The following is a 56,161-nucleotide window of genomic DNA, read 5'->3' on the forward strand; positions in this document are numbered from 1 at the left end:
TGCACCACACCCAAGGCCCCGAGCATGACGAACCACAGCACGATCACCGGACCAAAGAAACGCCCCACCGAATGCGTGCCAAAACGCTGAACCGCGAACAAGCCCACCAGCACAAGCACCGACAAAGGCACCACATAGGGGCTCAAGGCTGGCGTAATGACCTCGATGCCTTCAATGGCACCGATCACCGAGATCGCCGGGGTGATGATGCTGTCCCCATAAAACAGCGTGGCGCCAAACAAACCCAGCATGAGCAAGACCTGGCGCAAACGCGGCGAGTCCTGCACGGCACGCGCGGCCAAAGCAGTCAGCGCCAAGCCGCCACCTTCCCCCCGGTTGTCGGCGCGCAGGATCAGGATCACGTATTTGAGCGTGACCACCAGCATCAAGGCCCACAAGATGACCGACACCACACCCACGATGTTGTGTGCGTTGAGCGCCACCCCGGTGTGCGGCGCAAACACCTCTTTGATGGTGTAGAGCGGGCTGGTGCCAATGTCGCCATAGACCACGCCGAGCGCGGCCAGCGTGAGCGCTCCTAAACCATGGCGGGCGTTGTGGGCCGAGCCCTGCGAAACAGAAGAAGACATGTTGTCAGCAAGCAGTGAACAGAACCACAGCTTGCCCGAGTACACATCAGGAACGCATAAGTGCCCCTGCGGTGGGGGCCGCCTGTGCGGCCGATCAGCCCACGGCTTCGGCCAACTTGTAACCCACACCAGGCTCGGTCAACAGCCATTGCGGCTCGGCCGGGACGGCTTCGAGCTTGGCCCGCAGCTGCCCCATGTACAGGCGCAGGTAATGCACCTGGTCCACATGCTCTGCGCCCCACACATCGACCAGCAACTGGCGGTGCGTGACCACTTGCCCCGCCTGCCGCACCAGGCGGGCCAGCAGCTTGAACTCGGTCGGCGTCAGGCGCACCGCCTGGCCGTGCAGTTGCACCGTGTGCCGCGCCAGATCGATCTGCAAGCCGCCCACGCTGTAGTGCGTCACCGAGGCCTGCACCTGCACGCCGCGGTGGCGCAGGCTCACACGCATGCGGGCCAACAACTCCTGAACGCTGAAGGGCTTGACCAGGTAATCGTCGGCCCCGGCGTCCAGCAGGCGCACCTTTCCCGCATCGTCGTGGCGGGCCGAAATCACCAGCACTGGCAAGCTGCGGTGCTGGCGAATCCAGGCCAGCAAATCGCTGCCATCGGCATCGGGCAAACCCAGATCCAGCACCACCAAGTCAAACGGCTGCGGGTGGTGCGTCAGCAAGGCCAAAGCGTCGGCACAACTGCCCGATCCGGTGACGGCGTAGCCCTCGGTCTGCAGGGCCGACTGCAGGGTCTGGCGCAGCGCACGGTCGTCTTCCACCAGCAGCACATGCATGCTCATGTTTGCGGCTCCTGTGTCACTTCGGCTGCGGTCGTGGGTTGGCTGCGCATGGGCATGCGCAAGCGCACCACCGTGCCGCCGCCTTCGCGCGCCTCGATCCAGATCATGGCCTGGTGCGCCTTGGCAATGGCACGGCACAGCGCCAGACCCAAGCCCATGCCACGGCGGGCCATGGCGTCCTGGTTCGGGTCGGGTCGCTGCACACTCGGCATGCGGCAAAACGGCTCAAAAACCTTGTCGTGCCATTCGGCCGGGATACCCACGCCCCGGTCCATCACGTCCAGCTCGATCGCTCCGTCCACGGGCCGCGCCTCCAGGCGCACGGGTGCATCGACCGGGCTGTGGTGGATGGCGTTGTCCACCAGGTTTTCAAAGAGCTGCACCAGCAAGATGGGCTCGCACCACAGCAGGGGCAAACCTGGCGGGACATGGGCTTGGATCGTGCGCTCAGGGTAGCGCCTGCGGGCGGACGCCAGCACCACACCCCACAGTTCTTCGACCGACTCCCAGCTGCATTGCAGGGGGGCGTCCAGCGCATCCAGGCGTGCCAGTTGGAGCGTGTGGGTGGTCATGCGGTGCAAATGTTCGGCCTCGGCCAGGATGGTCTGAGCCTGCCGCACCACGTGCGGGTCATGCCCCTGCTCGGCCTGCTGCGCCATGGCCGAGGCTGCCCCGGTGATGGTGGCCAGCGGCGTGCGGTAATCGTGCGAGATGGCCGCCAGCAAAGTGTTGCGAAGCTGCTGGGTCTGCAAATGCGCGTGGGCTTCTTGCGCCTGCTGGCGCGACTGCAGTCGCTCGATTTCATCGGCCAGCAGCCGGGCCAGATGGTGCAAGTGGGCCAATGACACGGGCGGCTCACGCACCCTCTCAGGGTCCAACGCCAGTGCACCGATCACGCGCACCCCAGCGCGCAAGGGCAAAACCAACGCTGGCAGGCTCTCGTAACGCCCTGCCCCCGGTCCAATCGCGTTCTGCTCCTGGATGCAGGCCACCAGCAGCGGCTGCAAGGCGGCCGAGGGCGCGCTCTGGTCTGCTGGGCCGAACCACGCATCGCCCTGTTCGGTGCGCAGCAGCAAGGACACGGCGCATCCGGTCCAATCGGACAAAAGGCTCTGGGCAGCACGGACTTGCTCGGGCACGCTGAGCGCCTGCTGCAGCTGGGTGGCCAGTGTTTGCTGCCGCTGTGCCTGCTCGGCCACCTGCTCTTGCGCCAGGGCGTGGCTGCGCAAGCGGGCCATGAGCACGCTGATCACGCTGCTGGTACACAGCAGCGTCACCAGCAACAACAAATCTTGGTGCAGCTCGACATGGAAAGTGAAGCGTGGCGGCACCGCAAACCAGTTGAACCAAGCCACGGCTGCGGCCGACACCACCACCGACACGCCCGCCGACAACCAGAAACTCGCCAGCGTGCTGCACAGCACCAACAGCAGGGCCAGGTTGCCCAGGCTCCAGACGCCATCGAGTGCCACCATGAGCACAGCAAAAATCGCCCAAATGGCAATGGCTGGCCAGAAAGAGGGGGTGCGTTTGACGAACAAGGGGGGTGCCATGTCCGATCAGATTAGCAGGACACACATCTGGAAAGCATAAGGATGGCGATGCTCCCCAAGGCCCGCGACTCAATCGCCGACGAACACCGTCAACACCCCGGTGTAGCCGTAGAGCTGGTGCCCGGCGATCTCCCCTGCGGCGTAGAACCCGACCAGCGGCACATCGCCCAGCGCGTGGCGCACGATCTGCATTTCAGCGCTGGGCCCGCCAAAGTGGCCGCCGCCGCGGCCGGTGCAGCTCACATACACCGCTCCAGCGATGCGCCTGCCGCCCACCGGCAGGGTTTGCGTGGCATCAGGGCTTTGCAGCAAAGCCGCCTCCAGCGGCAGGCTTTCAGGCTCCAGCGCTTCGCGGATCTCGGCGCAGATGCGCACCAGGTCGGCACGCGCCGCTTTGGGGTCGCGCTGGCAAAACACCAAGCGCATGCCAGGCTCCAGATGCTCGGCCACAGCCACGCCCTGGCGCATCGGGTCCAGCCCCACGATGTGGCGCACCCGCACGTCCTGCTGCAGGTGCCCCGTGCGACCCACGGCCGCGTCACCAGGCAGGCTCAAGCCCACCAGGGTCGAGCGCACCACCGCAATGGCGCGTTGCGGCTCGTCCAAAGAGATGTCGAGCTCGCGCAGCATCACATCCAGCGCGGGCTCGGCGTCCAGCTCCAACACCACATGCTGGTCGGCGCGGGTGATGTGGTGCTCGCCCGCCACGGGCAAGCAGCCCTGCGTGACACGCGTGATGCAGGCCACTCCGGGGCCAAAGGCCACACCGCTCAAACCACCTTGCCAAACGCCCCGTGCAGCGTCCGACTTCACCGCAAACTGCACCGACTGCTGGCGGCTCGACACCAGGCCGCCCATGAGCGCGCTGTTGGTGGTGCGGCTCGCCAGCTCGGCGATCAGCTCGGCCAGCTCCGGCGTTTGCGGCTCGGCGTGCACCAACGCGGTTTGTGCGCACCAGCTGGCAGGCAAAGGCGCCACACCCGAGAACACCTGGTATTGCTCAGGCGGCAAATCGCACAGCATGATCGCCAGCGCAGGCTCGTCCCAATACTCGGCCCCACTGGCCGCGATGCCCACGCCCGTGCAACCGACCCAGTCGGTGACGCCCGGCAGCTCTTCGCGCAGGTGGTCGAGGATGGCCTGCGCCTCGGGGGCGTAGTGGTCGGTGATGTAGAGCAGCCCCAGGCCAGGCGCAGCGGCAAAGTCGGGCAAAGCCATCTGCGCACGCAGCTGAGCCATGGCCAGGCCTGCAGCCATGCGCCACTGCGGGTGCGTGGCATGACCACTGGGGAACAGCTTCATGCGGCGGGGCGCTTGCGGGCAGGCGTTTTGCGCGCGGCCTTTTTGGCGGGCGATTTTTTGACGGCAGCTTTTGGGCTGGCGGTTTTTTGGGCAGCCGGTGCGGCGGCTCGGGTGCCCGCAGGCTTGGCCGTCTTGGTCTTCGCACTGGCAGCCGTTTGGGCAGCGGCCTGGGCCTTCATGGCTTCGGCCGCCACGTCTTTCATGGCAGCACCCGCGATGTTCTGGAACTGCTGCGTGAGCGAGCCCCACCAGGCCATCGGGTCAACCGCTGGTTTGTCGGCAGCGTCTTGGGCTTGGGGTTTGGACTTGGCGTTGGACGAAGCTTCAGGCTCTGCCGTCAACTCAGGCTCAGGGGCCTTTTCAGTTTCGGGCTCTGGCTTGGTCGTGGGTGCTGGGGTTTCAGGCGCCTTGGCCGTAAAGGCCTTGGCCAGGTCGGCCATGCTCACATTCATGCCCTGCAAGGTGGTCAGGGTCATCTTCTGCACTTCAAGTGCCTGGATGGTGGCCTTGAGCGCGGTGCCGTTTTGCTCCAGCCAGAACTGCACCGCCTTGAGCTCCTGAATGCGCTTGTCGATTTCTTCCACGTTGAGCGTGGGCGCCACCCAGCTGGGCATGCCCGGAATCGCACCCGCAGCGGGCGCGGTTTTGGAAGCGGTTTGCGACAGGTTTTGCAAGAAGTCAAAACCTGGAACGAATTTGCCGAAGCCGAAAGCCGATGTGTCGCTCATGGTGTCTCCTGTTCAGGAATAAGTGCCATTAAACCAAACCGCGCCCAGTGCGAAACTGACAAGCGCTCAGTTTTCAAAAACGGTGCGTCCAGCGCAGGCGAACCGTGCGCGGCTCGACCGGGTGCACATGCCGGTCCAGCAAGCCCTGAGCGCTTTCGCCCGCGAGCCTGGACACATAGGCGTACTCGATGTCGTTGACCCGTCGGTCAAGCAGGTTGTACACATCAAGCGCCCACTGCTCATGCTTAGATGTGCGGTAGCCCACGCGCAAGTTGACCCAGGCCGCAGCGGGGGCGCGCCAGCTGTTGTCTTCCACCAGCGGTCTCGCACCCCAATAGCGCAAGCGCAGCGCGCCCGACCACGGGCCTTGCCCGTCCCAGCTCAAACCCAGATTGGCCGTGGTGCTGGCAGCACCGGGGATGTAAGGGCCTGCCAGATCGCCATCGGTGAATCGGGCTTGCGACCAGGCCAGATCGCCATCGATCGCCCAGTGCGCGTTGAGCGCCACGAAATGGTGCCATTCCACACCACGCCGCCGCGAGGGTCGCGAAGGCTCGGTGGTGCCCGCATCGCCCACAAACAGCAACTCCGACGCCATGCGCAACTGCCACAAGGCCAGCGTCGATGTCCAGCCGGGCAGCCATTCGCTGCGCAGACCGATTTCTTCGCCCCGGGTGCGCACCAAGGGCGACACGGACTGCACCGCGTTTGTGGGGTCTGCCGGGTCCACGCGCAAGGTGGTACCACGGGCATCGTTGGAGTGGTAACCCTGCCCGTGGTTGGCGTAAAACTCTGAGCCGCGCCAAGGCCCCAGCACCACCGACAGCTTGGACGAGAGCAAGGCGCTTTGCGCCTGCCCGCTGTTGGCGGCCAGATTCGACTGGACCTTGAACCGATAGGCATCGCCACGCACACCCGCAGTGGTGCGCAACCAGTCGTTCCAGCGCAGCTCGCTCTCGGCCCACAAGCCCAGGCTTTGCTGCTGAACGCGGTCTTCGCGCACGGTGCCCAGACGTTCGCGTTGGTGCGTGCGGTACAGGCCCACCGGGGCCACATCGTCGGCGCGGGCCTGCACCCCCCAAGCGTGGCGCACGTCCACACCTTGCCATGTGCTGGCCCAGTGACGGCTGTGCGCGCCGCCTGCGGCCGTGCGCCGCTCGGCCTGCTGAAACTGGTCGCCCACCGGGCACATCGCTTGGGCATCGCTCAGGCAATAGGCGAAGTTGGACCACAGATCGAGCGCCGACTGCAGCGCCCACCATTCGGTTTTGCGGTGCACACCGTCCTGCATCTGTGCCCATTCGCCCGAGAGGCTGTAACGCTGCGTGTTGCCGCCCGCCGTCGGGTCCAGGCTGTCGTAGCGCCCGATGAGCCCTTGGTCCAGCGCGCGCTGCGGCACCTGGTCGGTCGAGGTCCAACGGCCTTGGTAGGCCATGGCCGTGAGCGTGAGCCCTTGCGCCGCCGTGCCTTCGCTGTAGCGCAGCACGCCATTGAATTTTCGGTAGTGCTCGGGCACGGTCCAGGGGCCGTTGTTGTGGAACAGCTCCACGCCATAGAGCCATTGACCCGCCGCATCAGAACGGGCTGGGATCGAATCGGCCAGCAAGGTGCGCACGTAGCCGCCTGGCCCCACCGTCACTTGGGCCAGGCCCGCATCCAAGCTGCGGCGCAGCTCGATGCGTGCCGAGCCCGCCGAAGCAAAGTCACCGTCTTCGGCAAAGTACGGTCCCTTGCGGTAGCGCACCTGCTGCACGAGTTCCGGGATCAAAAAATTCAGGTCGGTGTAGCCCTGCCCGTGCGCGTGGCTGGGCATGTTGACCGGCACGCCCGCGACCCACGTAGCGAAGTCGGTGCCGTGGTCCAGATTGAAGCCGCGCAAGAAGTATTGGTTGGCCTTGCCATCGCCCGCATGCTGGGTCACCAGCAAACCAGGCACCATCTCCAGCACCTCGCCGGGGCGCAAGAGAGGCACCAGCGACAGCCGTTCGGCCGAGACCACGCCCTCGCTGGCGGCTTGTGCGACGCCCGCCAGGTCTTCGGCGCGGGCGCGGATATCGATGGTGGGCACCGCCTCGGCATGGCTCATCCCGGGCAACGCAGTCCCCAAAAACAAAACCGCCCCACACAGGGCGGTTTGACATGAACGACTGCGTTTGGGCATCAGTGCTTGTGGTCGCCGTGGCCCTGCGGCATGCCGGTGGTCACAGGCACGCTGACCTGCTGCCGGGTTTCCACGCCTTTGGCGTCCTTGAAGGTGAGGGTCAGGGCCACGCTGCTGTCTTTCATCAGCGGGGCTTTGAGGTCCATCAGCATCAGGTGGTAGCTGCCAGGCTTGAGCTCCACGGCCTGGTTGGCAGGCAGGTCCAGCGCGGGCAGGGCGCGCATTTTCATGACCGAGCCCTCCATCTTCATTTCGTGGATTTCGGCTACACCTGCCACCGGGGTGGACACGGCCACCAGGCGGGTGGCCTGGGGTGCCGTGAGCTTCATGAAAGCGCCCGTGGCCTTTTGGCCCTGCACGGTGGCGCGGGCCCAGCCGCCCTCGACCTTGACCTGCGCCAGGGCCGTGCCTGCGATGCAAAGGCCAGCCAACAAGGCGGCGATTTTTTTGAATGTGTGGTTCATGGGATGTCCTTTTGGGGGATTGTCTTCGATCGTTGGGGATCAGTGCGCGTGTCCGGCTGTACCCGCTCCGGGCATGATTTCCAGCAGGGCTGCGGGCGATTTCAGATCGGACAGTCTCTGTCCGGGCTTTGGAATTTCAGTCCAGTCCATGCGGCCTTGCTCGCACAGCTGCTGCACGGGCCAATACATCGTCCCGGGCTGGTTTGGCAAAGTGCCCACCAACACGAACTCATCGTAGTGGCCGTTGGGCAGCATGTCATCGGCCGTCTTGGCGGTCCAGCTGATGCGGGTCACGTCCTCGGTGACGGTGCGGCCATGGCTGGTGTAGGGCTGTGCCAGCTTCTCACGGGTCACCTCCAGACGCCAGCCCGCCTTGGGCATGGGCTTGGCGCCCTGCACGCCCGCCGGGATGTCCACCACGATCTGGCGCGTGGGCGACGCGCCGCAACCGTGGCCCACCTTGAAGGTGGCCTTGTAGCTCTGGCCTGCGGTGGCCACCTGGTATTCGAGCACGGTGTGGGCCTGGGCCAGAGCGGCCAGGCCGAGGGTCACTGCAGCAGCAGCCGTTTGGATGAATCGCATGGCGGGTCCTTGTTTCAGAAGTTGGCTTTCAGCTCAGCCGTGTAGCTGCGCTGCGGGTAGGGGTGAAAGTTCCAGTACTTGTCGTTGTTCAGGTTGTCGATGCCGAACGCGGCAGACAGCCGGGACGTGATTTGCCAGCGGGCACGTACATCGACTGTGGTGAAGGGGCTCACACCCATGTAGGCGTAGCCGTTCACGTCCGAGTTGTTGAGCGTGCGGAACTGCTGGCCGCTGTAACGCACCGCCGCCGTGCTGGTCCAGGCCGCATTCCAGCGGTAGGCCGCCAGCAGCGTCGCGCGCCACTTGGGAATGTTGGGCTGTTGTTTGCCGATCGTGTCACCCGCCACGGCCACAAAACCCTGGTTGGCCACGATGGTGGAGTCGGCATACGTCATGCTGCCCGTCACATCCAGCCCCGTCAGGCCCAGACCCTGCACCGTGAATGCACCCTCCAAGCCGCGTGTGCGGATGCGGTCCACGTTCTGCACGCGGCTGATGGTCTTGTTGCCCGCTGCAGGGTCGATCACCGATTGCGAATAGATGCCGTCTTGTGTGTCTTCGGCGAATGCCGTCAAACGCCACTGGCTTTTGTCCAGGTTCTTCTCGTAGCTCAGTTCCTGGGTCCAGGACTTTTCAGGGCGCAGGTTCGGGTCGTTGATGTACTGCGAGTTGGTGGTGGAGGTGGCACCGTACAGCTCATTCACTGTGGGCATGCGCACGGCGCGGCCCACGGCGTATTTGACAAAGGCGTCATCGGCGATCTGTTTGGACAAAGCCGCTTTGGGCGACAGGTGATGCTCGCTGCGGTCTGCAAAAGCCAGGTTGCTGCTGGCCGAGAAGCGTGTCAAGCCTTGTGTGGCGCTCCAGTGCTCAGACCGCAGGCCCAGGACGGCGCGCCAGTCAGGGGCAAAACGCCAGCTGTCTTGCGCATACAGGCTTTGCAGCCGGGTGCGGCCACCCACTGCACTGGCCACGCTGCCTGCAGCGTCGGTGGTCCAGTTGCCAGCGATGTTGGAGGTCAGGTAGCGCAGTTTGTAGTTGTCTTGCTGCGCGCCAAAGTCCACCACGTGCAAGCCCTTGGGGCCTTGGGGCCGCCAGGTGCCGCGCAGGGCCAGGTTGTTCCAGCCCGTGCCCGAGCCGTCGGCGAGGGTGCCAGCACCGCCCGCGGCGGCGTTGGGCAAGGTGTTGCTGGCGGCGTTCTGCCGCTTGGTGTCCGAGCCGTAGTCGTACAGGCTGGCGGCCACTTCCCAGTCGAAGGTGCCTTGCGTGCGGCTCTTGACAGAGAGGCCGTGCAGGGTGTGGCTGAGTTTTTCATTCGTCAGGGGCAGGTCGCCGCCCGTGAGCGCCGCGTAGCTGCGGCCACCGATGTTGATCACGCCGCTGGTGACGGTTTGGCCCGAGGCATTGCTGAGGTAAGACTGCGGACGGCCCTCGGACGTGTTTTGCCAGACGCCCAGCGTGTAGGTGGCACGCACCGAGGGGCTGAAGTCGTAGGCCACTTTGGCTTTCACCTGGTCCTGCACCGTGTGGTACTGCGTGCCCGTGCCCACGATCAGCCAGGGCACATTGGCACTGCTCAGGCCCGGCACGGCCCCCGTCACCGCTGTGCCCGCCGTGCCCACCGTGCCTGTGCTCACCGTGCGCGTGGCAAAAGTCAGGGGCTGGCCCTGGCTGTCGTTGTGGTTCAGGTGCAGAAGCCACGACCAGTCTCCCGAGCGGCTGCCCAGCGAGGCGCTGGACTGCCAGCCGCCATAGGTGGCGTGGGTGTTGTACAGGTCAAAGGGCTGGTGGGCGTAGCCCAGTTTGACCGAACCCTCCAGCTTGTCGGGCATGCGGGTCGTGTACTCGACCACCGCGCCCACCGAGTTGCCCGGGTAAGCGGCAGAGAACGGTCCGTACATCACGTCCACGCGCTCGATTTCTTCGGGCGTGACCATGCCCCAGCGCGGCGGAAAGCTCAAGCCGCTCACGCCGTTGCCCAGGTAGTTGCTCAGCAGGATGCCGTCGGCATACACCGCCGAGCGGGTGCTGTTGCCCGTGCCCGAGGCGCGGCTGGACAAGATGGCGTGGTTGTAGTCGCCGTTGTAGCGCTTGCGCACCAGCAGGCTGGGAAAGTACTTGAGTGCATCTTCGCTGTCGCTGGCGTTGATGTTCTGCGCGATCTGCGCGGCGGTGATGCCCTCCATCGTGGCGGGAATTTGTGTCGGCAGCGAGGTGGGCTGTTTGCTGACGATGGTGACCACACCCGCTTCTTTGCTGGGGGCGCTGTCCGTGGACTGAGCAGAAATGACAAAAGGGTAAGCCATGGCCACAGCCAAGGCAACGCGGTTTGGACGCATGAAAAATCCTGAAAATGAAACACGGGCGACGCAAGCGTGTGGTCATGGCCACAGCGGCGTCAACGGCGGTGGATCAGGACAGGGCGGGGGGGCCGCGGGGCGGAAGGGGGCTGCCGGTCAGCCAGGCGATGTGGGCTGCCGGGATGGGGCGCAAGGCATGGGCCAATGCGCTGACGGATTCAAAACCGGATACAGCTGCAGGAGGCGGTGCGCTGACATGGGCGCACAAGGGGCAGTCCATGCCACCGGAAAGGGTCTGGTTGTCGCCCGAATCGTCGGTCATCACCATTTTCATGCCGCCCATGGCAGAGCAGACCATCTGGCTGGCCTGGGGTTTGATCAAAGGCGAAGCGACCGAAGCCCCGATGAACAAAGCAAACCACACCAGCACCAGGCGGGTGATGAAGTGTGCGTTGCGCAGGGTTTGCAGGGCAGACATGGGGGTGGATTATGCCCGACCACACGGGCACTGAAAGCCCCGGGAGATCACCACAGCGCCTTGAGCAAGCACACCAGCAGCAGCAGCCAGATCAGGACGAAGCAGGCTGCGGCGACATGGTTGCGGGGCTTGGCCAGCAAAGCGGCGGCCTTCACGCGGGCATCCACCACGACTTCAGATGGTAGCCAGCGAATGACCAACCACACCCCCGCAGGCACGATGAGGACATCGTCCAGGTAACCCAGCACCGGGATGAAGTCAGGGATCAGGTCAATGGGACTGAGTGCATAGGCAGCCACCAGCAAGGCCAGAATTCGGATGGGCCAAGGGCAACGGTCATCCCGGGCCGCGAAATACACGGTCACCACATCGGACTTCAGCTGCCGCGCCCATTGTCGGAGTCGATCAAACATGGGGGGATGTTAACGGCAGACGTTAAGCCAGATCGCGCATGACCTGTGTTTCAATTTGCGCCCACTCGTCATCGGTGAACAGGCGCGAGCGGGTGTGGAAGGCCTTGCCCGTGTTGCCCTCCAGAGAAAACGTGCCGCCCGAGCCCTCGATCACATCCAGAATCAGCTGGGTGTGCTTCCAGTACTCGTACTGCAGCTTGCCGATGTAGAACGGCACACCGCCGACTTCGCCGAGCTTGACGTCGTAAGGCCCGATCGTCAGGTCGGTGGGCAAATAGCAGTTGGCCGCGCTGTTGTCGCAGCAGCCGCCGCTTTGGTGAAACATCAACTCGCCATGTTCGGCTTGCAGCTGGGCGATCAGCGCCAGCGCTTCGGGCGTGGCCACCACACGTTCAACCATGTTCAGATCTCCTCAGAGGCCAAGACAAAAAGGGGCGGATCGCTCCGCCCCCGTGAAGATGACCGAATCCATCGGTCAGAAAAAGCCCAATTTGCTCTCGCTGTAGCTGACCAGCAGGTTCTTGGTCTGCTGGTAGTGGTCAAGCATCATCTTGTGGGTTTCGCGACCAATGCCGGACTCCTTGTAGCCACCGAAGGCGGCGTGTGCGGGGTAGGCGTGGTAACAGTTGGTCCACACGCGGCCCGCCTTGATGGCGCGGCCCATGCGGTAGGCCACATTGCCGTTGCGGCTCCACACGCCAGCGCCCAGGCCGTAGAGCGTGTCGTTGGCAATCGCCAGCGCTTCGGCTTCGTCCTTGAAGGTGGTGATCGCCAGCACCGGGCCGAAGATCTCTTCCTGGAAGATGCGCATCTTGTTGTGGCCCTTGAACAGGGTGGGCTGCACGTAGTAGCCGCCTTCAAGGTCGCCACCCAGATGGGCTTGCGCGCCACCGGCCAGCACTTCGGCGCCTTCCTGCTTGCCCAGGTCCAGGTAGCTCAGGATCTTGGTCAGCTGTTCCTTGCTGGCCTGTGCGCCCATCATGGAATCGGTGTCCAGCGGATTGGCGTGCTTGATCGCGGCCACGCGTTTCAGGACGCGCTCCATGAACTTGTCATAGATGCTCTCCTGGATGAGTGCGCGGCTGGGGCAGGTGCAAACCTCGCCCTGGTTGAAGGCAAACAGCACCAGACCTTCGATGGCCTTGTCAAGGAAGGCGTCGTCCTTGTCCATCACGTCGGCAAAGAAGATGTTGGGCGACTTGCCGCCCAGCTCCAGCGTGGCCGGAATCAGGTTGTTGGCAGCGGCCTGGGCGATCACGCGGCCGGTGCTGGTGGAGCCGGTGAAGGCGATTTTGGCGATGCGCTTGCTGTTGGCCAGCGGCATGCCGGCTTCGCGGCCAAAACCGTTGACCACGTTGAGCACGCCCGGGGGCAGCAGGTCGGCGATCAGATCGACCAGGATCAGGATGGAGATGGGCGTGGACTCGGCGGGCTTCAAAACCACGCAGTTGCCCGCGCCCAGCGCCGGAGCCAGTTTCCAGGCGGCCATCAGGATGGGGAAGTTCCAGGGAATGATCTGGCCCACCACACCGAGCGGCTCGTGGATGTGGTACGCCATGGTGTTCTCGTCGATCTCGCTGATGCCGCCCTCTTGCGCGCGCACACAACCAGCGAAGTAACGAAAATGGTCCACGGTCAACGGGATGTCGGCATTGAGCGTCTCACGGATGGCCTTGCCGTTGTCGACGGTCTCGGCGTAGGCCAGCAGCTCCAGGTTCTGCTCGATGCGGTCGGCGATCTTGAGCAGGATGTTGGCGCGGGTGGCGGCATCGGTCTTGCCCCATTTGTCGGCGGCGGCGTGGGCGGCGTCCAGCGCCAGTTCGATGTCGGCGGCGTCCGAGCGCGCCGCTTGCGTGTAGACCTTGCCACTGATCGGTGTGATCACGTCAAAGTACTGCCCCTTGAGGGGTGCGGTCCATTGGCCACCAATAAAGTTGTCGTAACGGGCTTTGTATTGAATCTTGGCACCAGCTTGGCCAGGGGCTGCGTAGAGGGTCATGGGGTCTCCAAAAGAAATTGATGAACGTCTTGTTTGACGTGCCATGACTGCGCAGCATTTGTGCCAGCAAAAAAATCCCCTCCACATGCCGTGTTCTGAGTCAACTTGGGGCAAATGACGTTGTGCTCGCATCCTGCAGCTGCGGCAAATTGAGACACTGCCCCAAACTGCCACGGCAAATCAGTTCATAGCGAGACTGCGGCCCTCGATGGTGAGTCGCCGCAAAAAAGAACAGGTCCCAAAGGACCTGCTGTGCGGGGTTCAGCGGCACTTCGTGCCGATTGACCTCAGAGTGGAGTGGACCATTTCAGCCCCAGCATCCACTGCCGAGGCAAGCCGGGCTCAAAGTACTGTTGGCTTGCCTGATTGACGATGACCGACCCCGCATAACGACGGTCCATGAGGTTGTCTACGCCCATCCATGTGTCGACATGGTGCGCCCCCCATGCACTGCGATGCCGCAGTTTGAAGTTGATCACGCCATAGCCAGGGGCACGAGAGGCTGCATCGTTCATGTCGCTGGCCCACAGGGCAGATCGCGCCACCCAGTCCAGGGACGAGGACCACCCCATGGGACCCTGGCGACTCTTGCTGGAGGCTCCTTGCTGGGCCCACTGCAATGAGGCAAACAGTTGCTGGTCCGGCAGACCCGGCAGCCGATTGCCCGCAGGAATGGTCTTGGCGGTGTAGGTGCTGCCGACTTTGCTGGTGCTGGTGAACGCAGCATCGTATTGCGCCTGCAACCAAGTGGCTGACAGCAGGGTGCGCCATTGACCGCTCCAGGCATGCTGCCAGGTCAGCTCTGCGCCCTGCCGCGAAGTGCGCGAGGCATTGACATACGCGGTTTTCCCCGAATCCGACAGCGAGGCCACGATCTCATTGTCTGTCGTGATCTGGAACAGCGCTGCATCGACTTTGCTGCCTGGTGCTGGCGTCCACTTGAACCCGGCCTCCAGATGTCGGCTGCGAGCGGCCAGCAAATCCGGGTTAAACAAGCCACGGATGCTGCGGCTGTTGCCAGTGCCCGTGACCGCATAGGCGGCCTCGGCCAGCGTGGGCGTCTCAAAGCCTCGGCCCCAATTGGCATAGACATTGAGTGTGTCCTGCGCATGCCAGGTCAGGCCCAGCACAGGGCTGCTTGCCTGGTAACGCACCTGACCGGAACCATCCTGCCCATCCGTCAGGTAGTCATCACGGCTTTGCAAGCGCACATCGCTGTGACGCCATCCGCTTGTGAGTGTGAAGGGGCTGTGGCCCAGGGCATCCATCAGGTGCCAGTTGAGCTGGGCATAAGCGTCGCGGTTGCTGGCCTTGTTGAGTTCATTGCGGTTGAAGGCACCGCTTTTTTCGCCCGCAAGGGTAAGTCCCCCTTGTCGTTGCTCAGCCGACTGGTCCATGTCGAACCCAGCGGTCCAATCCAGACGCCCCACAGGCAAGTCGCGCTGCTTGCCACGCAACTGTGCCCCCATGCCGGAGAAGTCCCGGTCAAGACCCACCCAGGAGCCTTGCTGCGGCAGCGCCGCATTGGAGCCCGCTTGGTATTGCAGGTTCTGGCGCGTGCCTGTGTAGACACGCCACTGCCCTTGCAAATCCGGGCTGAACTGGTGCTCCAGCACGGCACCGAGCTGGCTTTGCTGCACACTTTTGCGTGTTTGGTGCGCCAAGGCGTTCTTGCCGGCCTGCTGCGGGTCGCTTTGCCACTGGCTCGCCGTGAGGCCCAAAGGGTCCAGCGCCACAGGCATGTCAAAAACATTGGCCACCAGCTTCAGGCGGGTGCCGGGCTGCAAATCGGCCGTCAGCACGCTGTTGAATTGCTTGCGCTCGGCCGCGCTGTTGGCCCGATGACCATCGGTCTGGAAATGGCTGTAATCGGCCACCAGCCCCACTGCGCCTGTGCGACCACTGAGCTGAATATCGTGCCGTTGCAGACCAAAGCTGCCAAAGGTGCTGGACACATCCGCTTGTGGCGTGTGGCCCGCTTCCCGCGTGAATGTCTGAATCACCCCACCCGAGGCGTTGCCATACAACTGCGCCAGCGGGCCGCTCAGCACCTCGATGCGCTCGGCCGAAGTCAGGCTCACCGTCGAGGCCTGTCCCTGGCCATCGGGGGTGGTGGCCGGAATGCCATCGGTGATCAGACGGATGCCGCGCAAGCCAAAGGCCGCACGCGCGCCAAAGCCACGGATGGATATTTGCACATCCTGTGCGTAGTTGTTCCGGTTGAGGGCCACCACACCTGGCACACTGGCCAGCGCCTCCGACAGGTTGATCTGCGGGCCGGCATCACGCACGGCAGTGCCATCGATCACGGCCACCGAAGCGGGTGCATCGAAAGCGCGCTGGGCGATGCGCCCGCTCTGGACCACCACTTCTTGTGCGGCTTGCGCCACCACGGTCAAGGGCAACAAAAAACCCAGACCGCATGCGAGCCAGGCCAAAGAACGGGAAGAGCCAGAATGCATGAAAACTTCCAAAAGACCGGGCACCGGGCATGCCCGTGTACGCGGTCTGGTTTCAGGGGGCGACCAGGGTCAGGCCATGCTCACGGTAGATGGCCAGCAGCTTGCCACTCTGCCGCACCTGCCCCAAGGCCGTCTCCAAGGCCTGGGCCAACATCTTGTGATTGGCTTTGACCGCCATGCCAATCGGCCAGCCGTTGTCGGCCAAGCCTGGCAAGGTCAGCTGGGTGAAGCCAAAACCGCTGGCAGGCCGACCGGACGCGTGCAAGGCCGCTTCGGCCTGGGCACGGCTGAGGTAGGCGGCAGCCGCCTCGCCGCGGATGACCGCCTCGGCGGCCTGAACACCTGTCGGGTAAGTGGTCAGCTTGGCACGCAGGCGCCCGCCGCCATAACCCAGCAAGGTGCCCGCAGCACCACTGCCCCGCTCTGCAGCGAGTGGCAAATCCTGCAGGTCATCCCCGCTCTTGAGCCCGGACAACTTGTCGAGTGCATGGAAAACCACCAGCACCTCACGCGAATAAGGCGCAAAGATCAGGGACTGCGGGGTCTCGCGGATGAGGAATTTGTCCACGGGCACATGCAGCATCACATCGGCAGGGCCGTAGCCCAGGTAATGGCCTTTCCAGACCATGTTGCGCAGGTCATCGTCCATGCGCTCGCCCGCATCGAAGGGCAGCAGACTCAGCTTGAGTCCCATGGTGTCGGCCAAAGCCTGGGCCAGCGCGACATCGACCCCACGCAAGTTCTGGGCTGTGCCGTCCGAATAAGGCGCGTTGTCCTTGTACACGGCCACCTTGAGCACCCCACTGGCGCGCACCTTGTCCAGATCGCTCAGTTCCTGGGCTTGTGCGCGCACCCCCAGACAAGCCAGGGCAGAGGCAGTGAGCCAGTGGCGACGCAAAGGATCGGGCAAGCGGTTGCGCAAGGAACGGGGCATGAAGTCTCCAAATAGGGTGCAAAGCGTGGCTTATTTTTCGCGACGTGTTTCCAGATAGGTGCGGATGGCCCAAATGGCTTCCTGGCTGAGTGTGGCCTCGAAAGGAGGCATGTACACACGGCCATCGCGCGTGCGGCCACGGCGCACGGTGGCGACATAGTACTCGTCCATTTCGGCGAAACAGGCTTTTTTCTTGTCGGCATCGGCCAGGCCAGTGCAGTCGGCATCGAGCTTGCGCAGGTCAGGGGCGATGCCACCGGAGATGGCTTCCAGTCCATGGCAGCGGGCACAGTTCTGGTTGTAAGCCGAGGTGCCAATGCGCAAGGCTTCCGGCTGGGCCGGACCACTCGAATAAGGGTTGCTCGGCATCCACTTGGCGCCCAACTGGGGCAGGGTGTGGGTGTCCACCGCCTGGGGTGTCACATCCCCATGGGCCAGGATCAGGCCACAAGTCAGCGCCAGCGAACAAGCCAGCAAGGAACGGAGCAATCGGGAAAAGGTTCGGGGGCTCATGCGGATTCTTTCGGTCAATGATAAGGAAAAGGATTTCCCAAAGTCTGGCAATTACCGTGCCACCTGCTGCAGGCATCCACTGCCACGCGCGCGCCTTTGTGCAACACCCATGAAACACCGCGCTGTTGCATTGAGGCACAACCCGACACACCTTGGATACGGCTGTCCCCGTTACGGGTCCATTGGGGTTGGCCGGGCTTTTGCATGTGCGCAGAAATGAAACACTTTGATGCGCCAAGAGATGACACACGTCAAGATCATGAAAGCTTGGGAATGGAACATGACCCCTTGCCTGACACGCTGTCAGTGCCCACAAAAAACATAAAGCAAGGGTCAGCCGAGCCAGTCTGGGCGGTGACGGATCCGACCGGAGACAACATGCTCAGCATGCCCGCCATTTCAGCAGGTCAAGGATCTGCCACCGGGGTGTACGCGCTCAACAGCGAGCACCACCGCGCCTTGATTCAGGAGTCACAGGCGCGGAGCAACGCGTTTGGCCTTCAGGCGAGCGAAGTGCCAGACTATGCGCCCTTGAAACTCACAGAGTTGAATCTGGCCCGGGACGAAAATCGGCGGCTGTACCAACACGCCAGCCCGGTCATGGAGACGCTGTACGAGCAGATCGCCAACACGCACAGCATGGTCCTGCTGACCTCGCGAAACGGCCTGATCCTGCACTCCATGGGTGACATGGATTTTCTGGAAAAAGCCAACCGTGTGGCGCTCATGCCGGGCGTGGAATGGTCCGAGCGCAGCAAAGGCACCAATGCCATCGGTACGGCGCTCACCGAAGAGCGGCCCGTGGTGGTCCACGGCAGAGACCACTTTTTGCAGGCCAACCAGTTTTTGACCTGCTCTTGCACGCCCATTTTTGACCCCCATGGCAAAGTCATGGGCGCATTGGATGTGACGGGCGATGAGCGCAGCTACCACCAGCACACCATGGCACTGGTGCGCATGTCTGCGCAAATGATCGAGAACCACATGTTTGCCAACGAGTTCCCGGACGCGTTGCGCATCCATTTCCATGCCCGCACGGAATTCCTCAATACCCTGGTGGAAGGCATCATTGTCTTCACCATGGACGGGCGCTTCATTTCGGCCAACCGCAGCGCTCAATTCCAGTTGGGGCTGTCCTACAACGCCCTGCAGGCGCACACCTTCTCCTCCTTGTTTGGGCAGCCCGTGTCTCAGTTTTTTGACCGACTGCGCCACGCTGCGGGTCAACCTCTGAGTTTATGGATGCACAACGGGGTGTCGGTCTACTGTCAGGCACGGCTCAAACCCGTGGACTGGTTTGCCAACCGCTGGGCGGCAGGCGCTGCGCCAAGCAGCGAAGCCACGACGCCCGAGGCCGACATGCCCTCGCCACGCCCAGCCACCACGGCCACAACCGCCGCCGCCGCTGGTCGTGCCAGCCTGTCCAGCCTGCATTACCTCAACACGGGTGACCCTCAAGTGGCGGCTGTGCTCCACAAGCTGCAGCGTGTGCAGGGCAGTGACATCCCGATCATGATCCTGGGTGAAACCGGCACGGGCAAAGACATCCTGGCCCAAGCCATCCACAACGATTCAACCCGGGTGCGCAAGCCGTTTGTGTCGATCAACTGCGCATCCATCCCCGAAACGCTGATCGAATCCGAGTTGTTTGGTTACGAAGAAGGTGCATTCACCGGGGCCAAACGCCGGGGCGCACCAGGCAAGATCCAGATGGCGCATGGCGGCACCTTGTTCCTGGATGAGATCGGTGACATGCCCACCCAGCTGCAGGCTCGGTTGTTGCGCGTGCTGCAGGAGCGGCGCGTCACCCCACTGGGCTCGGGCAAGGAGTACGAGGTCGATGTGATGCTGATCTGCGCCACCAACAAGAACCTCAAGAGCCTGATTGCGCAGGGACAGTTCCGCGAAGACCTTTACTACAGGCTCAACGGCCTGGTGGTGCGCTTGCCAGCGCTGCGCGAACGCTCGGACTTCGAGGTGGTGGCCAACAAGATATTGCTCAACCTGTGCGGCCCTGGGCAACAGGTGCGCATATCGCCCGAGGTGATGGCTTTGTTTCAGCGGTACCGCTGGCCGGGCAACATTCGCCAACTGCACAACCTGCTGCGTACCGCCGTGGTCATGGTGGGACAGAGCGGCAGCATTGGCACAGATCACTTGCCGGACGATTTCCTCGATGAAGTGCGCGAGTCGGCCCACCAATCCGTCCCTCCTGCACCTGCCGTCACCGAAGACACCGCCTGGGGTCTGTCCAGCCATCCCCTGGGCAGCACCGCACCGGGCCGTGCCGACGTGAGCGCACCGATGTGTGCCGCATCTGCCGTACCCTCGGACACAACCTCGACCCACGTCCCCATGCCCCCGTCAACGGGCATGGTCGAGACGGCCGTGCGCCTGCAGGATGTGGCACTGCAGGCCATGACAGAGGCCTTGCGTCAATGCGAAGGCAATGTTTCGGCCGCAGCCAAACTGCTGGGGGTGTCGCGCAACACCATCTACCGCAAGAAAGACCAGTTACCGTCCGACGTCTGGGGCTGAGCAGGCCGAGGGCATGGACTGCTGCGCGATCCAGCGGCCTTCCATTTCACGCCAGACGCGCAATAGATTGAAGCGCCGCAGACGCCGCTCGGCCTCACTGCCTGCCCAATCGGTGGCCTGTTGCAGGACCTCCGATTCAGTCCAGCCTTTTTCCAGCCCCTGCCAGGCCTGGTGCACCAAATGACACAGCGCTTGGCGTTGGGCAGCCAACGCCTGAGGCACCGCATCGCCCTGCACCACCAGGTGCTGCCCGATCAACCATTGCGGACGCATGGATGCCATGCGCTCAAGCGCATCGAGCCAACCTTGCACCGAGCCCTGGGCCAAAACCAGCCGGACGCCGTCCACCAACGGGCCAGCCAATGCGATGCGCTCATCGGCGTTCCACAACACCAGATCGCTTTCGGTGTGCGCGAGCGGCATCTCCACCACCTGCCAGGCACGGCCTCCGGCCTGCAGCCACTCACCGTCACGCAGCTGCTCGTTGGGCAAACGGATGCGCGTGCCACGCAAGGCCGCTGGCCCCAGGTCCACGCGCATCGATGACAGACACGATGGGCAGCGCCCCTGCATGGCCGCCCGGGTGGCCGCTGTGGCCGCGATCGGGGCGGCAAATGCCGCATTGGCCAGAGTTTGCTCGGCATGGGCATGGCTGTTGACGAGGCGAACCACGCGTTGCGTCCGGACGCACCGCAGCGCACGCGCCAGCCCACGACCTTGCGCCACCGTGGGCCCGGGGTCGAGCACCGTGAGCTCTGACCCCTGACCCAGCACCACCGTGGTGGCGATGTGATCGGGCGTGAGAGGGTCCACGGCACGCCAGCGGCCATGCACCACAGAGACGCCCGGCAGCACAGGCTGCACCGATACGCCCGAGGCACCGCAGCTTCCCGCCTGCACTGAAGCCGTCACCCCGAACAAAGCGCATGTGACAAGCCTACGCAACAGTGCTCCAGAACGGAACACAGGGCGCAGGCGCGTCAGGGGAAACCCCAAAGAAAAAGGCGAATCAGACAGGTGCATCGGTGGCATTCTTGTTGCTCCAGTATGTCAGCACTTGGCATGCCAGTCCGGCAAGCCCTGAACACCGCTGGAGCCTGGCCACACATGAACCGCCCCCCCCTTCCGGACCGATCGCACCTGCGCATGTGGGGGGCTTTGCTGGTGCGCCGCATCCCGGGCGCAGGGGCTGCAGCCACCCCCATCGAACAAACACCCCAGGGCCTGTTCCTGCTTTGGCTGGGCTGGATGGGCCTCCTGGTGTTCGGTGCCGTGCTCATGTGGCAGCACGGTATTTGGCACCGTTTGGTGCAGGCCGACCCCACGGGACTGACGTTGGCGATTGTGTTGCTGTTTGTGCTGTGCTCGCTCTGGGCCGGGCATCGCAGCTGGCTGCTCGGTCAGCAATGGCAGGCACTGCACAGCCGCACAGGTTGGGCCGCAGATTATCTGCAAGCCCGGCACCATCCCGACACCGACAACGCGGTTTTGCTTCAAGTGCTCAGCGACCGCGCGCATGGCCCACATGAAATGGCCTGGTGGTTCAATGGCATCCAGCTCAAGCTGGGTCTGCTGGGCAAGGTCATCGGTTTTTCGATCCTGGCGCTGGAGCTGGGCCGCATGGACGGGTTTGATCCACAGCAATCGGCGCAAATGCTCAAGAGCCTGACGGGGGGGCTTGGCATTGCCTTGCTCACCACCATCACCGGGCTGTCGGGCAACATCCTGCTGGGCTTGCAGCTCATGCGCATCGACCGCTTTGCCGACACGCTGGTCGCTGAAATCCTGCAGCGCGGTGAAGCCGCTGCCTCCCGGACCCCGACAGAAAGCACGCATGGGCATTGGCCGCAGCACGCGTGACACCGAGACCGATCCGTTCTACGACATGTTGTTCAACATGTTGATCGCGTTCGTCTTTTGTTTCGTCATTGCCCTGATGTCCTTCAACCCACAGGCAAAGAAAGCGGGCGACGTGCCTGCCAAGGCCGAATTCATGATCACCGTGGCCTGGCCGGACGAAAACCCGAATGACATCGACACCTGGGTGCTGGAGCCCGGCGGCAAAGTGCTGTGGTTCCGCCAGCGTGATGTGGGGCTGCTGCACCTGGACCGCGATGACCGGGGGGCCAAAAACAACAGCGTGGTCGTCAACGGCCAACAAGTCAGCAGCGGCACCCGCCAAGAGATCGTCACCCTCCGGGGCCTGGTGGCGGGCGAGTACGTGGTCAACGCCCACTACTACGAAAGCGTCGATCACCAGCCTGTCGATGTGACCGTCACGGTGGTCAAGATCAACCCGCAAGCCGAAATCGTCTTCACCGGCACCCAGCAGATCGGTGCCAAAGGCGAAGAACGCACCCTGGTGCGTTTTTCCATCACCGACACCGGGCAGGTGACCGAAGTCAGCACCCAGCCCAAACCCCTTGTCATGCGCTCAGGCCTCTGAGCATTTCATTGAACCACCCCATGATTGCCACCACCACCTCCGAACTACTCTGGCTCAGTCTGGCCTATGCGCTGCTGGGCTTCCTGCTCCTGATCCTGTGCCTGGCCACCCGCTGGGCGTGGTGGATCAAGGCCGGGCTCGTCGTGCTCGTCAGCGGGTTTTACCTGCTGCACGCCAGCGTGCTGCGCGGCATTGCCGGCTGGCCCGCCGACGACCAGCTACCGCCACGCTTTGTGTTGCTGTCGGCGGTGTTCGATGAGCCCAGTCCGGCAAGGCACCATGCGGGCGCGATTTACATCTGGGTCAACGAGATCAAGGACCACGAGGCCCTGGACCTGCCCCGCGTCTACCGCCTGCCCTACGCCAAGGACCTGCACAGCCTGCTGGGCGATGGCATCAAAAAGGCGCGCGACGGCAACACCCAGATCGGAACCACCGAACCCCGGCGTGGCCAGGGCGGTTTGCCCTGGTTACGACCAGGCAGTGACGACAAAGTGCAGATCAAGCTCAGCGACCTGCCGCGTGCGCAGCTGCCCGAAAAATGATGGCCATGAAGCACCTCAAGTTCTCCGTGATCGCCGGGGCTGCGCTGCTCGCCCTGGCATGGGTCAGCACGTCCAGAAACATGGGCACTGACTGGTTCCCGCTGCGCTCAGGCGAAGTCACCACCTACGATGTGCGCTACAACGAAGAAGCCGTCAGGGACAAGGAAACCTGGACCTTGCGCACCCGTGGCCCGGTCAGCTGGCAAGGACATGAGTACATGCAAAGGCACCATTCGCAAGGTGTGGCCTTTTTTCTGGAGGTCAGCGACAAAGGGGTGCGCCGCGTGGCCCACCAGACGGACCTGGACCGCGAGCCACTGGCCGATGAAGTGCCGCAGTGGGTGCTGAAGGCGCCTTACACCCTGGGCACCGAATGGACCACCACCACAGTGCCTTACCTGCTGATGCGCAAGAACGAGCATCCCCGCGAACTCAAGCACAGCCACAAAGCTCAGATGTCCTGGCGCATCGATTCGGTCAACGACTCCGTCAAGCTGCGCTCAGGCGAAGTGCTCTCGCCTTGCCTGCATGTGGTGGGTCAAGCCTTCCTCAACCTGTACACCGACCCGGTCAACGGCTTTTCGGATGTGCCCCTGACCAGCCATGAGTGGTACTGCCAGGGCGTAGGTCTGGTCAAATTCACCCGAACAGAAAAAGTCCCCCCCGGCTTCATGACCGGTGGCGAACTGGTCGCCGAGCAGGTGCGCTGAGAGCGCACGCAGCACCATCACCTGAACTGGTAGCGCAGGCCGACCCAAACACTGCGCGGTGCACCGGGTGCGTAAAACGTTCCGTGGCGCAAAGGGTAACTGCCATCGGGGTTGGCCGCGAATGGCCGGGCCACCAGGGCGTTGCCATTGAAGGCGTTGGGAGCCAGCACCGCGGCCGTGGTGTAGCGCGTATCCAAGAGGTTGTTGATGCGGCCCGTCAGGGTCCAGCCAGGTTGCAGGACGTATTGGCCACTCAGATTGAACACCGCATAACCGGGGTTGTCGCCTGCACCGGAGTAATACCGACCGTCTGCCGCATGGCCATTGTTCTCATTGCCTCTGGCGATGCTGCGGCCCACGGACTGCATGTCCAGCCCCCAACGCCACTGCGCATTGGGCTTCCAGGTCACTTGCAGTTTGAACATCTGGCTGGGTGTCAGCGGAATGCGGTCACCTGGCTTGACCGCAATGTTGCCCTCCAGCCCCGGACCTGCGCTGTTGCTGCTGTTACTGTTGCCCGCCACGGTTTCTTCGCTTTGGTAAGTCGCTTGCAACCAGTTGTAGTGAACACCATAGCTCCATTCGGGACTGAGCGCGCCAGACAGACTGAGCTCCAGACCCTGACGGCGGGTTTGTCCGAAATTGCGAAAGTAACCATACCCGGTTTGCTGGCTGGCCACGAACAAAATATCCTGGTCGTTGACCGCACGGAAAACGCCGACCGACCAGGCGTGTTGGTCAGCCAGACGGCCGCGCAGGCCCAACTCCACCGTGCGGGTCACCACTTGTTGCAGTGGTGGATCACTGGCCATCGCATTGGGGAGTTTGCAAGGCTGCTCGGGGTTGGCACAGCCCAGTTCGGTGGTGGTAGGCGCACGGCTGCCTTCGTTGTAGCCCAGCCAACCTTGCAGCTGGGCAGAGGGGGCCCAGGTCAAGCCCACAGCCGGATTCAGCCGTGCATAGCGGTGCTCACCGCTCAATGACGCATCGGTGCCTTCGTGGCGTGTCAGCAGATCAAGGTTGCTGACGCGGGTTTGGTTGTAGCGGCCCGAAGTGGTCAGGTTCCACCCCCCCGCCCAAGACCAGGTGTTGCTGGCAAACACGCTCTGGGTACGGGTGCGCCCTTGCAAATCCACTGCCGTGTCCCAGGGCTCACCATCTACATTGCCGCCCGTGACACCATCTCCGAAAGCATTCACGCCCGTGACACTGCGGTCCGGGTTCACATAGCCCAGCTGGCTGCTTTGCGTGAAGCGCACACGGGAAGTGTCCAATGCGGCCCCCATCACGGTTTGGGTGCGGGCATCACCCATTTTGGATTCCCAACTCGACTGCAACACAAACCCTTGGTTGCTTTGGGTGGTCTGCCCTGAAGTGAGCAAGCCTGTGCATTTCTCGGCGGGCTCTTTGCTGCTGCTGTCATAGGGCAGCAGGGCATTGGCCAGGCAACGCCAGTATGGGAATGGGGTATTGCTGGCGTTGGCACCGCTGTTGGGGTAGCCACTGTAGCCATTTTGAGCCAACACCGAACGCTCGCCCGCGCTGGGCTGGTACACGCTTTGATCGAGTGAACCCTCATTGACATCGCCATTGAGCGTACTGCCCTTTTGCCTGCGCATGTAAATCTGTGCGCTCACATTCCAGCCCTCGCGCACTTCATGGCTGCCCGTCCAGTTGAGCATCAAAGCGTGCTGACGCGTGATGTCGGGGGTGGTGTAAACGCTCTTCCAATCGCTGGCCAATTGGCTGCCTTCTTGCAAGCCGTTGCCGTGCAAATCGTTGTCGGCCCAGCTCAGGCTCAAGTGGCTGCGGGTGCGGCCGTCGCGCCAGCCCAGCTTGCCAAAGAACTGCCGCACATCGCTGGGGGACTGGGCGCGCCAGCCACCGTCGTGAAACAGGTTGGCCATGGCGTAACCATCCAGACCCTGGTCGTTCACAAAGCCGTGTTCCAGCAAGAGGTTTCGGCGCCCATGGCTGCCCGCCTGGATTTGCAATTGTGTGCCAGGCTGGCTGCGTCCGTCTTTGGTTTCGAGCGCCAAAGCACCGCCCAAGGTGTTCAAGCCAAACAGCGGATTGGAGCCGGGCATCAAGGTGACCGACTTGAGCGCGGCGCGGGGGATCAAGTCCCAGCTGAGCACATCGCCAAAGGGCTGGTTCATGCGCACACCATCGAGGTAGACCGACAAACCTTGTGGCGTGCCCAGCAAGGGCGATGCCGTGAAGCCCCGGTACTGCACATCGGCCTGAAAAGGATTGCCCTGCAGCTCCTGCACTATGACGCCACCCAAATGGCGATTCATCCATTCGGCCAAGTCCTGGCTGTGGGCATCATTGACCAGGCCGCGCTGCACGGGTGCTGCGATCTGGCTGGCGTTCAGGTCCAATCCCGGCAAAGGCGTCGGGGCCACGATGGTGACGGTGTCCGAGGCGTTGGCGGCGATTGCGGGCTGGAAAGCCAACCCCATGGCCAGGGTCAACAGGGAAAGCTGCGGGATCGTCTTCATGTCGCTTGTCTCAAATGCTTATGGTCATGTCTCTTGGACTCTGGCCCCTTGAAGTGAATTGAGCATAGCGATGAGATCGCATGAAAACACGGGAGATGCACCCTGCGGACTCGGGAAATTTTCCCGAGCAATGTGCAAGTCAATCGTTTGCCATAACCGAAGGCCACTGCACCAGCCCATGACGCGCCGCCAACAGCAGCAATTCCATTTCAGAATGGACCTCCAGCTTGCGCCGGATGTTGGACAAATGGTTGAGCACGGTCTTGGCACTCAGGTGCAATTGATCCCCCATCGGTTCCACCTGCACACCGCCAGCAAACAAGCGAAGGATGTCGAACTCTCGCGGTGTCAGGCAGTCCAAGGGGTTGTCGCCCTGCACGGCCTGGCAAGCCATGTCGTGCGCCACATCGGGCGAAAACACGCGCTGGCCTTGTGCCACTTTGCGGATGGCGGCGATCATCTCCAATGGCTCTGAATTTTTGGTGATGTAGCCCAAGGCCCCATTGCGTAAGGCCTGTGTGACATAACCCACCGCCTGGTGCATGCTGAAGACCAGAACCTTCAATTGCGGCTGGCGCTCTAACAGGCGCTTGATGGCTTCGAGGCCACTGCCTTCGCGCAAGGACAAGTCCATCACCACCACCTCGATGGCCGTGTCGCGCAAGGCAGCACAAGCTTCGTCGCCACTGGCCACATCAGCCACCACCTGCAAATCGTCTTCGGCATCGATCAAGCGCCGATACCCGGCGCGCACCACAGCGTGATCGTCCACCAGCATGACACGGATGCTCATGCCAGCGCCTCTGCGTGAATGGGCAATGTGGCCTTCAACACCACACCACCACCTGCGCGGTCAAGAATGTCCAGCTCACCACCGACCATGGCCAAGCGTGCTTTCAGGCCCAGCAAGCCGTTGCCCGGGCTTTGCTGCAAAGCCTGCGCGCTTCCGCGCCCGTTGTCGGACACGGTCAGCACCATCTGAGCATCCCTGCTGTGGCAGGCCACTTCGATGTGGTCTGCACCACTGTGGCGAACGCAGTTGGTCAGGGCTTCTTGTAAGCAGCGGTAAAGTGCCAATCCGGCATCGGGACTGAGTGGGGGCAGGTCTCCAATCTGCCAGGCGATACGCCGGTCAGGTAAGCGTGTTTGCCAACCGGCCACCAACTCTTGCAGGGCTTCGCGCACGCCGCTGTCTTCGAGCCCATAAGGGCGCAAGCTGCTGAGCATCTGCCGCACGTGCCCTGCAATGCGCCGAGATTCACTGCCGATCTCGCGAGCGCATTCGGTCAAGGTGTGCGCAGGTGCTTTCTCTGCATGGTGTTCGATGTAAGCTGCCGTGGCGGTGATCGCGGTCAAGGATTGACCGAATTCATCGTGCAACTCGGCAGCCAGTTCCCGCCGCTCCTTGTCTTGCACCTCCATCAACTGCCGGGTCAGCCGTCGCTGGCTTTCACGGCCACGGGACAAGCTGTGCGCCAAACGATCCACCACGCTGGCGATGTGGGCGTATTCCCGCAGGGCCAAGGGGGGCAATCGGGCTTGGTCTTCACCCGCAGCCAGTCGGCTCAATCCTGTGTTCAATTCTTTCACCGGTGCCAGTGCACGGTCCACGGCCAACCAAGTCATGCTCAAACACACCACGCAAAACAAGCCCAACATCATCAGCACCTGCAAGGAGTCGCTGAGCTTTTCGCGGAACTCGCTTTCCGGGTCGGGCCGGATCCAGAGCATCTGATCGCCGATGCGGATGCGGTGGGCCCTGGCCTCTTCGGCATTCAAGCCCAGCCAAGACAACCTGCCGGATGCGGGGGATGGCTGAGCCGCCCCGGCATCGGATTCAAGCTGAACTTTGACATGCCGGAATTGCCCCGGTGCCAGTGCAGCCGCCAAAAGCGCCTGGCTGTCGCGGTCAGATGGCGAGGCCATCAGCGCCACCAGACGAGAGGTGGCTTTTTGTTCTGCCAATGCGTCTTCACGCAAGTCCTTCACCCACACCGCACCAAACACCAGCAGCAAGACAGCAAAGGCCAGCGCCAGGCGAGTGACAAGTGTTCGGCGAAGGTCCATGACAACAAAGGGCATTGGCCCAGGAGAGCAATGGCTCAGATTGTGACGTGCGCTGGCGCTTTGTGGATCCTGATAAACGTGAGGGACATCAAGGCTTGGTCGCCAACACATGGCGTGCCAGCGTCTTCAAATCATCCGGACTGATGCTCGCATGGGGTGGCATGGGCATGCGACCCCACTTGCCCTTGGAGCCGTTCTGGATGGATTGCACCAGGGTGGCCACGGCATCTTTGTCGCCACGGTATTTGTCGGCCACGCTCAAAAACGCAGGCCCCACCACTTTCTCGGCTTTGGCATGGCACGACAAGCAGCCGCTGTCCTTGAGCAAGGTTTCACCATCGGCCGCATGGGCCAGACCCATCATGCCCAAAGCCATCAGCACGGCGGCCAAAGTGCGAAGTGTTTTCATATTCAGCTCTCTTTCCAGTTTTCAAAAATTCAAATCGAACCAACTCAAGTTGATGGCCACGAAATCACCACGGTGCTCGTTGCCGTTTTGTCGGCCCCAGCCCGTGTCCAGCGCCAGCTTGTGGTGCTGCAACCAATGACGCACACCCAAATGAAGCAGTCGATCACGCCCATCCGATGTGCGCGTGCCTTCGACATACGCCCAGCGCTGCGGCGTCCACACCCAATGTGCGGCCAAAGTGCTGACTTGGGCACGCTGTGTCCCCACACCCGAAGTGCGCTGCCACTGCCAGCCTGCATTCGCATGCAACCACAAACGCTCCTGAGCCAGCGGCAGGGACACCACCGCCAAAGCTTGCTGTCGAGCGCCATGTCCATCCAAACTGGGCTCCACGCCCAACTTGGTCGCCAAGCCCCACCCCAGGTCTTGGGGTGACACCCACAGGCTGCGCAAACGCAAGCCCTGTTCAGGCTCTGGCGCATCCGGACGAGTAGCTTTGCCCAACTCGATTTCCAACCTTTGCGTGGAGGACAAGTCCCGCTCCATCTGCACACTCAGCGCCTGACCTCGTCGATTGACCACCAGTGTGCTGCTGAGCTCCCAAGCTTCGTCGTCGTCCGCTGCCATGGCGTGGGTCGTGCGTAAAAAAGGGCGGTCATCTGCGCGTGCGCACATGACCACCCCTGCTCCGATCAAGGCCAAGGCCGTCAAGCCCAAGGCTCGGAAACGATGCCCCTTCGGTGCCGCCAACGCGGCTTGGCTCAGGGGCATGTTGCCGATATCACTTGTTCAGCTTGAAGGTCCAGACAGAACCGCCTTGTTCGAGGAAGTTGACCTTCTTGGCCACTTCACCACCCCACAGCGGAACCGCACCACCCCAGCCAGAAACCACGGACACGTACTGGTCGTTGCCTTCTTTCCAGGTGATGGGAGGCGCGACGATGCCGGAACCGGTCTGGAACTGCCACACCACTTTGCCAGTCTTGGCGTCGGCGGCTTTCAGATAGCCTTCAGGTGTGCCCCAGAACACCAGATCGCCAGCAACCAAGACACCACCCCACAGAGGCGCTTCGTTCTTGACTTCCCACTCGATCTTGCCGGTCTTGGGGTTCACAGCACGCAGTGCGCCGATGTAATCGTCATACAGGGGCTTGATCGTGAAGCCAGCGCCCAGGTAAGCCGCGCCTTTTTTGTAGGTGACAGGCTCGTTCCAGATTTCCATGCCCCATTCGTTGGAAGGCACATAGAACAGGTTGGTTTTGGGGCTGTAAGCCATGGGCATCTGGTTCTTGCCACCCAGGAAGCCTGGGGCTGCAAAAACAGCCTTGCCTTTGGTGCCATCGCCACCAGGGCCTGTGGGGTCACCAGGGCGATTTTCAGGCACGAAGTTGGGGCGACCCGTCTTCAAGTCGATACCGTTGGCCCAGGTGGTTTTGGTCACGAAGGGGAAGGCGTTGAGCAGTTTGCCGGTGGCCGCATCGTTCACATAGAAGTAACCATTGCGGTCGGCCTTGGCACCCACGCGCTTGCCATCCATGTCGAAGGTGATGAACTCGTTCACACCGTCGAAGTCCCAAGCGTCGTTGGGGGTGTTCTGGTAGCTCCACTTGATCTGGCCGGACTTGACGTCGATGGCCACCGTGGAGGTGGAGTACAGGTTGTCACCTTTGCGCAGGTGGCTGTTCCAAGGGCCGGGATTGCCTGTGCCGAAATAGGCCAGACCGGTCTTGGCATCGTATGTGCCGCCCAGCCAAGTGGCTGCGCCGCCTGACTTCCAGGTATCACCCGGCCAGGTGGCGTTGGTGGTGCCGGAGATGCCGTTTTCCTTGCCGTCTTTGTAGCCCATGTGGCCTTCAACCACAGGACGCGACCAGACCATCTTGCCGGTCTTGGGGTCACGTGCTTCAACGCGGCCGACCACACCGAATTCACCGCCGGACACGCCCGTCAGCAGCAAACCGTCAGCGATCAGGGGAGCTGCACTGTAGCTGTAGCCTGCGGCATAGTCATCGATCTTCTCGCGCCAGACCACTTTGCCTGTGTTCTGGTCCAGCGCCACCAGTTGGGCGTCCAGCGTGCCGAAGATCACCAGGTTGTCAAACAGGGCGGCACCACGGTTGATCACATCACAGCAAGGCATGATGCCCTCGGGCAGACGGTGCTCGTATTTCCAGAGCTTCTTACCGGTCTTGGCGTCCAGCGCGAAGATGCGTGAGTAAGAAGCCGTGACGAACATTTTGCCGTTGTGCACCAGTGGCTGGGATTCCTGGCCGCGCTGCTTTTCACCACCAAAGGACATGGACCAGACGGGCACCAGCTTGCTGATGCTCTTGGCGTTCACATCGGTCAGAGGAGAGTAGCGTTGCCCTTGGGTGCCCAGACCCCAGGTCAGCACATCACCCGTGGTGGCGGCATCTTTGTTGATGGCATCGGTGGTCACCTGAGCGCCGACTTGCGCGGCGGCCATCATGACGAGCAGGCTCAAAAGTTTGTGTTTCACAGTGTTGTCTCCTGAAGTGGACGATCCAGACTTGGGGTGATGTAGAAACGGCTGACCGGGCAGCAAGACAGCCCGGCGTGACGTCGGAATCACTTTCCGCAAATACCGTGCCAACACCGCCCCGTGCTTGACCGGGTCAATGTCGGTAATAACCCTGAGAAATGCGGGGTAATTTCTGACGTTTATGGCCTGCTTGAATGGATACGGTTTGTCACAGTGTTCAACTTTGAATCAGCTCGGCGTGACAGCCTGCGCAGTCTATTTGGTGAACTGAGCAGTCTCGTATGCAGGGTACAAAGTGGTGACATTGCGCGCGTACTCTGCCTGCAGCGCCGCCCAGCCCGCAAAGCGTTCCGGGATCGGCAAACGCAGAACCTCCGACAGGTCCAGGCCCTGCTCGGCGCTGCTGCGCAAGCGCGCATCCAACCACTGCAGCCAGTCAAGTGTCTGATCCACCCCCTGGGTGCCCGTGTGCACCGGGCCATGGCTGGGCACCACGGTGCGGACTTCGCCTGAGGTGATGCGTTGGCGCAGCTGCTGGAGGCTGGCCATCCATTCGGCCAGCCGGGCATGGGGCAGCGTGGGCACCCGGTTCATGAAGACCACCCCTCCGGCAAACATGACGCCTGTGCTGTGGTCAATCAACACCAGATCGTGCCCGGTGTGCCCCTGCCATCGCACCCATTCCAGAGGCCGCGCGCCCAGCATGAAGCGGCCAGGCTGCACATCCTCGCTCGCCGGTTGGGATTCGGTGCCCAGCATCCAGTCACCACAGAGGCGGTAAAGGTTGTCTTCGTAGGCTTTGCCCTCGGCCTGCATGCCCACGCGCGTGCCTGGCAAGGCGGCCGTGGGCACATCAGACCAGGCCTGATTGCCAAAGAAATAGTCGGGGTGCAGATTGAGGTTGACCACGCGCGTCACAGGCCCAGGCGTGGTGCGGGCGATGGCCGTGCGCTGCTGCTGCCCATACAGACGTGAGGGCCCGGTGTTGATGACCAGCGTGCCCGCATCGGTGGCGATGAAGCCGGTGTTGATGATGTTGCAGCCGTTGCTGCGGCTGAAATCCTCCACCGCACCTTCAATGACCCACACGCCCGGTGCCAAGAGCCTGGGCTGCAACCGGTAATCGCTGCGCGAAGCATCGACAGCATGCGCGCAGACCGCCAGCCATGCCAGGCCCAGCGCAAGCCAACGCTTCATGCACGCACCTGTGCATCGATGCGGTTACCGCCATTGTCACGACCCACGAGGTGCCAGGGTCCTTGTACTTTGTCACCCAGCTCGAAAGTGAGCAGCGGGTTCTCGGACACCGGCTCGTGCAGGGCCATGCGCCAGCAAAGGCGTTGCTGCGCGTCCTGCAGCTCCAGGTGCTCGATGTGGAAAGACGGTATGCCCGCCACCAGGCCCGTGTCCATCGGGTGCATCACGCGCAAGCGCATACGGGTACCGCCTTCGATCACGTTGCGGAACACCTTGGCCTGAACTTGCCCAAGGGTCTGGCTCCAGGAACCGTCGGACCGTGTCTGGCCCGGCACGGTGCAACCGCCGCCAGCGGCATTGACCCAGGTGTGGCCCACGTGCCATCGGCCATCGCGGGTGCGCACCAAGGCCCGCACGGGCGAGCCCTGCTCCATGCGGAAACGGAAAGCCAGCATGGGCCAGCTGCCCAGAGGCTCGAAATCGAGGATGTGCTGGATCGGGTTGCGGTCAGCGATCACTACCATGCGATCGATCGGCCCCACCGAGCGCTGCAGTGCGCGGGCGTCGATCAAAATGGGGACATTCATCGCGTCTTCGGCGAACTCCGGACCCTTGACCCACACCTCGTCCGAAAAACGCCAAGTGGCTTGGCCGATGTGCTTTTGCAGCAATGCGGGCCACTGCATCGACCCCAGCGGATCGCCCCCGGTCGGGTCCTTGATCTGGGCGCGCAGGGCAGGAGGCGCGATCAGCAGGGCCGAGCCCAGCTGGGCCAGTGTGCGGCGTCGGGTGATCGGTGGGCGCATGGTCTGTCCTGCTCAGGCAGCCCCGCGCTGGCGGATGGCGCCACGCTGCGGGTCATAACCGCGCACGGCCAAAGCGAAAAACACCATGCTGCCCAAAGCGCCCACTGCCCAGCCGAGTCCATAAGTCTGACCGTGCAGCGCAAAGCGCATGGTCTCGACCGCCTGGGTGAAGGGGTTGAACTGCGCGGCAATGAACAGCCACCAAGCCCCCGCCTCCTCGAATTTCCACAGCGGGTAGAGCGCCGAGCTGATGAAGAACATCGGGAAGATGACGAAGTTCATGGCGCCGGCAAAGTTCTCCAGCTGGCGCACATGCACCGACAGCACCAGGCCCATCGAGGCCATCAGCAACGCAGCGAGCACCAGCGTGGGCAGTGCCAGCAGCACGTTCAAGGGTTCTACCTCCACGCCCAGCAGCCAGGCCATGGCCAGAAACACCACCATTTGCAGCACCGACAGGCTGGTGCCCGCCAGCAGCTTGAAAGCCAGCAGCCAGGCCCGGTGCAAGGGGGCCGTGAGCAGCAGGCGCATCAGGCCCATCTCGCGGTCGTACACCAGCGACAGCGAGCTTTGCATGCCATTGAACAAGGCGATCATGCCCAACAGGCCAGGCAGCATGTAAACCTTGTATTCGATGTAGGTCTCGTACGGCGGGATGATGGACACGCCAAACACATTGTGAAATCCGGTGGCAAAGACCACAAACCACAGCAAAGGCCGCACCAGCGCCGAGGCCAGTCGCGCAGGCTGGCGCAGGAACTTGTGGATCTCGCGACCCACCACGGCGCGTGCCGCGCGCCACAGATGGGCGCCCAGCGGCGGCGAAACGTGTGCGGTGCTCAGGGCTTCTTGCATGGGCTTTCCTTCTCGTCCACACCCAGGGTGTCGAGTGTGTTGACCGGATGCAACACCCCCTCCATGGGAGCGGTTTGCACCACACCATCGGCGTGGCCCAGCAGCACCGGCTGCCGCAGCTGTCCGTCCCAGGCGCGGTAGCTCAGGGGCAAACCCTTGAAGCCGTCGACCTGCACCTGCCCCGCGCGCAACTGTGCGCCAATGCGTTCGGGCGTGGCTTTGGGCTCGGCCACCCAGGCCGTGACCAGCGATTTGACGCCGACCCACGCAGCCCAATCCTGCCCGGTCATGGGCCGCTGGGCGAGTTTGGTGAAACGGCGGTTGAGCTGCGGGCCGCCGTAGCGTTCCCACTGCGGATGCCAGGCCAGGGCGGTGAGGCCGTTGCTGCCCAGCACCGGACGTGGCCACTGGGTGGCATAAGGCAGGCCACGGGCGAATTCACCGTCTGCATCCCACACGGCCACCACCTCGTGGCTGCGCTCGGCCGTCAGCAGCTTGGGATTGGCCGCATCGCGCTCACGCGGATCGCCACTGAGTTTGAAGGTTTTGGTGTCGGTGGTCTTGAGGCCATAGCGCTTGCTGGCGCGCTGCCAGGCCTGCGCGAGCAGGGCATCGGCTGGCTGTACACCCTGCAGCACCAGCACCTGCCGCCACGATTTGGCGGCCAGGTACTGCGCCAGCGCATCGGCCAACATGCTCTGGCTGGGGTATGCATGCAGCACCAGGGCGCTGCAGTGCTGTGTGCGCAAGGCGTCCAGCGGACTGCTGGCATTGATGGCCAGTGCCCCGGCTTTTTGCGCTGCCGCCAGCGCCTGGGGCATGAGGGCATCGGGCAGGTCCAACAGCCAATAAGCCACCTGCTCTTTTTTGAGCTGGGCCAGCGTGCTCTCCAGGTGGGCCTCGTTGTCAGCCTGGACTTCGCGCAACTTCACTTGCAGACCGGCTTCCTGCAACTCGACCTGGGCATCTTCAACAGCCAGTCGGGCCGCAGTGAGCAGGCGACCCGTGGACTGGCCGGGCCAGCGTTTTTCGGCGCGGCGTGGGGCGTAGCGCGCATCGTCAGCCACCGAGACCACCGCCATCTGCTGCATGTGCAGCGCAGCGGGTTTGGCCGGTGCAGCGGCCCATGGTTGGCCAAAGACCGACAGCGCCAGCGTCAGCAGAAGGGGTGTACGCCACTCAATCATGGACCAGCACCGTGTGCGGCACGCGTCCAGCGCTCACGCTGCGCACGGCCTTGCCTTGCGCCGTGTCCACCAGCGTCAGATCGTCCGACAGGCCATTGGTGACGTAGAGCGTGCTGCCGCTTGGGTTGAAAGCCAGCCCCCAGGGCCGCTTGCCCACCAACACCGTGCGTTTGACTTGGCGGGTGGCGGCATCGACTTCGGCCACATGGTTGGCGCGGCCCAGCCCGACCCAAACGCTGCGTCCATCAGGGCTGTGCACCAGCCCCACCGGGGTGATGTCGCTGGTGCGCATGCCCTGGATCTGGAAGGGCACTGTGCCCAGCACTTGCTGGCTGGCGGTGTCGATCACGCTCACACTGGCACCCAGCTCGTTGCTGACCCACAGTTGCTTGCCGTCCGGCGAGAGTGAAAAGCGCCGTGGGCGGGCACCCACCTTGATGTTCTGCACCACTTTTCTTTGCTGCAGGTCCACCCGGTGGACCAGGTTGGCCGCCTCGGAAGCCACGTAGGCATAGCGCCCATCGGGCATGAGCTGCACCCCTTCGGGCTCGCCCCCGGTTTTGACCTGGTACACCTGTTTTTTGCTGACCAGATCGTAGGCCACCAGCGCGCTGTCATCTTCGCTGGAGACATAGGCGGTCTTGCCATCGGGCGACAGGCCCAGCATTTCAGGGCTCTCGGCCAGCGGCAGGGTGCCCGTCATCTTTTGCTGGGCCAGATCGACCGTGCCCAGTTGGTTGCTGTCGCCACAGACCACCAAGATCTGGCTGCGGCTGGCGTTGAACTTCATGTCGCGCGGACGCTGACACACCGGGATGCGCCCGAGCAACTGTCCCTGAGCGTCCAGCACCACGATCTGGTGGTCTTTCTCGTTGCTCACATACACCTTGCTCTGCGCCCAGGCACCGCACGCCAGCGCGCTCAGCGCGGCCAGGGTCAAGACACGACACAACCGTCTCATGGGTGATTTCTCCAGGACAAAGACCAAGTTGTTCCAAAGTGGAACAGTACAGCCAGGATTTGCGCAAGAGCCATGCCAAACGGGAGGCGAGACAAGGCCTTGGGGTTGGCGTACATTTTGCTGCTCTGAAGACATGAACTTGTTTCGCGAATCTACTGCGGGTCTGAACCGACGGCAATGGCTGCTGGGCTTGGCCGTCAGCTGCTCGGGCATGCCCTTGGCCGCCCAGGCACTGGCGAGCTGGCCACAAAAGCCCATCCAGCTCATCGTCCCCTGGCCCGCAGGCGGTGGCACGGATCTGAGTATCCGCATTCTGGCCGAAGAAGCTGGCGCACGCCTGGGGCAAGCCGTGGTGGTGCTCAATCGACCTGGCGCTGCGGGCACGATGGTCGCGCCTTTGCTCAAGGCCGCAGCCCCCGACGGCTACACCATCGGGCAATTGCCTTTGCCCGTGTTGCGCCACGCCCTGATGAACAAGGTCAGCTGGGACCCCTTGGCCGATCTGAGCCCGATTCTGCAAGTCTCCAGCACGACCTTCGGTTTGCTGGTGCCTGCCAGCAGCCCCTGGCAAAAAGTGCAAGACCTGCTCGACTGGGCACGCCAGAACCCGGGGGCCTTGATGCTCGGCTCCACGGGCATGGGCTCCACACCCCATCTGGCCATGGAAGAGCTGTTGGGCGCACTGCAAATCAGCTACACCCACGTGCCCTTCAAAGGCACCACCGACCAGATGCTGGCTCTGGCCAGCGGCACCATCATGGCCGGCATGAACTCCACCGGCTTTGCACCCTGGATCGACAACGGCAAGCTTCGGCTGCTGGCGGTGTTCAGCGAGCAGCGCAGTGCACGTTGGCCGCAAGTGCCCACCATGAAGGAGCTGGGTTTTGGGCAGGCCGTCTACAACTCCCCCTGGGGCCTGGTCGCACCCAGCGGCACCCCGGCGGCGGTACTGGCCGCTTTGCATGAGGCCTTCAAGGCCGCCATGTTCACCCCAAGGCACCTGGCCGAGCTGCAGCGTTACGATCAAGACGCCAGCTACCTGGACCCCGCGGGCTACAAACAAACCCTTCAGCAAACCTGGCAGCGGGAGCGCAAACTGCTGCAGCGCATGAAACTGCTGGCAGAACCCGCCTGACCTCCACCTGAACCCGACCGAGCGCCCACCCCATGCCCGACATGCCCCGCACCGAAACACTGCCTTTGCAGGCGCTGTCCCTGTCCAAGTCCTACCAAGGACACCCCGCCCTGCGTGAGGTGAGCCTGAGTCTGCGCCGGGGTGAGCGTGTGGCACTGCTGGGGCCCAACGGGGCTGGCAAATCCACGCTGCTGCAGTTGCTCACGGGCCTGTTTGTGCCCGACAGTGGCGAGATCCAGATCATGGGACACGATTTGCGCCATGCGGCACCTCGCGCACTGGCGCATCTGGGGGTGGTGTTCCAGCAACCCGCGCTCGACCTCGACCTGAGTGTGCGCGCCAATCTGCGCTTTCACACCGATCTGCATGGCCTGCCTGCACGCGAAGCCAATGCCCGCATTGAAGAAGACCTGCAAAGGCTGGGCCTGCTGGAACACCTGAACAAGGCCTGTCGCACTTTGTCTGGCGGCAACCGCCGCAAAATCGAGTTGGTGCGTGCCCTCTTGCACCGCCCGGCAGTGCTCTTGATGGACGAAGCCACCGTGGGCCTGGATCCGGCCTCGCGTGTGCAGCTGCTGCAAGCGGTAGAAGCCCTGCAGCGCGAACGTGGCGTGGCCACACTCTGGGCCACCCACCTGGTCGAAGAAGTGGAGCACGCCCAGCGCGTGGTGGTGCTGCACAAAGGGCAACTGCGCCATGAAGGGCCCGTTGCTTCTTTGCTGACGGAGACCGGACAAGCCACGCTGCAAGAAGCCTTCCTGGCGCTCACCCGTGCCTGAATGCTTGTGGCCTGACGGCTGCTCGCGTCAACTGCGCGACGGCACAGCCATTGCACTGCCGTTAGGCTGATGGTTTCACTGCCTTATCGGAGACACCCATGCTCAAACTCTGCGGCTTCGCAGCCAGCAACTACCACAACAAAGTCAAATTGGCCTTGCTCGAAAAAGGCGTGCCCTTTGAAGAAGAAATCGCCTGGGTGGGTGAGACCGATCCTGCTGCCAGCCCTCTGGGCAAGGTGCCCTATTTCAAAACCGAAGATGGGGCGATGTGCGAGTCGGCCGTGATGCTGGAATACATCGAGCAAAAGTACCCACAAAACCCGCTGCTGCCTGCCGATCCGTTTGCCGCTGCCAAGGTGCGCGAACTGGCGCTGTTTCTGGACCTGCACCTGGAACTGGTCGCACGCAACCTCTACCCCGAAGCCTATTTCGGTGGCAAGGTGAGCGACTCGGTCAAGGAAAAAGTCGGTGCGCAGCTGGAGAAAAATGTCGCGGCTTTTGCCAAACTGGCCAAGTTTTCGCCATTCGTCGCGGGAGACCGCTTGACGCTGGCCGACTGCGCGGCCGTCACGCACCTGCCCCTGGTCTCGGGTGCCACCAAGCTGATTTACGGCAAAGACTTTCTGGCCGAGCTGCCCGCTCGCGAGTACCTCAAGATGATGGGCGAGCGCCCCCACATGCAGACCATCAACGCCGACCGCAAAGCCAATATGGAATTGATGATGGCGCGCATGAAAGCCAAGAGCTGAGTCTGTTCGCTGGCGCACGGCCAGCGCTGCGCCCCTGCCAGCGGCTTGAGCCGCTTGGCAGGCGGCATTGACCCACATCAATACCGCGCCCCCCCCCGACGCCTAGGATGAAGCCATGACTTCATCCCACACCTTCCACCGTGAGCGTCTGCTGCAAGCACGCGCCGAGTTGCTGCAACGCATGGCCGAAGAACGCGGCGGCCTGGTCTCACGCGCCGACATGGCGGCCAAGCACGATGTGCGCGACTTTGAAAACCGGGCTCAGGCGATTTCCGAGCGCGACGACGAGTTCGCCATGAACGAACACGAAACCGCCGAACTGGGCGCGTTTGAACAAGCCTTGACCCGGCTGGATGCAGGCCAATACGGCCAATGCAAGGACTGCGGTGCCACCATCCCCGAAGCCCGTCTGGCGGTGCACCCGGCCGCTTTGCGTTGCATTGCCTGCCAGACCACGTTCGAAAAAACCCATTGATTTTCAGTCTGCTGCAGGCTGGCAGGCTGCTATGCTTTGTCGCATGCGCAGCTTGTTTCATTTCGCCTTCAATGTCACCGACCTGAACGAGGCCCGCCGCTTTTATGGCGGCATCCTGGGCTGCCAGGAAGGCCGCTCCACCGACACCTGGGTGGACTTCGACTTCTTCAACCACCAGATTTCGCTGCACCTGGGCGAGCCGCTCAAAACCGCACCCACAGGCCGTGTGGGCGAGCACATGGTGCCCATGCCGCATTTCGGTCTGGTGCTGCAAAAGGACGACTGGCAGGCCATGGCCGATCGGCTCCAGGCGGCTGGCGTGGCTTTTGTGATTGAGCCGCAGCTGCGTTTTGCCGGGCAACCCGGCGAGCAGTGGACGATGTTCTTTCTCGATCCCTTCGGCAACCCCCTGGAGATCAAGGGGTTCGCCTCCCTGGACACGCTTTACGCCAGCTGAGCGATCTGCTGGTCGATGGCGCCGAACAGGCTCTCGCCGTCTTTGCCTTTCATCTCGATGCGGATGGTGTCGCCGAACTTCATGAATTCGGTCGAGGGCTTGCCGTCCAGGATGGTTTCGATCGCACGCTTTTCGGCGATGCAGCTGTAGCCCTTGGGCCAGTCTTTTTTGCCGTTGACTTCCACACCCTTGTTGCTCACGGTGCCGCTGCCCACGATGGAGCCAGCGCGCACATTGCGCGTCTTGCAGATGTGGGCGATGAGCTGGCCAAAGTGGAAGGTCATCTCAGGACCCGCATCACACAGGCCAACCTTGCGGCCGTTCCAGGTGGACTGCAGCGTCAGGTGCACGCGGCCGCCCTGCCAGGCGTCGCCCAGCTCGTCGGGCGTCACGGCCACCGGGCTGAAGGCGGTGGCGGGCTTGCTCTGGAAGAACCCAAAGCCCTTGGCCAATTCGTTCGGGATCAGGTTGCGCAGGCTCACATCGTTGGCCAGCATCAACAAGCGCACGCCTTCGATTGCTTCTTCTGGCGTGGCCCGCATGGGCACGTCACCCGTGATCACGGCGATTTCGGCTTCAAAGTCGATGCCATAGGCCTCGTCGGGGCAGACCACTTTGTCACAGGGGCCCAGAAAATCGTCGCTGCCGCCCTGGTACATCAGCGGGTCGGTGTAAAAGCTCTCGGGGACTTCGGAGTTGCGCGCCGCACGGACCAGCTCAACGTGGTTGATGTAGGCTGAGCCATCGGCCCACTGGTAGGCGCGGGGCAGTGGGGCCATGCAGTTGTGCGGGTCGAACGGGAAAGCATGGCGCGCCTTGCCGCTGTTAAGTGTCTGGTAGAGGTCTTCCAGTTGGGGCGACAGGAAGTTCCAATCGTCCAGCACCTGCTGCAGGGTGTCCGCAATGCCGGTCGCATAATGGGCGCTGCCGAGGTCGCGGGACACCACCACCAGTTGTCCGTCACGTGAGCCGTCTTTGTAGGTCGCCAGTTTCATGTTGTTTGTTTCCTCGGTGCTCGATCGGCTACAGTGTGCAGCAGATCAAAATTACGCATTGGTAAACTCGTTTAACTAAACGAAAATCCATTCTAGACCAAATGGCCCCCACAAGCACCCCACCCGAAGACAAGGAACGCGCCGGCATCCAGTCGGTCGAAGTCGGTTTTGCGCTCCTCGACGTGCTGGCCCAGGCCCCCGGCCCATTGATGCTGCGGGATCTGGCGGCTGCTGCCGGCATGAGCGCGGCCAAGGCCCACCGCTACCTGGTGAGCTTTCAGCGCCTGGGGCTGGTGGTGCAGGACAGCGGCAACACCCGCTACGAACTCGGCCCCGCCACCTTGCGTCTGGGCCTGGCCACGCTGTCGCGGCTGGACGCGGTCAAGATGGCCCGCGAACGCCTGCCCGCCCTGATGGAGCAAATCGGCCACACCCTGGCACTGGCCGTCTGGGGCAACCGGGGGCCGACCCTGGTGCATTGGCAAGAATCGCCGCTGGCGGTGCCCGTGAACCTGCGCCTGGGCGATGTGATGCCCATGCTGACCTCGGCCACGGGGCGCTGCTTTGCCGCCTTCATGGGACACGGCATCGGGGTCGATCAGGCCCGCGCCATGATCGAGGCCGAGATGGCCCAGGCCCGCAAGGCCGGGCGGCACGACGTGCCCCACACCCCCGCACAACTGGACGCCCTGCTGCGTGAGCTGCGCCAGCACGGCATGGGCCGTGTGGAGAACGTGCTGCTGCCGGGCATCTCGGGCTTTTGCGCACCGGTGTTCGACGCCGATGGGCACCTGGCGCTGGGTGTGGTGTCGATGGGCTCGTCGGCCACGTTTTCGACCGACTGGAACGGCCCGCTGGCCCAAGCGCTCAAAAACATGGCCAAGCAGCTGTCTGCCGATCTGGGCTGGACCGGCCCCTGAATGGTGCCCCAGGCCAACGCACACCCCAAACGCCCCCCAAGAGCATGACGGCAGCACACGACGCACCCGAGCGCACTGGCCCGTCGCGACGCACGCTCACGGCGCTGGCACTGGTGATCGCCCTGGTGCATCTGGCATTGTTGCTGGGCATCACACACACGCTCGACTGGAGCCTGCAGCCGAACACCGCCACCGCCCCCATGAAGACGCGCATGATCGCGCCGCCGCCCCCAACAGCCTTGGCGGAGCGTCCGGCACGGCTGCCTCCTCCGCCACGCCGCCTGCCCCCACCTGCCCCCCCCCACGCAGAACCCCCTGCCGAAGCCAGCCCGCCCGCACTGCCCCCCACAGTGGCCGAGCCCGCTGCTTCGGAGCCGATCCCTGCGGTGGCCAGCGCAGAGCCTACAGCCTCTGCTCCCGAGGCAGCCGCCGCCCCTCCCCTGACCCCGGTGTCCACGGCCGCGCCCGCCAACAGCTGGCCCACCATGGCCCTGGGCACTTTGCCGCCATCCAGCCTGATGAGCTACCAGCTGACAGGCATGGACAAAGGCTTCACTTACCACGCCAATGGCGAGTTGCGCTGGCAGCACAACCCCCAGGCCTATGCCCTGAGCCTGTCGGTCAAAGCCTTCCTGATCGGCAGCCGCCAGTGGCGCAGCACGGGGCTGATCGACGGCTCGGGCTTGTCGCCGCTCAAGTTCACCGACAGTTGGCGCGGCGAGCGGGCGTCCCACTTCGACCGCGAGCAAAAACGCATCGTGTTCAGCAGCAACGCGCCCGTGGCCGCGCTGCTGCCTGGCGCGCAAGACCAGATCAGCTTGTACCTGCAGCTTGCAGGCGCCATGGCAGGCGACCCCGAACGCTACCCGGCGGGCACCCGCATGCTGATCCAAACGGCCACACTGCGCGACGCCGTGCCTTGGCTGCTGATGCTGGAAGGTCAGGAGCCCCTGACGGTGGCGGGCCAAACCATCACGACCACCAAATGGGTATGCCAGCCGCGCAACCAATACGAGGCCCGGGTCGAGATGTGGCTCTCGCCACGCCACGCCTGGATGCCCGCGCGCATCCGCATCACCCAGGTCAGCGGCAGCTACATCGACCTGAACCTGCGCAGCATGGAGCCACTGCCACCGCTGCCGCTGGACACCCCGGTTGGCGAAAAAACCACAGGCTCTTGAATTTGGTCAGGGCATGCCCAAATGCCAGACTTGTTGAGAGAGAATGAAGCCATGAACCTGCTGTACGAATCTGACGCCTTTGCCGTGATGCATGTGCTGGCCAATGCCACAGAGGATGCCGCCGCGAGTCCCGGCAAGCCCTCTCTGGAGCGCCACGGATTTGAAATCGTCGACAAGCGCTCGGGCAAAGAGGTTTACCTCGACGGCTCCTGGGCAGAGATGTTCCAGCAAAAGATCCAGGTCTGGCAGCAGCACACCCCCACCCAGGAAGAAGTTGAAGACACGCTCGACGGCTACGTGGGCCTGGCCCAGCAACCCGTCGTCGTGCACTGACCGGCCCACGGCTGGGCTCAAGTGCCTTCAGGCCGCAGCGATGCGGCGCTCTTCCAGCCTGAACAAGGGCCCCACCAGCAACAGCACCGCCACCAGGCGGCTGACCTGAAACGCCGTCACCACCGGCACCCCCAACTGCAGCACCTTGGCCGTGATGGCCATTTCGGCAATGCCCCCGGGCGAAGTGCCCAGCGACAGTGTGGCCACATGCAAATCGGTGCCCCAGGCCAGTGCCCAGGCGAACAGGGCCGAAGCAAGCATCATGGCCAAGGTACCGATCGCCACCGACACCAGCCACTGCGGCGCGGTGTGGATGAAGTCCTTGCGGAACTTCACCCCCAGGCTCACCCCAATGACCAGCTGCGCGGCATTGGTCAGCGCCTGCGGAATGGCCGACCACTGCAGGCCCAGCAACGTGACACCCATGGACGCCAAAAGCGCCCCCATGAACCAGGGGTTGGCCCGGCGCATCGCCAGCATCACCATCGCCCCCGCGCCCGAGGCCAGCGCCAGCCACAGCAGACCAGGCCACTGGGGCGTGCGGTTGACCATGCGCAGGGTTTCGTCCACATGCAGCCCCCAATGCGCCTGCGCCCACTGCATGGCAAAAGGCACGCTGAGCACCACCATCAGCAAGCGCAGGGTGTGGGAAGCCGCCACCAGGTCGGTGCGTGCGCCTGCGCGCTCGGACAGCAGCGTCATCTCGGACGCGCCGCCAATGGCGCTTGCAAAATAGGTGGTGGCCCGCAGGCTGCGCGGGCTCAGGTGCCCCAAGTCATCGCTGTGGCGCCACTGCAGCCAGGCCCCGAAGGCGTAGCCCTGTGCCAGCGCCCAGAGCACCCCCAACAGCACCGCCCACCACAGGTTCGTGACCAACGCGCCCACCTGCGGCGTAAAGTACAAACCCAGCGCCGCGCCAATCACCCACTGCCCGGCATTGCGCAGCAGGTCAGAACTGCGGGTCGGTTGCCCCAGCGCCGAAGCCAATGCCGTGACCACCAGGGGCCCGAGCATCCACGGCAGTGGGGTGTGCAACCACAGGCACAGCTGCACCGCCAGCCAGGCGGCCAGCAAGGTGCCGGCGATGCGAAGAACCGATGGGCCGTTCACATGCCAATCAGGCATGTCGGCGGATGCTGTCGGCCAGGGTCTGGACGATCTGGTCGATGTGGCTGTTTTCCACAATGTAGGGTGGGCAAATCACCAGGTTGTCGCCCGCCGCACGCACCCACACGCCCTTGTGGAAGCAGTCGAGCATGACGTCATAAGCCCGTTTGCCAGGCAAGCCTGCCACAGGGGCCAGCTCGACCGCGCCTGCCAGACCCAGCGTGCGGATGCCGATGACGTTGGGCAAGCCCTTGAGTGCGCTGTGCATGGCGTCGCCCAGCACACGGCCTTGCTGGCCCGCACGGGCGAACAGGTTTTCTTCCTTCATCAGCTTGAGCGTGGCAATGGCGGCAGCGCAAGCCACGGGGTGACCGGAGTAGGTGTAGCCGTGGAAGAACTCGATCGCGTGATCGGGCGCGTTGGCATTCATCATCGCGTCGTAGATGAAGTCGCGGCAAATCACGCCGCCCAGCGGAATGACGCCATTGGTCACCGCCTTGGCGAAGTTCAGCATGTCGGGCACCACACCATAAAAGTCGGCGCCGAAGTTCACGCCCAGACGGCCAAAGCCGGTGATGACCTCGTCAAAGATCAGCAAGATGCCGTGTTTGTCGCAGATCTCGCGCAGACGCTTCACATAGCCCTGGGGCGGGATGTACCAGCCCGCGCTGCCCGCGATGGGCTCGACGATGATGGCCGCCACGTTGCTCGGGTCGTGCAGCGCCAGGATGCGGGTCTCCAGCTCGACCAGCGGGTCCTCGGCCCAGACCGGTTCCTCGTGGTGGATGTAGGCATGGTTCACCGGGTCGTGGATGAAGCGCATGTGGTCTACGCGCGGCAGAAGCTGCGCGCCATAGACCTTGCGGTTGGCGGGCAGACCGCCCACACTCATGCCGCCGAAGTTGACGCCGTGGTAGCCCTTTTCGCGGCCGATGAAGACGTTGCGGTGGCCCTCGCCACGGGCGCGGTGGTAAGCCAGCGCCACTTTGAGCGAGGTGTCGGCCGCTTCCGAGCCGGAATTGCAGAACAACACCTTGTTGAGGTCACCCGGTGCCATGGCGGCGATCATTTCGGCCGCCTGGAAAGCCTTGTCGTTGCTGGCCTGGAAAGCGGTGGCGTAGTCCAGGGTGTCGAGCTGATTTTTGATGGCTTCGTTGATCGGCTTGCGGTTGTGGCCCGCGCCCACACACCAGAGGCTGGAGATGCCGTCGATGACTTGTTTACCGTCGTGGGTGGTGAAGTGCATGCCCTCGGCCCCCACAAACACTCGCGGGTCTTTGCGGAAACTGCGGTTGGGGGTGAAGGGCAACCACTGGTTGTCCATGTTGAAGTTGTGATCTGCCACGGGGCGGCTCCTGTTGGTGAGGCACAAAGTGCCAGTTTACGCCCGCTGCCCTGCGCAATCTGCCCGCAGGTGACATGCGCGCCCTTCATGCGCCCTGTTCGGGGGCAGTCTCTACAATACGCCCCCATACCGTTACACCGTCTGTTGCCTCCATGACCACGACCTACATCCTCACGCTGTCCTGCCCTGACCGAACCGGCATCGTGCATGCCGTTTCCGGTTTTTTGCTGGAGCGTGGCGGCAACATCGAAGAGGCCGCCCAGTACAACGACCATGACACAGGCCTGTTCTTCATGCGGGTGCAGTTTGCATGTGATCAGATCGGGGCCGAGGCCCTGCGTGAGCAGTTGGGCGCGCTGGCCCAGACCTTCCAGATGCAGTGGAACCTGCACACCACCGCCCAGCCGATGCGCACCGTGATCATGGTCAGCAAGGAAGGCCATTGCCTGAACGACTTGCTGTTCCGCTGGAAGAGCGGCCTGCTGCCCCTGGACATCCGTGCCATCGTGAGCAACCACCGCGAGTTCTACCAACTGGCGGCCAGCTACAACGTGCCGTTTCACCACATCCCGGTCACGGCCGACACCAAGGCGCAGGTCGAAGCCAAGCAGTACGAGATCATCCAGGCCGAAGGCGCCGAGCTGGTGGTGCTCGCGCGCTACATGCAAATCCTGAGCGACGACCTCTGCCGCAAGCTGTCGGGCCGCGCCATCAACATCCACCACAGCTTTTTGCCCAGTTTCAAGGGGGCCAAGCCCTACTACCAAGCGCACGACCGCGGCGTGAAGCTGATCGGCGCCACTGCCCACTATGTGACGGCCGACCTCGACGAAGGCCCGATCATCGAGCAGGACGTGGCCCGCGTGGACCACAGCAAGACCGTGGAAGACCTGACCACCATCGGTCGCGACACCGAAAGCCAGGTGCTGGCCCGCGCCGTCAAGTGGCACAGCGAGCACCGTGTGCTGCTCAACGGCCACAAGACCGTGATCTTCAAGTAATATTTTCAGAGTCACCCTCTCAGAAAAGCCCCTGCCGACCACGTCATGAGCAACGCCTCGCGCATCCCGCCCATCCAGTGCCTCTTGACCTTTGAGGCACTGGCACGTCTGCGCAGCGTGACGCAGGCCGCCGAAGAGCTGTGCGTGACGCCCAGCGCGGTGAGCCACCGCGTCAAGCAGCTGGAACAAATCATCGGCACCAAACTGTTCGGTCGGGCCGATTTTTCGCTGACCACGGAAGGCAACGAGTATTTGGCCCATGTCCGAGAGGGGCTGGTCTCACTCCAACGCTTTCCCAGCGCCAACAGCACCCCTGGCCGCCGCAAACTGCGACTGGCGGTCACACCCACCTTTGCGCGCTCCGTGTTGATGCCGCGGCTGAAGCATTTTCTGGATGCCTATCCCGAGATCGATATCACGCTGCAAGTGAGCATTCCCCTGCTGGACGTGGTGGCCGAAGACGCCGATCTGACGGTGCGTTTTGGCACAGGGCGCTACTCGGATGTGGAACACGTCTGCCTGGCCAAGGATGACATCACCCCCCTTGCTTCCCCAGCCTGGTTGCGCGAGAACGGCCCCTTTACCAGCGTGGAAGACCTGCAAGGCCAGCCCCTGCTGCGCAGCCCACTGGAGCCCTGGCGAACCTGGTTCGCTGCCCATGACTTGGACTGGCCTGAACCCATCGATGGCTCATCTTTCAACGACATCGGACTGATGTGCGACGCTGCCGCACAAGGCCTGGGCATCGGGCTGATCCGCACCAAACTGGGTGCCCCCTGGCTGGAAAGTGGTCAGCTCGTGCGCTTGTTTGACCGCAACGTGCCCAGCCCACACGCCCACTACCTGTGCTGGCGCACCGGCACCATGGAGCGCTGGGAATGTGCCACCTTTGCCGACTGGCTCAAAAGCGCACTGGCCTGAAGCCCCTTGCAGGAGCGCCCCCAGCCGCGACAGGACGTCAACCACCTACAGGCATTCGCCCCAAGGGCGGGGCTCGCACATTTTCTGCACCGCTTGAGTTCAAATTCACAAGTCCATCAAAGATTCTTCAGCCCTGCCCGCCAGGCTTGCGCGTACAGTTGGGCATTCCTTCAAGGTCTTGAATGCCCATGAGCGCCAACACCCCTGCCGAAACCCGTGAACTGACCGCCACCGAACGTGCCGAGCGCCAACGCGCTGTAGTGCAGGCCCTCGGCCGAGTGTTGCCCGCCGACGCCATCCTCTACACCCCCGAAGACACCACGCCCTACGAATGCGACGGCCTGACCGCCTACCGCGAGCGGCCGCTGGTGGTGGCCTTGCCCGAGACCGAGGCCCAGGTGCAAGCTGTACTCAAGGCCTGCCACGCGCTGCAAGTGCCTGTGGTGGCCCGCGGCGCGGGCACGGGCCTTTCGGGCGGCGCCATGCCCCACCGCATGGGCGTGACGCTGTCGATGGCGCGCTTCAACCAAATCAAGACCGTGGACCCCGTGAGCCGCACAGCGGTCGTGCAGTGCGGCGTGCGCAACCTCGCCATCAGCGAAGCGGCGGCACCCTACGGCCTGTACTACGCGCCCGACCCGTCCAGCCAGATCGCCTGCACGATTGGCGGCAATGTGGCTGAGAACTCGGGCGGTGTGCACTGCCTCAAGTACGGCCTGACGGTGCACAACGTGCTCAAAGTCAGAGGCTTCACCATCGAAGGCGATCCGATCGAGTTCGGCAGCGACGCACTGGACACCCCGGGCTACGACCTGCTGGCCGTGCTGGTGGGCAGCGAAGGCATGCTGGCCGTGACCACCGAAGTCACCGTCAAACTGGTGCCCAAACCGCAACTGGCCCGCTGCATCATGGCCAGCTTTGACGACGTGCGCAAAGCGGGTGACGCCGTAGCCGCCGTGATCGCGGCGGGCATCATCCCGGCAGGCCTCGAGATGATGGACGGCCCCATGACCGCCGCCGTCGAGGACTTTGTGCATGCCGACTACGACCTGAGCGCCGCCGCTATTCTTTTGTGCGAGAGCGACGGCACGCCCGAAGAAGTCGAAGAAGAAATCGGCCGCATGAGCGAGGTGCTGCGCGGCTGTGGGGCCACCGCCATCACCGTCAGCCGCGACGAAGCCCAGCGCATGAAATTCTGGAGCGGGCGCAAGAACGCCTTCCCGGCGTCGGGCCGCATCAGCCCCGACTACATGTGCATGGACTCGACCATACCGCGCAAGCGCCTGGCCGATATCCTGCAGGCTATCTCCGAGATGGAAGAAAAGTACGCGCTGCGTTGCCTAAACGTGTTCCATGCGGGCGATGGCAACCTGCACCCATTGATCCTCTTCGATGCCAACGACCCCGACCAGTTGCGCCGCTGCGAGTTGTTTGGTGCCGACATTCTGGAGACCAGCGTGGCCATGGGCGGCACCGTCACGGGCGAGCATGGCGTGGGCATCGAAAAAGTGAACAGCATGTGCGTGCAGTTCTCTGCCGAAGAAAACGCGCAGATGTTCGCCGTCAAACGCGCTTTTGATCCACAAGGCCTGCTCAATCCCGGCAAGGTGATCCCCACGCTGCACCGCTGCGCCGAGTACGGCAAGATGCTGGTGCGCGCCGGTCAGATCAAGCACTCGGACTTGCCCAGGTTCTGACCCCCTCCAGAGGGGCAGCTCACCAGGTGTCGATGGCCAGCGGGCGATCGACGTCCGTCACCCGCCCGGCCTGCAATCCTGCCACCAGCCAGGCGCGCGTGTCTGCTGGATCGATGACGGCGTCGATTTCGAGCGTCGCGGCCATGTTGATGGCGCTGCCGCCTTCGTACTGCTGCGCCAGCAACTTCTGAAACAGCGCCTCGCGCTCCGCGCCTTCGGGCACCGCTTCGAGTTCCTTGCGAAAGCCCAGACGCACCGCACCTTCCAGCCCCATGGCACCGAACTCGCCCGTGGGCCAGGCCACATGGCACAGCGGCTCGTGGAACCCGCCCGCCGTCATGGCCATGGCGCCCAGGCCATAGCCTTTGCGCAGCACCACACTCAGGTAGGGCACGCGCAGATGGGCCGCCGCAATGAACATGCGCGAGACGTGCCGCACTTGGGCCTGGGTCTCGATGTCGGGCCCGACCATGAAGCCGGGCGTGTCCACCAGACTCACGATGGGCAGGCCGTGCGCATTGCACAGCTGCATGAAGCGCGCCGCCTTGTCCGCGGCATCGGCGTCAATCGCACCCCCCAGGTGGTGCGGGTTGTTGGCCATCAGGCCCACCGGGCGGCCTTCGATGCGGGCCAGCGCCGTGTGGATGCCCACGCCAAAGCCCGTGCGCAGCATCAAGAGGCTGCCCACGTCGGCCGTGCCCTGCATGGCCGCGCGCGTGTCGTACACGCGCAAGCGGTTTTCGGGCACCACGTCGCGCAGCGCGTACGCAGGGGGTGCCTGCCAGTCGGACTGGACGCCCTGAAAAAACGAGAGGTAATGCCGGGCTGCCGCCACCGCCTGCGCTTCCGTCTCCACCAGCACATCGATCACGCCGTTGCCGTGCTGCACGCCACTCGGGCCAATCTGCTCGGGTTTGTAGACCCCCAGACCACCGCCCTCGACCATGGCCGGGCCACCCATGCCGATGTTGCTGTCGCGGGTGGCAATGATCACGTCCGAGCAGCCGAGCAAGGCGGCGTTGCCCGCAAAGCAGCGCCCGGCCACCACGCCCACCACCGGCACCTGGCCATTGAGGCGGGCAAACGAGGCGAAGGTGCCCACATGCAGGCCCGCCACGATGGGCATGTCCACATCGCCCGGGCGACCACCGCCGCCCTCAGCAAACAGCACCACGGGCAGCTGGTGCTGCAAGGCGATGCCCAGCATGCGGTCGGTCTTTTGGTGGTTGCGCATGCCCTGCGTGCCCGCCAGCACGGTGAAGTCGTAGGCCATGACCACCACGCGCTGGCCGTTGACTGTGCCAATGCCCGTGACCATGCCGTCCGCCGGGGTGTTGCGCATCAGGTCGTCCGCCGTGCGGCGGCGGCTTTGCGCGGCCACGGCCAGCGCGCCGTATTCGATGAAGGAGCCTTCGTCGCACAGGTCAGCAATGTTCTCGCGGGCCGTACGCAGCCCCAAGGCGTGGCGCTTGGCCACGGCTTCAGGGCGCTGCGCGTCCTGGGTGAAGGCCTGGCGGTCTTGCAGTTTTTGCAGGTCGGCACGCGCCTTTGCAGGCGCCTGCACAGGCGCTGCCACTGAACTGGACCCTGGACTGGGCGCAGTGGTCACAGCAGGGGCAGCAGCAACGCCCTCGGGGGCACTCGCAGCAATATTCGCGGCCACGGTCGCGGGGGCCTCGCCCTCGGCCAGCATCGCCAGCACATCGCCTTCGGCCACCGCCTCGCCCGCTCGGTAGAACACTTCCCCCAAACAGCCGCCATGGTCGGCACGGATTTCGTGCTCCATCTTCATGGCTTCCAGAATCACCAGCACATCGCCAGCGGCCACGGGCTCGCCTGGTCGGACCAGCCACTGCACCACCTGCGCCTGAAGGGGGGAATGTATTTTTTGCATCGGGCCATTGTGGGGTGCCCCGCCCCTGGCCCACGGTCAAATTCGGGACAAGGTCATTCTGAAGGTGTCAGCGCTGGCCAAAAATCGCCGTGCCCACCCGCACCATGGTGCTGCCCTCGGCGATGGCGGCGCTCATGTCGGCGCTCATGCCCATCGACAGCGTGTCCAGCGGCAAGCCCCGGGCGCGCAAGCTGTCAAACAGGTCTTTGGCCTCGCGGTGCACGGCACGCATCTGCGCCTCGGTCTCAGCCGGTTCGGGAATGGTCATGAGCCCACGCAGTTGCAGGCGCGGCAGTGCCGCCACCGCCTGCGCCAGCGCAGGCAGCTCCTGCGGACTCACGCCCGATTTGTTGGCTCCGCCGTCCACATTGACCTGGATGCACACCTGCAAAGGCGGCAGGTGATCGGGGCGCTGCTCTGACAGGCGCTGGGCGATCTTGAAGCGATCGATGCTGTGCACCCAGTCAAAGTGCTCGGCCACCAGCCGTGTCTTGTTGCTCTGGATCGGGCCGATGCAGTGCCACACAAGCGGCAAATCGCGCAGCGCATCGATCTTGTCCACCGCTTCCTGGATGTAGTTCTCGCCAAAGGCGGTTTGCCCAGCCGTGTGGGCGGCCCGCACGGCGTCCGGCCCCCAGGTCTTGGAGACGGCAAGCAGTTGTACGCTGCTCGCAGGCCGACCCGCCGCCTGGCAAGCCGCCTCGATGTGCGCGTGGACCTGCGCCAGATTCTCAGCAATGAAAGCGTTCATGGCCTGAGCGTACCAAAACCCGACCTGCTGCCAGGTGCAAGCCACCATGGCGACCCCACGCAGACGCCCATGCTGCTAAATTCTCAGCTTTTGATCTACTGACCGGGACTGTCCATGAGCCAAATCGCTGCCAAAACCTACGAACCCACCCCTGCCCGCAAGGTGGCCTTTTTGGGCCTGGGCGTCATGGGCTACCCCATGGCTGGGCACCTGGCCCGTGCGGGCCACCAGGTCACCGTGTACAACCGCAGCGCGGCCAAAGCGGCGGCCTGGGTGGCCGAGTGCCCCGGCAACGCCAGTGCCCCCACCCCACGCGAAGCGGCTGCAGGCGCGGACATCGTGTTCGCCTGTGTGGGCAACGACGATGATCTGCGCAGCGTGGTGCTCGGCGCCGACGGTGCCTTTGCCGGCATGAAGCACGGCGCAATCTTTGTAGACCACACCACCGCCTCGGCATCGGTGGCCCGTGAGCTGTCGGCCCAAGCCCAAAAAATAGGCTTGCAGTTCATCGACGCGCCTGTCTCGGGCGGCCAGGCGGGTGCCCAAAACGGCATGCTCACCGTCATGTGCGGCGGTGACGCAGCGGCTTTCGACAACGTCAAGCCCGCGGCCATGGCGTTCTCGCGGGCCTTCACCCTGCTGGGCGAGTCGGGCGCGGGCCAGCTGGCCAAGATGGTCAATCAGATCTGCATCGCCGGGCTGGTGCAAGGCCTGTCCGAAGCCGTGGCCTTTGGCCAGCAGGCGGGGCTGGACATGCATCAGGTGCTGGACGTGATTGGCAAGGGCGCTGCGCAGAGCTGGCAACTGGACAACCGCGGCAAGACCATGGCCGACGACAAATTCGATTTCGGTTTTGCCGTCGACTGGATGCGCAAGGACCTGGGCCTGGTGCTGGACGAAGCCAAGCGCAACGGCGCGCGCCTGCCTGTGACGGCGCTGGTGGATCAGTTTTACGCCGATGTGCAGAAAATGGGCGGCGGCCGCTGGGACACCTCCAGCCTGATTCGACGCCTGCGCTGAAAACGGTTCACCGCAAAACAAAACGGCCCGGTGGAAACACCGGGCCGTTTTTCATGGGCGTTCAGGCCGTGGACAGTTCACTTGCCCATGGGCGGCTGGCTCAGGCGCTTGAGTTCTTCTTCGGAGATGTCTTCAAACACCCGCACCACTTTGGCCACGCCGCCCACACTGCGGGCAATGTCGGTGGCGCGCTTGGCTTCGCGCTGGGTCACGCGGCCCATCAGGTACACCACGCCGCGTTCGGTCACGACCTTGATGCTGTTGGACTGCAGGTCCTTGGCGTCGATGAAGGCCGCCTTGATCTGACTGGTGGTCACGGTGTCTTTGGTGCGCTGGGTCAAGCTGCTGGGGGCCATAACAGCCAGGTCATTGACCACGGTTTTGACGTTTTCCTGGCTCTGCGCCAGCTTCTCGACGCGTTCACGGTCGGCGGCAGTGGCGGCCTCACCGCTGAGCAACACCTGACGGTTGAAGCTCGTCACATTCAGGTGCACGCGATCGCCCAGGTTCTGGCGCACGGCACTGGCCACCTTCAACTCAATCGCTTCGTCCTCGAGTTGCGTACCCGCCGTGCGGCGGTCGGTGGCGACCACACCCGTCATCACGGCGCCGCCCACGATCAGGGGCGCACAACCGGACAGACCGGACAAAACAGCGCCGACCAAAACACACGACAGCAAGGGCAGTTTCATAGCGGTTTTCATTCCAAAGGCTCCTGTTCACCCAGCAACTGGGTATCGATTCCATCACACAAACAGTGCAGCACCAGGTGCTGCACCTCACGTATTCTCGCACCCCGCTCGTGGGGCACACCGACATGCACATCGGTCTCGCGCAGCTGCTTGCCGACCGCGCCGCCGTGGCCGCCGGTCAGGGCCAGCACGGTCATCTCGCGCTCATGGGCGGCCTGCACGGCCTGCAACAAGGCAGGCTCCTGGCCATCCAGGCTGATGAGCACCAGCACATCGCCAGTCTGGCCCAGCGCCCGCACCTGGCGCGCCAGGGTCTGGTCATCGGGCCAGGCGGTGGCCGTCAGTGCATCGGCCGACAAGGCGAGCGCCGCCAGACCGGGCCGCTCGCGCTCAAAACCACCCACCAGCAAATGTGCCAAATACTGCGCCAGCGCAGCGGATGCACCCAAACCCGCCACCAACACCTTGCCCCCACCCGTGACACTGGCCAGCACGGCTTGTACCGCCGCGTCCACGGGTTTGGCCAAGGCTTCGGCCACCTGGTAATGCAGGTCGGCACTGTCGATGAAGTGTTGCTGGATGCGCAGGTCTAACATGGCGCGGATGATAACCGCCGCCTTGGCCTGTACCACTTGAATTGACAGATTTTGCGTTTCCGCTTGTGAATGGCGTCGGCCTGTCAGCTGGCGTCAAAGGCGGCTTGCAACCAGACCGGGCCCGTCCCCTCAAGCAGCACCACGTCAAAACGCGTGGGTGGCATGCGGCGCCAGCGCATCAGGTAGTGGCGCGCAGCAAAGACGATGCGCTGCTGCTTGGTGCGCCCGATGCTGGCGCCCGCCCCGCCAAAGTCGCTGCGGCTGCGCTTGCGGACCTCGACGAACACCACCGTGCCGTCGGCCGACTGCATGATCAAATCGATTTCGCCGCCACCGCGCCCGGGCGTCCGATAATTGCGCTGCAACAACCGCAAGCCTTGGTCCTGCAAATAGGCCAGCGCCTCGTCTTCGCCCGCATCTCCGCGGGCTTTGGTGGTGGCAGGGGTGCCTGCCTTGCCCTGTTGAAGGAATTGCATTGACTTCTTCTCCCTTGACCGCTTCGTTTGCCCGGGCCCTGGAGGCCGCGCAAGACGCTGCCGGATCGCAAAACCACCCGACCCACACACTGTATGTGGTGGCCACCCCGATTGGCAACCTGGCCGACATCAGCCTGCGTGCCCTGCAGGTGCTGCGCCTGGTCGATGCCGTGGCCTGCGAAGACACACGCCACACCCAGCAACTGCTGCGCGCCTACGGTCTGGACCGTCCTGGAGGTCAGCTGTTGGCGGTGCACCAGCACAACGAAGCCGAAGCCGCCCAAGGGGTGCTGGACAAGCTGGCCCAAGGCCAGCGCGTGGCCTATGTGAGCGATGCGGGCACCCCCGCCATCAGCGACCCCGGCGCCCGGCTGGTGGCGACCGTGCGCGCGGCGGGTTACCGCGTGCTGCCTTTGCCCGGGGCCAGCAGCGTGGTGACCGTGCTCAGCGCCTCCGGCATGACGGGCGACCACGGTTTTGTGTTTGCGGGCTTCCTGCCGTCCAAGGCCGCAGAGCGCCAAAGTGCGGTGCAGGCCCTGGCGGCCGAGCCGCGCGCCGTGGTGCTGCTTGAAGCGCCGCACCGCATCGAGGCCCTGGCACAAGCCCTGGGTGTGCTGGGGGAGCGCCGCATCACCATCGGGCGCGAGTTGACCAAGCAGTTTGAGCAAATCGCAACACTGCCAGCACAAGACCTGGCCGCCTGGCTGGCCGAAAAACCCGAACGCCAGCGCGGTGAATTCGCCCTGGTGCTGCACGACGCCCCCGTGACCACGTCGACTGGCGAAGGCGAGCGGGTGCTCCGGCTCCTGCTGCCCGAATTGCCGCTGAAGACAGCGGTCAAGCTGGCCGCAGAAATTTCAGGTGAATCCAAAAACGTGTTGTACGACCGGGCCCTGCAATTCAAGCAAGGCGCAGAAGATGGCGTTTGACGGCGCTGGAACAGCACCCAGGTAAAACGGGGCTGGTCAGCGCTTGCGCAAACCCAGCGCCACCACGGTGCCCACCACGATGGCCGCTCCGGCCAGCTGCATCGGCGCGATCGACTGGCCGAGCAAGGCCCAGGCCAGCACCAGGGCAAACACCGGCTCCACATTCATGATGGGCGAGTTGCCCACCACGCCCAGCTTGGGCAGGACGATGAACATGATGGTGAAGGCCGTGCCGTACAGGAAGGTCAGCAAGCACAACCCCCACCAACCCAGCGCGTCCACTGGCAGGTGAAAGCCCCCGGTCGCCGCCGCCGTGAGCGAGGCCAGCACGGCCACCTGGGCCATGGTGGTGAAGGTGCGCAAACGGCCATCGAGGTCTCCGGCTTCGTATTGCGTGAGCACCATGGCCAAACCGAATGTGGCCGATGCCCCCATGGCAAACACCACGCCCGCGCCAATTTGCCCCCAATGGGCAGCCGCGCCCAGACCCGAAGCCGCGCCCAGCACATCGAGCGCCAAGGCCAGACCGATCAGCATGACCGGCATGGACAAGAGCACGGCGCGCTCAGGGCGGTGTCCATAGAGCATGCGAGCCCAAAAAGCGGTTGAGAGGGGGTAAGTGTTGAACACCAGCAGCGCCAGGGCCACAGGCAGCCGGGCCACCGAGGAGTACAGGCAAACACTCTGAACGGCGATCAGTGCGCCGAT

General features: G+C 63.6%; 55 protein-coding genes (2 of these 55 only partly in view). 18 read left to right on the plus strand and 37 right to left on the minus strand.

The annotated features are described in order from the left end of the window. The 16 genes from IC609_RS04730 to pedF all read right to left on the minus strand — a co-directional run. Positions 1 to 590 carry the beginning of a potassium transporter Kup gene (locus tag IC609_RS04730; RefSeq protein WP_191818280.1) on the minus strand. Its footprint begins 1,309 nt before the window's first position, so the window shows 590 of its 1,899 coding nt (coding positions 1-590); the start codon lies at positions 588 to 590; its stop codon lies off the left edge, out of view. A 94-nt stretch (positions 591 to 684) separates the two neighbouring features. After that, positions 685 to 1,383 (minus strand): response regulator, encoded by a 699-nt coding sequence (locus IC609_RS04735; RefSeq protein WP_191818281.1) that lies wholly within the window; start codon positions 1,381 to 1,383, stop codon positions 685 to 687. Further along, positions 1,380 to 2,936 (minus strand): ATP-binding protein, encoded by a 1,557-nt coding sequence (locus IC609_RS04740; protein ID WP_191818282.1) that lies wholly within the window; start codon positions 2,934 to 2,936, stop codon positions 1,380 to 1,382. Before IC609_RS04740 ends, IC609_RS04735 begins: the two co-directional genes overlap by 4 nt. Before the next feature lie 69 nt (positions 2,937 to 3,005). Beyond that, the gene (locus IC609_RS04745; RefSeq protein WP_191818283.1) at positions 3,006 to 4,238 is read right to left on the minus strand and encodes an FIST signal transduction protein; all 1,233 of its coding nucleotides are present in this window, start codon (positions 4,236 to 4,238) and stop codon (positions 3,006 to 3,008) included. Then, positions 4,235 to 4,966 carry a PhaM family polyhydroxyalkanoate granule multifunctional regulatory protein gene (locus tag IC609_RS04750; RefSeq protein ID WP_191818284.1) on the minus strand — a complete coding sequence of 244 codons (732 nt, stop codon included), beginning with the start codon at positions 4,964 to 4,966 and terminating at the stop codon, positions 4,235 to 4,237. Before IC609_RS04750 ends, IC609_RS04745 begins: the two co-directional genes overlap by 4 nt. A 73-nt stretch (positions 4,967 to 5,039) precedes the next feature. Next, positions 5,040 to 7,052 carry a TonB-dependent receptor gene (locus IC609_RS04755; RefSeq protein WP_191818285.1) on the minus strand — a complete coding sequence of 671 codons (2,013 nt, stop codon included), beginning with the start codon at positions 7,050 to 7,052 and terminating at the stop codon, positions 5,040 to 5,042. A 74-nt stretch (positions 7,053 to 7,126) separates the two neighbouring features. Next, entirely contained in the window at positions 7,127 to 7,591 is a 465-nt protein-coding gene (locus tag IC609_RS04760; protein ID WP_191818286.1) for a copper chaperone PCu(A)C, read from the minus strand. 39 nt (positions 7,592 to 7,630) lie between these two features. Next, entirely contained in the window at positions 7,631 to 8,173 is a 543-nt protein-coding gene (locus IC609_RS04765) for a YcnI family copper-binding membrane protein (protein WP_191818287.1), read from the minus strand. A gap of 14 nt (positions 8,174 to 8,187) precedes the next feature. Beyond that, complete coding sequence (locus IC609_RS04770; protein ID WP_191818288.1) at positions 8,188 to 10,512, minus strand: TonB-dependent receptor; 2,325 nt, start codon at positions 10,510 to 10,512, stop codon at positions 8,188 to 8,190. Between the two features lie 73 nt (positions 10,513 to 10,585). Continuing rightward, positions 10,586 to 10,951, minus strand: coding sequence for a DUF2946 family protein (locus IC609_RS04775; protein WP_191818289.1), 366 nt, complete (start codon positions 10,949 to 10,951; stop codon positions 10,586 to 10,588). Between the two features lie 47 nt (positions 10,952 to 10,998). Beyond that, positions 10,999 to 11,364, minus strand: a complete 366-nt coding sequence (locus IC609_RS04780; RefSeq protein ID WP_191818290.1) for a YkvA family protein — start codon at positions 11,362 to 11,364, stop codon at positions 10,999 to 11,001. A 22-nt stretch (positions 11,365 to 11,386) separates the two neighbouring features. Further along, a complete protein-coding gene (locus tag IC609_RS04785) occupies positions 11,387 to 11,764 on the minus strand; it encodes a DUF779 domain-containing protein (protein ID WP_191818291.1) in 378 nt (125 codons plus the stop codon). Between the two features lie 75 nt (positions 11,765 to 11,839). Beyond that, on the minus strand, positions 11,840 to 13,363 hold the full coding sequence (exaC, locus tag IC609_RS04790) for an acetaldehyde dehydrogenase ExaC (RefSeq protein ID WP_191818292.1): 1,524 nt from the start codon (positions 13,361 to 13,363) through the stop codon (positions 11,840 to 11,842). Between the two features lie 287 nt (positions 13,364 to 13,650). Then, complete coding sequence (locus IC609_RS04795) at positions 13,651 to 15,825, minus strand: TonB-dependent receptor family protein (protein ID WP_191818293.1); 2,175 nt, start codon at positions 15,823 to 15,825, stop codon at positions 13,651 to 13,653. Between the two features lie 52 nt (positions 15,826 to 15,877). Beyond that, on the minus strand, positions 15,878 to 16,759 hold the full coding sequence (locus tag IC609_RS04800) for a substrate-binding periplasmic protein (protein WP_191818294.1): 882 nt from the start codon (positions 16,757 to 16,759) through the stop codon (positions 15,878 to 15,880). Between the two features lie 30 nt (positions 16,760 to 16,789). After that, positions 16,790 to 17,272, minus strand: a complete 483-nt coding sequence (gene pedF / locus IC609_RS04805) for a cytochrome c-550 PedF (protein ID WP_191818295.1) — start codon at positions 17,270 to 17,272, stop codon at positions 16,790 to 16,792. A 378-nt stretch (positions 17,273 to 17,650) separates the two neighbouring features. Here pedF and IC609_RS04810 point away from each other — a divergent pair, with 378 nt between their 5' ends. Next, entirely contained in the window at positions 17,651 to 19,810 is a 2,160-nt protein-coding gene (locus IC609_RS04810) for a sigma-54-dependent Fis family transcriptional regulator (protein ID WP_408610996.1), read from the plus strand. On the opposite strand, the gene IC609_RS04815 is transcribed toward IC609_RS04810, so the two are convergent. Next, complete coding sequence (locus IC609_RS04815; protein ID WP_225223983.1) at positions 19,787 to 20,755, minus strand: MBL fold metallo-hydrolase; 969 nt, start codon at positions 20,753 to 20,755, stop codon at positions 19,787 to 19,789. The two genes, IC609_RS04810 and IC609_RS04815, sit on opposite strands and share 24 nt — an antisense overlap. A 162-nt stretch (positions 20,756 to 20,917) precedes the next feature. On the opposite strand from IC609_RS04815, the gene IC609_RS04820 reads away from it, so the two are divergent. The 4 genes from IC609_RS04820 to IC609_RS04835 are packed head-to-tail and all read left to right on the plus strand — an operon-like array spanning position 20,918 to position 23,511. Continuing rightward, positions 20,918 to 21,670, plus strand: coding sequence for a hypothetical protein (locus IC609_RS04820; RefSeq protein ID WP_191818297.1), 753 nt, complete (start codon positions 20,918 to 20,920; stop codon positions 21,668 to 21,670). Further along, positions 21,645 to 22,256 (plus strand): hypothetical protein, encoded by a 612-nt coding sequence (locus tag IC609_RS04825; RefSeq protein WP_191818298.1) that lies wholly within the window; start codon positions 21,645 to 21,647, stop codon positions 22,254 to 22,256. The genes IC609_RS04820 and IC609_RS04825 overlap by 26 nt, the downstream gene beginning before the upstream one ends. 20 nt (positions 22,257 to 22,276) lie before the next feature. After that, the gene (locus tag IC609_RS04830; RefSeq protein ID WP_191818299.1) at positions 22,277 to 22,801 is read left to right on the plus strand and encodes a hypothetical protein; all 525 of its coding nucleotides are present in this window, start codon (positions 22,277 to 22,279) and stop codon (positions 22,799 to 22,801) included. A 5-nt stretch (positions 22,802 to 22,806) separates the two neighbouring features. After that, on the plus strand, positions 22,807 to 23,511 hold the full coding sequence (locus IC609_RS04835) for a hypothetical protein (RefSeq protein ID WP_191818300.1): 705 nt from the start codon (positions 22,807 to 22,809) through the stop codon (positions 23,509 to 23,511). Positions 23,512 to 23,528: 17 nt separating this feature from the next. On the opposite strand, the gene IC609_RS04840 is transcribed toward IC609_RS04835, so the two are convergent. The 11 genes from IC609_RS04840 to IC609_RS04890 form a co-directional block, all read right to left on the minus strand. Further along, entirely contained in the window at positions 23,529 to 26,015 is a 2,487-nt protein-coding gene (locus IC609_RS04840; RefSeq protein WP_191818301.1) for a TonB-dependent receptor, read from the minus strand. 139 nt (positions 26,016 to 26,154) lie between these two features. Continuing rightward, positions 26,155 to 26,808, minus strand: a complete 654-nt coding sequence (locus IC609_RS04845) for a response regulator (RefSeq protein WP_225223984.1) — start codon at positions 26,806 to 26,808, stop codon at positions 26,155 to 26,157. Then, positions 26,805 to 28,082, minus strand: a complete 1,278-nt coding sequence (locus tag IC609_RS04850; RefSeq protein WP_191818302.1) for a sensor histidine kinase — start codon at positions 28,080 to 28,082, stop codon at positions 26,805 to 26,807. Before IC609_RS04850 ends, IC609_RS04845 begins: the two co-directional genes overlap by 4 nt. 88 nt (positions 28,083 to 28,170) lie before the next feature. Next, positions 28,171 to 28,491, minus strand: coding sequence for a c-type cytochrome (locus IC609_RS04855; RefSeq protein WP_191818303.1), 321 nt, complete (start codon positions 28,489 to 28,491; stop codon positions 28,171 to 28,173). A 21-nt stretch (positions 28,492 to 28,512) separates the two neighbouring features. Next, complete coding sequence (locus IC609_RS04860; RefSeq protein ID WP_191818304.1) at positions 28,513 to 29,262, minus strand: hypothetical protein; 750 nt, start codon at positions 29,260 to 29,262, stop codon at positions 28,513 to 28,515. Positions 29,263 to 29,272: 10 nt separating this feature from the next. After that, entirely contained in the window at positions 29,273 to 30,961 is a 1,689-nt protein-coding gene (locus IC609_RS04865; RefSeq protein ID WP_191818909.1) for a PQQ-dependent methanol/ethanol family dehydrogenase, read from the minus strand. A gap of 288 nt (positions 30,962 to 31,249) precedes the next feature. Next, positions 31,250 to 32,191 (minus strand): quinoprotein relay system zinc metallohydrolase 1, encoded by a 942-nt coding sequence (locus IC609_RS04870; RefSeq protein WP_191818305.1) that lies wholly within the window; start codon positions 32,189 to 32,191, stop codon positions 31,250 to 31,252. Next, a complete protein-coding gene (locus IC609_RS04875) occupies positions 32,188 to 32,997 on the minus strand; it encodes a quinoprotein dehydrogenase-associated SoxYZ-like carrier (protein WP_191818306.1) in 810 nt (269 codons plus the stop codon). The genes IC609_RS04870 and IC609_RS04875 overlap by 4 nt, the downstream gene beginning before the upstream one ends. 12 nt (positions 32,998 to 33,009) lie before the next feature. Continuing rightward, positions 33,010 to 33,852: an ABC transporter permease gene (locus tag IC609_RS04880; protein ID WP_191818307.1), complete on the minus strand. Its 843-nt coding sequence runs from the start codon at positions 33,850 to 33,852 to the stop codon at positions 33,010 to 33,012. Next, complete coding sequence (locus IC609_RS04885) at positions 33,837 to 35,039, minus strand: type 1 periplasmic-binding domain-containing protein (protein WP_225223985.1); 1,203 nt, start codon at positions 35,037 to 35,039, stop codon at positions 33,837 to 33,839. Before IC609_RS04885 ends, IC609_RS04880 begins: the two co-directional genes overlap by 16 nt. Continuing rightward, positions 35,032 to 36,000: a PQQ-dependent catabolism-associated beta-propeller protein gene (locus IC609_RS04890; protein ID WP_191818308.1), complete on the minus strand. Its 969-nt coding sequence runs from the start codon at positions 35,998 to 36,000 to the stop codon at positions 35,032 to 35,034. The genes IC609_RS04885 and IC609_RS04890 overlap by 8 nt, the downstream gene beginning before the upstream one ends. A 133-nt stretch (positions 36,001 to 36,133) precedes the next feature. On the opposite strand from IC609_RS04890, the gene IC609_RS04895 reads away from it, so the two are divergent. The 5 genes from IC609_RS04895 (at position 36,134) to IC609_RS04915 (ending at position 39,595) form a co-directional block, all read left to right on the plus strand. Continuing rightward, entirely contained in the window at positions 36,134 to 37,135 is a 1,002-nt protein-coding gene (locus tag IC609_RS04895) for a Bug family tripartite tricarboxylate transporter substrate binding protein (protein ID WP_191818309.1), read from the plus strand. A gap of 32 nt (positions 37,136 to 37,167) precedes the next feature. Next, positions 37,168 to 37,914: an ABC transporter ATP-binding protein gene (locus tag IC609_RS04900; protein WP_225223986.1), complete on the plus strand. Its 747-nt coding sequence runs from the start codon at positions 37,168 to 37,170 to the stop codon at positions 37,912 to 37,914. Positions 37,915 to 38,012: 98 nt separating this feature from the next. Continuing rightward, the gene (locus IC609_RS04905) at positions 38,013 to 38,663 is read left to right on the plus strand and encodes a glutathione S-transferase family protein (protein ID WP_191818311.1); all 651 of its coding nucleotides are present in this window, start codon (positions 38,013 to 38,015) and stop codon (positions 38,661 to 38,663) included. Between the two features lie 115 nt (positions 38,664 to 38,778). Further along, complete coding sequence (locus IC609_RS04910) at positions 38,779 to 39,138, plus strand: TraR/DksA family transcriptional regulator (protein ID WP_191818312.1); 360 nt, start codon at positions 38,779 to 38,781, stop codon at positions 39,136 to 39,138. Positions 39,139 to 39,181: 43 nt separating this feature from the next. Beyond that, positions 39,182 to 39,595 (plus strand): VOC family protein, encoded by a 414-nt coding sequence (locus IC609_RS04915; protein ID WP_191818313.1) that lies wholly within the window; start codon positions 39,182 to 39,184, stop codon positions 39,593 to 39,595. On the opposite strand, the gene IC609_RS04920 is transcribed toward IC609_RS04915, so the two are convergent. Further along, the gene (locus IC609_RS04920; RefSeq protein WP_191818314.1) at positions 39,583 to 40,590 is read right to left on the minus strand and encodes a fumarylacetoacetate hydrolase family protein; all 1,008 of its coding nucleotides are present in this window, start codon (positions 40,588 to 40,590) and stop codon (positions 39,583 to 39,585) included. The genes IC609_RS04915 and IC609_RS04920 overlap by 13 nt on opposite strands. Before the next feature lie 101 nt (positions 40,591 to 40,691). On the opposite strand from IC609_RS04920, the gene IC609_RS04925 reads away from it, so the two are divergent. Genes IC609_RS04925 through IC609_RS04935 form a run of 3 tightly spaced genes read left to right on the plus strand, consistent with a single transcriptional unit; the run spans position 40,692 to position 43,024 of the window. Next, entirely contained in the window at positions 40,692 to 41,510 is an 819-nt protein-coding gene (locus tag IC609_RS04925) for an IclR family transcriptional regulator (protein ID WP_191818315.1), read from the plus strand. A gap of 44 nt (positions 41,511 to 41,554) precedes the next feature. Then, positions 41,555 to 42,691, plus strand: a complete 1,137-nt coding sequence (locus IC609_RS04930) for a DUF3108 domain-containing protein (RefSeq protein WP_191818316.1) — start codon at positions 41,555 to 41,557, stop codon at positions 42,689 to 42,691. Between the two features lie 51 nt (positions 42,692 to 42,742). Further along, positions 42,743 to 43,024: a BTH_I0359 family protein gene (locus IC609_RS04935; RefSeq protein ID WP_191818317.1), complete on the plus strand. Its 282-nt coding sequence runs from the start codon at positions 42,743 to 42,745 to the stop codon at positions 43,022 to 43,024. Positions 43,025 to 43,051: 27 nt separating this feature from the next. Here IC609_RS04935 and IC609_RS04940 read toward each other — a convergent pair whose 3' ends face one another. Then, positions 43,052 to 44,149 (minus strand): AbrB family transcriptional regulator, encoded by a 1,098-nt coding sequence (locus IC609_RS04940; RefSeq protein WP_191818318.1) that lies wholly within the window; start codon positions 44,147 to 44,149, stop codon positions 43,052 to 43,054. After that, positions 44,142 to 45,476: an aminotransferase class III-fold pyridoxal phosphate-dependent enzyme gene (locus IC609_RS04945; protein ID WP_191818319.1), complete on the minus strand. Its 1,335-nt coding sequence runs from the start codon at positions 45,474 to 45,476 to the stop codon at positions 44,142 to 44,144. The genes IC609_RS04940 and IC609_RS04945 overlap by 8 nt, the downstream gene beginning before the upstream one ends. Positions 45,477 to 45,628: 152 nt before the next feature. On the opposite strand from IC609_RS04945, the gene purU reads away from it, so the two are divergent. The 3 genes from purU (at position 45,629) to IC609_RS04960 (ending at position 49,095) form a co-directional block, all read left to right on the plus strand. Further along, entirely contained in the window at positions 45,629 to 46,477 is an 849-nt protein-coding gene (gene purU, locus IC609_RS04950; protein WP_191818320.1) for a formyltetrahydrofolate deformylase, read from the plus strand. Positions 46,478 to 46,522: 45 nt separating this feature from the next. Further along, positions 46,523 to 47,398, plus strand: a complete 876-nt coding sequence (locus IC609_RS04955; RefSeq protein WP_191818321.1) for a LysR substrate-binding domain-containing protein — start codon at positions 46,523 to 46,525, stop codon at positions 47,396 to 47,398. A 188-nt stretch (positions 47,399 to 47,586) separates the two neighbouring features. Beyond that, a complete protein-coding gene (locus tag IC609_RS04960; protein ID WP_191818322.1) occupies positions 47,587 to 49,095 on the plus strand; it encodes an FAD-linked oxidase C-terminal domain-containing protein in 1,509 nt (502 codons plus the stop codon). 19 nt (positions 49,096 to 49,114) lie between these two features. Here the strand turns inward: IC609_RS04960 and IC609_RS04965 are convergent, their stop codons facing one another. Together IC609_RS04965 and IC609_RS04970 are read right to left on the minus strand one after the other, a co-directional pair. Further along, positions 49,115 to 50,980: a carboxyl transferase domain-containing protein gene (locus IC609_RS04965; RefSeq protein ID WP_333473660.1), complete on the minus strand. Its 1,866-nt coding sequence runs from the start codon at positions 50,978 to 50,980 to the stop codon at positions 49,115 to 49,117. A gap of 76 nt (positions 50,981 to 51,056) precedes the next feature. Beyond that, entirely contained in the window at positions 51,057 to 51,740 is a 684-nt protein-coding gene (locus tag IC609_RS04970) for a YggS family pyridoxal phosphate-dependent enzyme (RefSeq protein ID WP_191818324.1), read from the minus strand. 114 nt (positions 51,741 to 51,854) lie between these two features. Between IC609_RS04970 and IC609_RS04975 the strand changes: the two genes are divergently transcribed. Continuing rightward, positions 51,855 to 52,760, plus strand: a complete 906-nt coding sequence (locus IC609_RS04975) for an NAD(P)-dependent oxidoreductase (RefSeq protein ID WP_191818325.1) — start codon at positions 51,855 to 51,857, stop codon at positions 52,758 to 52,760. Positions 52,761 to 52,837: 77 nt separating this feature from the next. On the opposite strand, the gene IC609_RS04980 is transcribed toward IC609_RS04975, so the two are convergent. The 3 genes from IC609_RS04980 to IC609_RS04990 form a co-directional block, all read right to left on the minus strand. After that, positions 52,838 to 53,452 (minus strand): BON domain-containing protein, encoded by a 615-nt coding sequence (locus IC609_RS04980; protein ID WP_191818911.1) that lies wholly within the window; start codon positions 53,450 to 53,452, stop codon positions 52,838 to 52,840. 8 nt (positions 53,453 to 53,460) lie between these two features. After that, positions 53,461 to 54,048, minus strand: coding sequence for an SIS domain-containing protein (locus IC609_RS04985; RefSeq protein ID WP_191818326.1), 588 nt, complete (start codon positions 54,046 to 54,048; stop codon positions 53,461 to 53,463). An 83-nt stretch (positions 54,049 to 54,131) separates the two neighbouring features. Next, positions 54,132 to 54,524, minus strand: coding sequence for a YraN family protein (locus IC609_RS04990; RefSeq protein ID WP_191818327.1), 393 nt, complete (start codon positions 54,522 to 54,524; stop codon positions 54,132 to 54,134). Positions 54,525 to 54,538: 14 nt separating this feature from the next. Between IC609_RS04990 and rsmI the strand changes: the two genes are divergently transcribed. After that, positions 54,539 to 55,453: a 16S rRNA (cytidine(1402)-2'-O)-methyltransferase gene (gene rsmI / locus IC609_RS04995; RefSeq protein ID WP_191818912.1), complete on the plus strand. Its 915-nt coding sequence runs from the start codon at positions 54,539 to 54,541 to the stop codon at positions 55,451 to 55,453. A 36-nt stretch (positions 55,454 to 55,489) separates the two neighbouring features. Here the strand turns inward: rsmI and IC609_RS05000 are convergent, their stop codons facing one another. After that, a protein-coding gene (locus IC609_RS05000; RefSeq protein WP_191818328.1) for a DMT family transporter crosses the window boundary here: on the minus strand, positions 55,490 to 56,161 show its 3' portion. The gene runs 240 nt beyond the window's last position; 672 of the gene's 912 nt are visible here — the last part of the coding sequence; the start codon falls outside the window, past its right edge — the gene reads right to left on this strand; it ends in the stop codon at positions 55,490 to 55,492.

It is taken from the genome of Limnohabitans radicicola (genome assembly GCF_014837235.1).
Lineage (GTDB): Bacteria > Pseudomonadota > Gammaproteobacteria > Burkholderiales > Burkholderiaceae_C > Limnohabitans_A > Limnohabitans_A radicicola.

Bases quoted from the DNA above. Each gene is read 5' to 3' on its own strand.
- purU (WP_191818320.1), top strand. From the start codon at position 45,629: ATGACCACGACCTACATCCTCACGCTGTCCTGCCCTGACCGAACCGGC.
- IC609_RS04750 (WP_191818284.1), bottom strand. From the start codon at position 4,966: ATGAGCGACACATCGGCTTTCGGCTTCGGCAAATTCGTTCCAGGTTTT.
- IC609_RS04810 (WP_408610996.1), top strand. From the start codon at position 17,651: ATGCTCAGCATGCCCGCCATTTCAGCAGGTCAAGGATCTGCCACCGGG.
- IC609_RS04905 (WP_191818311.1), top strand. From the start codon at position 38,013: ATGCTCAAACTCTGCGGCTTCGCAGCCAGCAACTACCACAACAAAGTC.
- IC609_RS04890 (WP_191818308.1), bottom strand. From the start codon at position 36,000: ATGAGACGGTTGTGTCGTGTCTTGACCCTGGCCGCGCTGAGCGCGCTG.
- IC609_RS04835 (WP_191818300.1), top strand. From the start codon at position 22,807: ATGAAGCACCTCAAGTTCTCCGTGATCGCCGGGGCTGCGCTGCTCGCC.
- IC609_RS04820 (WP_191818297.1), top strand. From the start codon at position 20,918: ATGAACCGCCCCCCCCTTCCGGACCGATCGCACCTGCGCATGTGGGGG.
- IC609_RS04895 (WP_191818309.1), top strand. From the start codon at position 36,134: ATGAACTTGTTTCGCGAATCTACTGCGGGTCTGAACCGACGGCAATGG.
- IC609_RS04970 (WP_191818324.1), bottom strand. From the start codon at position 51,740: ATGAACGCTTTCATTGCTGAGAATCTGGCGCAGGTCCACGCGCACATC.
- IC609_RS04920 (WP_191818314.1), bottom strand. From the start codon at position 40,590: ATGAAACTGGCGACCTACAAAGACGGCTCACGTGACGGACAACTGGTG.
- IC609_RS04830 (WP_191818299.1), top strand. From the start codon at position 22,277: ATGATTGCCACCACCACCTCCGAACTACTCTGGCTCAGTCTGGCCTAT.
- pedF (WP_191818295.1), bottom strand. From the start codon at position 17,272: ATGAGCCCCCGAACCTTTTCCCGATTGCTCCGTTCCTTGCTGGCTTGT.
- IC609_RS04845 (WP_225223984.1), bottom strand. From the start codon at position 26,808: ATGAGCATCCGTGTCATGCTGGTGGACGATCACGCTGTGGTGCGCGCC.
- IC609_RS04735 (WP_191818281.1), bottom strand. From the start codon at position 1,383: ATGAGCATGCATGTGCTGCTGGTGGAAGACGACCGTGCGCTGCGCCAG.
- IC609_RS04745 (WP_191818283.1), bottom strand. From the start codon at position 4,238: ATGAAGCTGTTCCCCAGTGGTCATGCCACGCACCCGCAGTGGCGCATG.
- IC609_RS04840 (WP_191818301.1), bottom strand. From the start codon at position 26,015: ATGAAGACGATCCCGCAGCTTTCCCTGTTGACCCTGGCCATGGGGTTG.
- IC609_RS04850 (WP_191818302.1), bottom strand. From the start codon at position 28,082: ATGGACCTTCGCCGAACACTTGTCACTCGCCTGGCGCTGGCCTTTGCT.
- IC609_RS04870 (WP_191818305.1), bottom strand. From the start codon at position 32,191: ATGAAGCGTTGGCTTGCGCTGGGCCTGGCATGGCTGGCGGTCTGCGCG.
- IC609_RS04775 (WP_191818289.1), bottom strand. From the start codon at position 10,951: ATGTCTGCCCTGCAAACCCTGCGCAACGCACACTTCATCACCCGCCTG.
- IC609_RS04990 (WP_191818327.1), bottom strand. From the start codon at position 54,524: ATGCAATTCCTTCAACAGGGCAAGGCAGGCACCCCTGCCACCACCAAA.
- IC609_RS04940 (WP_191818318.1), bottom strand. From the start codon at position 44,149: ATGCCTGATTGGCATGTGAACGGCCCATCGGTTCTTCGCATCGCCGGC.
- IC609_RS04910 (WP_191818312.1), top strand. From the start codon at position 38,779: ATGACTTCATCCCACACCTTCCACCGTGAGCGTCTGCTGCAAGCACGC.
- IC609_RS04960 (WP_191818322.1), top strand. From the start codon at position 47,587: ATGAGCGCCAACACCCCTGCCGAAACCCGTGAACTGACCGCCACCGAA.
- IC609_RS04930 (WP_191818316.1), top strand. From the start codon at position 41,555: ATGACGGCAGCACACGACGCACCCGAGCGCACTGGCCCGTCGCGACGC.
- IC609_RS04740 (WP_191818282.1), bottom strand. From the start codon at position 2,936: ATGGCACCCCCCTTGTTCGTCAAACGCACCCCCTCTTTCTGGCCAGCC.
- exaC (WP_191818292.1), bottom strand. From the start codon at position 13,363: ATGACCCTCTACGCAGCCCCTGGCCAAGCTGGTGCCAAGATTCAATAC.
- IC609_RS04935 (WP_191818317.1), top strand. From the start codon at position 42,743: ATGAACCTGCTGTACGAATCTGACGCCTTTGCCGTGATGCATGTGCTG.
- IC609_RS04765 (WP_191818287.1), bottom strand. From the start codon at position 8,173: ATGCGATTCATCCAAACGGCTGCTGCTGCAGTGACCCTCGGCCTGGCC.
- IC609_RS04825 (WP_191818298.1), top strand. From the start codon at position 21,645: ATGGGCATTGGCCGCAGCACGCGTGACACCGAGACCGATCCGTTCTAC.
- IC609_RS04980 (WP_191818911.1), bottom strand. From the start codon at position 53,452: ATGAAACTGCCCTTGCTGTCGTGTGTTTTGGTCGGCGCTGTTTTGTCC.
- IC609_RS04915 (WP_191818313.1), top strand. From the start codon at position 39,182: ATGCGCAGCTTGTTTCATTTCGCCTTCAATGTCACCGACCTGAACGAG.
- IC609_RS04955 (WP_191818321.1), top strand. From the start codon at position 46,523: ATGAGCAACGCCTCGCGCATCCCGCCCATCCAGTGCCTCTTGACCTTT.
- IC609_RS04875 (WP_191818306.1), bottom strand. From the start codon at position 32,997: ATGCGCCCACCGATCACCCGACGCCGCACACTGGCCCAGCTGGGCTCG.
- IC609_RS04880 (WP_191818307.1), bottom strand. From the start codon at position 33,852: ATGCAAGAAGCCCTGAGCACCGCACACGTTTCGCCGCCGCTGGGCGCC.
- IC609_RS04865 (WP_191818909.1), bottom strand. From the start codon at position 30,961: ATGATGGCCGCCGCGCAAGTCGGCGCTCAGGTGACCACCGATGCCATC.
- IC609_RS04900 (WP_225223986.1), top strand. From the start codon at position 37,168: ATGCCCGACATGCCCCGCACCGAAACACTGCCTTTGCAGGCGCTGTCC.
- IC609_RS04760 (WP_191818286.1), bottom strand. From the start codon at position 7,591: ATGAACCACACATTCAAAAAAATCGCCGCCTTGTTGGCTGGCCTTTGC.
- IC609_RS04885 (WP_225223985.1), bottom strand. From the start codon at position 35,039: ATGATTGAGTGGCGTACACCCCTTCTGCTGACGCTGGCGCTGTCGGTC.
- IC609_RS04860 (WP_191818304.1), bottom strand. From the start codon at position 29,262: ATGCCCCTGAGCCAAGCCGCGTTGGCGGCACCGAAGGGGCATCGTTTC.
- IC609_RS04785 (WP_191818291.1), bottom strand. From the start codon at position 11,764: ATGGTTGAACGTGTGGTGGCCACGCCCGAAGCGCTGGCGCTGATCGCC.
- IC609_RS04795 (WP_191818293.1), bottom strand. From the start codon at position 15,825: ATGCATTCTGGCTCTTCCCGTTCTTTGGCCTGGCTCGCATGCGGTCTG.
- IC609_RS04800 (WP_191818294.1), bottom strand. From the start codon at position 16,759: ATGCCCCGTTCCTTGCGCAACCGCTTGCCCGATCCTTTGCGTCGCCAC.
- IC609_RS04985 (WP_191818326.1), bottom strand. From the start codon at position 54,048: ATGTTAGACCTGCGCATCCAGCAACACTTCATCGACAGTGCCGACCTG.
- IC609_RS04855 (WP_191818303.1), bottom strand. From the start codon at position 28,491: ATGAAAACACTTCGCACTTTGGCCGCCGTGCTGATGGCTTTGGGCATG.
- IC609_RS04975 (WP_191818325.1), top strand. From the start codon at position 51,855: ATGAGCCAAATCGCTGCCAAAACCTACGAACCCACCCCTGCCCGCAAG.
- IC609_RS04755 (WP_191818285.1), bottom strand. From the start codon at position 7,052: ATGAGCCATGCCGAGGCGGTGCCCACCATCGATATCCGCGCCCGCGCC.
- IC609_RS04925 (WP_191818315.1), top strand. From the start codon at position 40,692: ATGGCCCCCACAAGCACCCCACCCGAAGACAAGGAACGCGCCGGCATC.
- IC609_RS04780 (WP_191818290.1), bottom strand. From the start codon at position 11,364: ATGTTTGATCGACTCCGACAATGGGCGCGGCAGCTGAAGTCCGATGTG.
- IC609_RS04770 (WP_191818288.1), bottom strand. From the start codon at position 10,512: ATGCGTCCAAACCGCGTTGCCTTGGCTGTGGCCATGGCTTACCCTTTT.